Below are 57,671 nucleotides of genomic sequence, written 5' to 3'. Positions count from 1 at the left end.
TTCGATGGTTCTCAAGAAGTTTCAGGTGACCTTCCGATGGTTGACGTTACGGTGAAAATACCAGTAACGAAGGATGTTATTTCAACTTCTAGCTTTAGAACGGTAACATCTACATTTACAAGCGTTGACAATACAGTGACGAAACCAATTACCTATATTGTACCAATCGTTCCATTGTCAAATTTCTCAAGTGTAATTAGCTATATTCATCCTGAAAGCTTCGAAAATGCAGATGGAACTCTGAAGAAAACAGACTTTACGAAAATTGGGGCAAATGTAACGATTGTCGATAGCAATGGAAAAACTTACACAGGTACAATGGATAGCATTGGACAATTCTATATTTCTGGCTTACCGCTTACGAAAGAAAAATTTACAGTCATCACAGATATTCCTGGTCACTTTAATACTTACGGTAAATTTGACCGAGTTTACAATATAATGGATGGCAATATGTACGGTATTTATAAGCGAATTGGTGTGGAAACTGTAGACGATGCTGTTGCTGGGGATATCAATAAAGACAATGTAATCGACATTAACGACGCTCTTGCAATTGAAACATACTGGGGAACAAACAAACGCTCAGCTGATATAAACTTCGACGGAACAGTCGATGCAAAAGACTTTGCATTCGTAGAAAAGAACTACCTAATGCAAAACCCAGCTGTAGACAATGCACCAAAACCAGCGAAGAAATATAAAGGTCAAACAATTGATACGATTAAGAGTGAATTAGGCATTCAATAATTAAGTACTGAGGAAAATCCACAAGGAATAGTTTGCTTCCTTGTGGTTTTTTGCGTGAAAAGAGTGAAAATTTCGTTTGGTATTCGCGATTCTGGACCCTATTTAGGAGTTTAAAATCAAGTTTCAGTGATTTCTCTGAAAAGAGCGCTAGATATGTACGAATCTGAACCCTATTTAGGAGCTTATCAACGAGTTTCATTGATTTATCAACGAAAATGAGCTATATATCAACGAGAATCAGTCATATATCAACGGAGTTCACAACTTTATCAACAAAGTTCACGCAGTGTTCGTATTTTTCAATATCAAAAAGGGATGTCCACAAGTTAGAAACCTAACTGAGACATCCCTTTTATGTGCAATTGAATTCTAAAAAATAACTTTAAGGCGAAGCAAAAAATTTATTAATCGATCGATATCCAATCTTGAGACCATTTCATTAATTCCTTAATAACCGGCTCTAAAGCAAATCCTTTTTCTGTTAAAGAGTATTCGATTCGAACTGGAGTTTCAGGATAAACATGTCGCTTTACAATTCCTGCTTGTTCTAAATCTTTTAGTCTTTCCGAAAGGACGCGCCCGCTAATTGGTAATGTTGATTCGATTGTACAAAATCGTTGTGTTCCAGAAAGAAGTTGAAAAATTATTAGAATTGCCCAGCGTTTACTAATTAATTCTACGCTTTTTTCAAACCGAGGGCATAATAAAGAAAAATCCATATAAAACCACCTCACCTATAACCATATTATAACGAAAATAGTATGAATAACAAGCTTACCATACATAAATTTATTACTTGACGTAAGTTATTTACTAAATTAAACTTACTTACATAAAGTAACTAAATATTTTTTTACGAAAATAAATAATAGGGGCAATATCATGAATGTGAATACAGAAGTATGTATTGTAGGTGCTGGACCAGGTGGAGCCCTATTAGCATATTTGCTTGCAAAAAATAATATTTCAACAGTTTTAGTGGAACGACATAATGGAATTGATAAGGAATTTAGAGGTGAACATTTAAATTCTGAAGGCGAACAAATCTTAAAAAAACATCGTCTATATGAAAAGGTAAAAGAATACGGTCTACTACTTATGGATCGTGTTGAATATTGGAGCGAGAACAAACTAATTAAAAGTGTTTTTCCGCCACCAGATTCCGAACATGTTGGCATTCATGTTCCACAAAATCATTTGCTTAATGTTATTTTAAAAGAAGCAAAAAAATATGACAACTTTCAGCTTTTAATGGGTACACGTGTATCAAAATTAATAGAAGATCAAAATGGACGCTATATTGGTGTAAAAGCAATTATGAATGATACTGAAATAACGATTAATAGTTCAATTATAATAGGTGCAGACGGACGATATTCTACAATCCGCAAATTAGCCAATATACCAACGGACATTATTAAACATGGATATGATTTACTTTGGGCAAAAGTCCCTAGGCCTGTTAGTTGGGACCCGACGGTTAGACTAACATTAATTAATAACCAACAGCTAGCTTTATTTACTCAAGCGGGAGGTTATATTCAAATTGGATGGAATATTGAAGAAGGCTCTTTTACTAAGTTAAGAAAAAATTCTTTCAAACCATTTGTAAAACAGCTAGTCGAGGCTTTTCCTGAACTGACTGAAACAGTTGAGAAAAATATAAATTCCTGGAGCGATTTTGTATTATTAAATGTTCAAAGTAGCCGAAGTAAAACTTGGGTTAAAGATGGACTGATCATTATGGGAGACGCTGCACATACGATGAGCCCTACTGCTGCACTTGGTGTTAATATCGCTATGAAAGATGCAGATACTTTGGCGGGAATTATAATAGAAGCAGTGCAAAATAAAGATATTAGTACATTTAATTTGAAGAAATTTGAAAATGCTAGACGAAAAGAAGTTGAAAGCTTACAAGAACAACAGCTATTACAAGAAAGTTCATTTAAACATAATTTTGATGTAACTTTATAATATAATTTGATGATTTGAGTGGATTTTAAAAAAAGCTAGTAAATGATGTATTGAATTTGGAGGAAACTTAACATGATTAACGAAAAAGTAGTTTCATTATTAAAAGAGAAAATTAATGTAATAAAAAATAACGATAAATCAATCTATTTAGTTGGACCGATTAAACTGCCAGTAAATTTAGATGGGGAAACTGTTCCTTTCCAATGGTATAGTTGGCTTCGATGTGAAGATATAGAAGGTGATTTTTGTAGTGATGGATCATACAACACGGAAAAAATTATTAGTAAATTAGCTTCTTCAAACTTAGCAGAAATGCAACAATCAAGTGTACTAGTATATGGTGATTTTGAAAATTCAGAGGAAGCTTTAATTCGAATGCATAGTATTTGCCACACTGGTGATATTTTTGGAAGCAAACGTTGTGACTGCGGATTCCAATTAAAAGAAGCGATGAAAATGATTTCTTCAAAAGAATCAGGAGCTTTATTTTACTTAGCAAATCATGAAGGAAGAGGAATCGGTTTATTTAGCAAAGCGATGGCATATGTTCTTCAAGAGCAAGGATTTGATACGGTTGAAGCGAATGAAGAGCTAGGATTTGTGGATGATGCAAGAAACTATGAGGATGCGATTCGAGTATTAAAAACGCTTCGCTCAAAACCGGTTACTTTAATTACAAATAACCCTCGTAAATTGGATGCTCTTCAAAGATCTGGAGCTAATGTGTCTGGAAGAATTCAATTATGGGGAGACAAATCAAAGTATAATGAAAAATACTTAGAAACTAAAATTGTTCGTTCGGGTCATTTTAAGGGAGGACGTTTGCATGAGTAATCATGAATTTTATATGAACCTAGCGATTCAAAATGCAATGGCGACGAAAGGTCAGACTGATCCGAACCCATTAGTTGGTTCTGTTATCGTAAACGATAATCGAATCGTTGGAATTGGAACACACTTAAAAGCTGGGGAACCACATGCTGAAATTCATGCACTTAGAATGGCAGGAGAAAAAGCAATAGGTGGAACGATTTATGTAACGCTTGAGCCTTGCTCTCATCATGGACGAACTGGTCCTTGTGCAGAAGCAATTGTGAAAGCAGGCTTAAAAAAGGTTGTAGTTGCTACACTTGATCCAAATCCTTTAGTAGCAGGAAGAGGAATAAAAATACTTCAAGATGCAGGAATTGAAGTCATTACCGGTGTTTGTGAAGAGCAATCGATTAAAATGAATGAAGTATTTAATAAATATATCGTTGAAAATATTCCTTTTGTCGTAATGAAATCTGCATCTACTTTAGACGGGAAGATTGCTACTCATTCATCTGATAGCAAATGGATTACTTCCGCAGAAGCTCGAAATGATGTTCATCAATTAAGAAATGAAATTGGTGCGATTTTAGTCGGAGTTAATACCGTAATAAAAGATAATCCAGAATTAACTACTAGAATTCCAAACGGACGTAACCCAGTTCGAGTGATACTAGATTCAACTTTAAAAATTCCATTAGATTCAAAAGTTGTAATCGATCAACAAGCTGAAACATGGATTTTCACAAGTCAAAAGCATTCTGAACAGAAAAAAATAGAATTAGAAAACTTAGGTGTAAAAGTATTTGTTACGAATGATTTAAATCGAGTTGATTTACACGAAATGCTAAGAACTCTAGGGGAACTTTCAATTTCTTCATTGTTAGTTGAAGGTGGCGGAGAAGTGAATGCTTCTTTTATGAATGAGAAACTAGTTGATAAAGTGATCGTCTACTTAGCTCCTAAGTTAATAGGTGGAAAAAATGCACCTACATTTTTAGAAGGTACAGGAATTGATATGATGGGACAAGCTATCGAACTGAATGACCTTCAAATAACAAAAATTGGTCCTGATTATAAATTCGTTGGTTATCCAAAATTTACAATAGCATGAGGAAGGACTATTAAAATGAGATTTGGATTCGATATTGATGATACTTTAATTGATTTAAGACAGCATGCTTTTCAAATTTATAATAAAAAATTAAATAAAAATGTTCCGATAGAAGTTTACAATGAACTAAAGACAGTTGAAATTCATGAGGCTTTTGGCTTAACGGCAGAAGAAGGTGGCCAAATGTGGAACAGTAATTTAGAAGAAACCTACTTTACTACTTGTCCTCCTTTTCCTTATGCGGTAGAAACATTACAAGAATTAGAAAAACAAGGCCATGAAATTTATTATGTGACTGCTAGAAATAAAGAATACGGCGACCGAACAAAAGAATGGTTAATAAAAAATGGATTTCCAGTTCATCAAGATCGCTTTTATTGCGGCATGAAAGACTCTGAAAAAATTCACATTATAAAAGAATTAGATTTAGATTACTATTTTGATGATAAACCAGCAATTTTGAATACACTTTCTGAATTAACTTTAAAAGTATATTTAAAAGACACATCATATAATCGAGGGTTAGATATTCCTCGCATTACATGTTGGTCTGAATTAAAAGATATTGTTGAACAGAATTAAATGATGAGGGTACCTAGAAGTTAAAGCTTTTTGGTGCTCTTTTTTTTATAAAATTGTAAGAGCTGAAATGCAAATTCTAGAATTATTAAATCATTTTCGATGATATATAAAAAAATAATAGTTTCATTTATACTCTTTACGAAAAAACAATAATAAAATATAGGAAATAGAAATTAAAAGTTTACTCACTATCTGATCTTAATTTTGGAGGTGCTAGCCAAATTGACAAAGCTTGAATTTGATTTTCAAAATCTACATATTTCAAAGCATACTGATTACAAGGGCTATAAAATTAGATTTTCGATCAATCATCAAAACTATGTGCTTTTAGTTGGTAAAACAAAGATCTTATTTCCTTTGAATTTAATTCACGTTTTTAGTGAAAGAGAGACATGTCAGCTTTGCGGTAAATTAGTTTTTCCATCGAATATTAGTCAACAGGTTTGTCCTACTTTATTTAATAGAAGAAAAGAGTTGTTAGCTTATTTCCAAGAAAAGTATTCTGAGCAATTTTAAATTTGTATTAGACAATCGTCGACTATAGTGAATAATAAATTTCATAGTGAAAACGAGATAAAAAACTACTTTTTAGGTAGTTTTTATTTTTTTATGAAAATATTTAAGAATAATTAGACATAAAAATAGCATTTCATCATATATTTTGTTGAAAACGGAGGTGCTATTTTGCATGATTATTCAAGAATTAGATTTTCAAAACGTGAAAATTAGTAGGCTTGGAGGGTACGATGGCTTTAAAGTAAGCTTCTCAATTAATCATCAAGGTTATATTTTATTAGCTGGAAAACAAGAAACTTTATTTCCTTTGTCTATTAAACATGCATTTATTGAAAAAGAAAAATGTCAGTTTTGCAATAAGCTTGTTTTAAAATCAGCAATTAGCCAGCAAATTTGTTTGCATTTAATACTTAAAAAAGGCGATTTATTAACATTCTTTCAGCAAAAATATCCAGAGCAATTTGAGTAAATATTTAGATAGTATTTAAGGAAAACTTCTAAGGAAAAACCACGTAGAGGTGGTTTTTTATTTATAAAAGTATACATAGAGTAGTTGAATCCTCGATAAATACTTAATGAAGTTTGAATAATTATTAATGGATATTCGTTTGTAATTATTGTACTATTCTTATAATTCTATTTTTATTGGGGGATTTTTTCATGACTAATTCTTTATCGCCAACTACAGCTATTTCTTTGGAGTTTTACGATTCAAGATTTGATGAGCAGTTAAAGAACTATTATTTAACGGATGAGCACTTAAAGTTTACTGGATTACCGATCGATAATTTAGAAATATGTAAATTAGAGGAAGAACGTCATGCTATCGTAATAGTAAGTAATAACGAAGTAACTGGTTTTTTTGTATTGCATGGTTGGGAAGGGGTTCAGCAATATAGCGATAACGCAGATGCTATTTTACTTAGGGCTTATTCAATTGACTCTAATTTTCAAGGGAAAGGGATTGCGAAACAGTCTTTAGAATTATTGCCTGATTTTGTAAAAGCACATTTTCCTGAAAAAACTGAAATCATTTTAGGTGTAAATCATAAAAATATCGCTGCGCAGCATGTTTACTTAAAAAGTGGATTTGTTGATAAAGGCGTAAGGGTAATGGGGGAAAAAGGTGAGCTTTTTGTAATGCATATGGACCTAATATAAGTTTGGAAAGAGGAAGAAACTAATGTACGGAGTTGTAGCACTATTTGATGAAAAAACTGAAAAAATGATTAGAGATATATGGTCAGAGTTAAGAGAAAGTTCGATTTCTTTCTATGCCGATGAAGTAATAGATCGTAAACCCCATATTACTTTGGCTAGCTATAACCAATTAAATTTATCAAAGTTCACCGAACAGATGGATAAACTGTACGAGAATGAGTTGGAAATAAATATTACTCTTAATTCAATTGGATCATTTTTAAATACTGGGATATTTTATTATTCACCAATTGTTACAAAAGATTTGATAGAGTTTCATGAGAATTTTCACGCTCAGTTTAAACAATTTAATGATAATCCAAAGTCCATGTACTTACCTGGTAGCTGGGTACCGCATTGTACTCTAGCAAACCGTTTGACACCGGAAAAGTTATCTGAAGCATATAATTACTGTTTAGATCGAAATGATCCGATTGTTGGTAAAATACAGGAGATTGGTGTTATTGAGTTGGTTAATAAGAATAATGCGCCTATCGTTTATTCAAAGTCATTAAATGCAAAAACTCGTAAATGATTACGGGTTTTTTATTTTTAAGTCTCTGTTAAAGTAGATTATTGATTTCCTTGTGTAACTAAATGTCAGTTTAGTGGAATAAAAAGTGAATTAATCCATATTAACTGTATTATGTTAACTGCATAAATCAGTTGTACAGAGATAATAAAGTTGTTTAATATGTAATTATTTTGCGGCAATGAACTTAAATATCAAATAAAGGAACTATCCTCTTGACAGTCGAATATTAGCCTAGAACCATAATTAACTATTCCGATGAGGAGGATTCTTGTGCGTCCACGACCATTATCTATTGAAAATCCAGAGAATGCTAGGTATGTTAGTCTTGTGCCAAATGGAGATATTAAAGAAATACTTAGTAAGCAACGAACTAAGACTATTACCCTCTTAAGTAGCGTATCAGAGGAGTCATCAAGGAAGGCGTACGCACCAGGGAAATGGACTTTAAAAGAAGTGATTGGGCATATGACCGACTCGGAACGTGTGATGTCGTATCGAATGCTTGCCATTGCACGAAATGAAAGTGCACCACTCCCAGCAATGGATCAGGATCAATATGTTTCTGCGGCAAACTTCAACAAACTATCCTGGGAGCAGCTACTAGCCGGTTTAGACACGGTACGCTCCAACACGTTAAGCCTTATTTCAACCATTGATGATGCAGCGTGGGATCGTAATGGAACTGTAATGAACAAGCCAGTTTCGATAGGTATCATTGCATATGGCATTGCCGGGCACGAGTTACACCATATGAAAGTGATTAGTGATAAATACTTATAAGTCTTTTTCTATTAATGAAAAAACTTAATTTCTCATTTAGGGTGCGTTAGTTGAAGAAGCAGCAAAAAAAGGATCTTTCCTATTGTTATTATCCCCTTATAATAGACAGTCCAAAAAAAGGATCGTAATGTCTATTATGGAGGGGATTTTTTTATGGGGAAAATTAAAAAACTTATTCTAAAGAAACTAAGTTGAAAGCTATTGATTTGTATTTTGAAAAGAATATGGGGATTAGAACAATAGCTAAAGAACTAGATATAGGATATACGACCATTCAAAGATAACTCATTACAAAAGAGAAGGAATCCAAGGATTAGATGAAAAAAGAGGAAAATCAGACATTTTATTTAGAAGGAAAGCCAAAAGAGACGATGAAAATGATGCTGAAAAGATCAACCGATTAGAAGCAGAGAACGCTTATTTAAAAAAGCTCTTAGCTGCGAAAAGGAGGATGATACAGGAAAAGAAAAATCATTAGAATACAGTATAATTCATGAGCTTAAGAATCAATTTTCAGTTGTTATTTTATGTAAGATAGCAGGTGCTTCAAAGAGTGGGTGCTACAAATGGTTAACACGTCAGAGTAGCCCTACTAAAAAAGATTTAGTAGATCAATTAATAGTGAAAAAAATTATTGAATGCCAACAAGATCCAGATATTAATTGGAGTTATGGCTATCCAAGAGTTAAAACTTGGCTGAGTAAAGTGTATGGACTAAAAGTGAATCATAAGAAAATATATCGTTTGATGAGATCAAATAAGATACAAGCTAAGATACTAAAAAAGAAATGGAAACATTTTGGACGCAAAGAAAAGTTTGTCCTTTCAAGAAACTATTTAAATAGAGAATTTTCAGCCAAACGTCCAAATGAAAAATGGGTAACAGATATTACCTACTTACTTTTTAACGGGAAAAAAATCTATTTATCTTCTATATTAGACCTATATAATAATGAGATTGTCGCTTAGGATCATACAATTGGTTTTAGACAATCTAGTGAATACCAAGATTGGAAAAAGCAACTTCATCATTTTTACGACCCCTTTCCAACTGTGAAACATTTTGAAATGGTGAAACTTTTGTAGAGGTTTCTTCAACTAACACATTATGATAGTTGTATAAGGCATAAATAGAAGAAGGTTTTGAAATGAAAGTTTTAGATATTTCAATGAAGCATATTAAAAAGATCCTAATAGCATTAGGAACTTTAACTCTCCTAGGTGGTCTTTTTTTATTTATATAAGTAATGAGAAATTGCCACAGCAGAATAACTTATTGGTAGTGAATGGTGTTTTTGATTGGTACCAAAAAGCCTTATGTGATAAAGATGTGGATTCAATATATTTAAATGATGGTTCGAATTATGATGTTCTATATTTAAGTGAAAATCAATTACAGAGAAAAAACTTTATTAAAGATGTTAAGTCGGGTCAACATATTACTCTATGGGTATATAAACACACAGGTGAAAATACAGTTTTGGCAATTAAGTCAAACAATACTACTTATTTATCATTTAATGATGCGATTAACGAATTTAAAGTATCTAATAAACAATCAAAAATTTTTGGTTTATTAGCGATTCCGCTTTCTGTTATATTTTTTGGTCTATATTGGTGGATTTGTAGAAGATTCAAATAAATGGATGTTATACAACTAAAGCATGGTTTAGTTACATAAGAAAATGACCACAAAAATTTTTGTGGTCATTTTCTTTTACTTAAAAAGCAAGAATTTAACAGAGCCAAGTGTGATATTCCTTTTATAGCTCTATTTGATTCTGGATTCACATATTTATGCTTCTAGAAGTTGAATGTATCAAAATTTAAACTAATTAAAAAAAGAAAAGAGGTAAATAAGTAAATATATGAAATGTGCACTTATTTTGAATTAGAATTAGCTTGTGATTTATCAAGCTCAAGATGATTTCTCAAACTACTTGTTATAGCATTTACGCTAGTTTGATCAGGCATATAATAGTAAATCCTGTCAATATAATCGTCTTTTCCATCCAATTTTAATGTCGTTATGTTTTTAGAATTAGTTTCTTTCATATCATTGAATAAAAATAATCCTTCAGACAAGCTCATATTTGTTTTGACATTTTTACTAAATACGCTTGCATATTTATCTATTTTAAATAAAGTTTCGGGTGACTTTATTTTATCGATAATTGCCAGCATGGCTTGTTGTTGACGTTCTTCACGTCCAAAATCACCACGGGGATCGCGCTTTCTCATTCGAGCATAGGCTAAAGCTTCTGTACCATTCAGATGTTGATTTCCTTTTTTGAAGTAAACCTTATAACGTGGTTTAGTATCGGTATATTGCCAAAAATCAAATGGAACATCAACATTAATTCCACCAACTTCATCAACAATATTTTTAAAACCACCAAAGTCTACAGTAACATAGTAATCAATTGGGACATGTAAAAAGTTTTCTACAGTATTTACTGATGATTGAAGACCACTGTTATATGCACCATTAATTTTAGATTTTTTATTTTGATCTGGAATTTCCACGTAAGTATCACGAGGAATACTCATTTTTTCTACAGTTTTATCTTTTGGATTAACAGTCGCTAAAATGATGGTATCCGTTCTACCACCTTGACCTTTTGTTGAATAGTTTTCAATTCCTAGAAACAAAATGGAAAACGGTTGAGTATCTTTTAATTCTTGATTACGCATACTTGAGTGAATAACTTCACCCTGAGTAGCATTTTGTAATTTAAAGTATGCTTTTATTCCCTTATATCCAATAAATGCTATAAGAATTATAACTAGCGACAGTAATATTTTAAGAGACTTTCTTTTTGTTTTTCTGATTTTTTTAGGCTTTTCTTTCATTTGTTTAGCAAGAGCTCCTTATGAGATTTTTGTATATTCTTTGATTTGGATCAGAATATTTAAGATGAAATATGTTTAGCATAAATTAAACATTTAAGTTTTACAATACAGATTTGGTTAAACTTTTTTAATGAATAAACCAAAAAGATCAATTTTTAATGCAATTTAATCAACTTTGTTTAAAAGCTAAACTTGATTATTTAAATCTATTAAAAAATTTGAAGAAAGGAGTATTAAAATGGCTTTACTTCTTATTACATTAATAGGTAAACATAGCTACCTATTGATATTCTTAGTAAATCTTCTTGAACTATTAGCATTACCTATATCTGGAGAACTTACCATGAGTTATTCAGGATATTTAGTATTTCAAGGCAAAATGAATTATTTTTTATCCATATTGTTAGCAGTATTAGGGGCTATAATAGGTATTAGTTTATCTTATTTAATAGGTAATAAATTTGGTTATCGTCTTATTCAAAAGTTTGGAAAGTATATTCATTTTGGACCAGGAAAATATCAAAAGACTGCAAAGTGGTTTGATCATCATGGCAATAAATTACTGATATTAGCTTTTTTTATCCCAGGTGTTAGGCATTTTACTGGATATTTTTCTGGTATTTCTAAATTGCCATATTTAACATTTGCTCGTAATGCGTATATTGGTGCATTTTTATGGGGAGTGACATTCGTTACCCTTGGGAAAATTTTAGGTCCAGAGTGGGACAAGTTTCATCATTCCGCTAGTAAGTATTTAGGAATTGGAATAACGTCTCTCATAATATTTATTTTGATAATATTTTTAACTAGAAGATACAAATTGTTTATTAAATCATTTATTTATCGTTATATTTCATCCCTGTCAAGATTTTTTACTACGTTTAGAAGAATGGAAATTTTTATATTCTGTCTCTTTGCAGTTTTTTTGTTAATGTTTATTTCTACACTAGCATTAATTGAGGAATATTTAAATAATGAGCTAAATGAATTAAATGAGGTTAGTAGATATTTAATACGTACATTATTTAATGAAGATTGGAAAACGGTGATGAACGGGTTACTCTTCCTCCAAAACCCATTGTTTTTATTAGTCATTTCATTCGTAACTTTCAGTGTACTTTTTTTTAATAGACGAGATTTATTGTTAGAAAGTTTAATTTGTTTATCTACTATTATTGGAGGAGTGTTACTTAAAAAGATTTTAATTAGTATTTTTCACTATTTAAAGCCAAGTTTAGGTTCATTGTTGAATCTTGGATTTCCGAATGAGCAGTCATTTATGTCAGTTTTGGTTTACGGTTTTTTTGTTTTCATTTTAGTTCGTCATTTGACCAAAACTAATCTTCAAAGCCTCCGTATTTTTCTGCCCTTCATTTTTTTATTACTATTATTTTTGATGGGTATAGCTAACGTATATTTTTCAATTCGTCTGCCAAGTGATGTATTGGCAGGGTACACGTTCGGAGCAACATGGCTATTTTTAAATTTAGTGTTACTCGAACTTTTTAGGCTAATTCAAAATAAAGTTGATTCAAATTTAAGTTGAATATTATCGCTTCCAATTGATGATCTTAATGCTGACAGTAGACTTGTAGCATTCGTGCAATGTATAAAGATTTCATCGTGTACCAGATAGACCAATTCATTTTTGTAGCAAAAATCCTTTACGATAAAATTGCATGGATTATGAATATGTAATTCAACTAGCTGATGCTTTAGTTGCATAAGAGTTCCAAAGGTTGTCTAATTAGATAACCTTTTTTTTAGTTCAAAAAACAACGTTTTAACTTAAAAGAGCCATTTTTAAAGAAAGTTTACCAGATTAAAAGCTAAAACCTTCAACCTAAATAAACGAATCGAAAGCAACTCAATCGAGTTGTTTTCGATTCGTTTATTTTATTCATTTGAGTCGTTTTGAATCAGTAAATGTTGATTTGTTGGGGTTCTTTAGTTTTGGCATGGTTATTGCAATATAAATGGTACAGGGGAAAGAAATAGGGAAATGAGAGGGGAATTTACTAATGACTTTTAACAAGGTACAAAATGGAACGACTGAAATTTTTGAGAGAACTTTGACTTATGATTTATACACTGATCCGAAGGTTTTGATGGAAGAGCAAGAGAAAATTTTTTCAAAGACTTGGCAGTTAGTTGGGCATGTTAGCCAATTAGAAAATATAGGGGATTTTTTTACAGCTGAAGTAGCTGGTGAACCGATTATTGTAACACGTGATAAGGACGGGGTTATTCGAGCATTTTATAATGTTTGTCCGCATCGAGCAACTAAGCTAGAGAAAAATGAAAGTGGAAATAAGAAAATTTTACAATGTGCTTACCACGGATGGACGTTTCATTTAGATGGTAAGTTAAATAAAGCACCTAACTTTAAAGGTGAGGATTTGGCTTGTGTATCAAATGCTTGTTTACGATCTGTGAGGATGGAAATTGCTGAATCATTCATTTTTGTTAATTTAGATGATCATGCTACGTCATTAATCGAGACGTATGGAGATTTTTTTGAAAAGCTAAGTAAGTTCTCATTTTTAAGTGAGTTAAAAAGAACGAGCAGTAAATCTAGAGTTATTAAAGCAAACTGGAAAGCATTTATTGATAATTATTTAGAATGTGATCATTGCCATATAGCACATCCTAGCTTTGTGGCTACTTTAGATATGAAAGACTATCAAATTATTACATGTCAGAATTATTCTGTTCAAGGTTCTGTTGTGAAAGCAAATAAGAAAATGGGTTCATTAGATTTTAATGAAGTAGAAATGCAAGGTGGTACATTCTATTGGTTATGGCCGAATTTAATGATGACTATTTATCCAGGACCAGGAAACATTGCTACGATCCAAATGGTCCCGGTCGATCATGAGACAACACTTGGAATTTACACTTACTACTTTAGAGATGAAAACTTAACACAGGAAGAAAAAGACTTAGTTGAATTTGCTGAAATAGTACGAAATGAAGATGTTGAGTTAGTTGAATTAGAGCAAGTTGGATTCCGCTCACGAGCATTTAATAAAGGCTATTATTCTTCTTCAGAGCAAGCAATTGTACAGTTCCATGAGACTGTCTTAAAAGCACTGGAGGCGTAAATGATGATGAACAAAGTAAGTCCAATGAAAGAATATTTATTTATTAATGGTGAAGAAGTACAAACAACTGAGTATTCAAATTTGTATTCTCCATTTACAAGAGAAGTTATTTCAGAGATTGCTGTTGCTACAAAAGAACAAACAGAACAGGCAATCGAAGTAGCATATCAGGCAAAAGATGAGTTTGCTAGAATGCCAGCATTTGAGAGGGCACAAATTCTTGAAAATGTCGTTTTGTTATTAAAAGAAAATTTTAATGAGGCTGCTGAAATCATTACAAAGGAAACTGCAAAACCAATAATGTTTTCAAGGGGAGAAGTAACAAGAACAATAGAAACATATAAATTTGCAGCGGAGGAAGCAAAACGAATTCATGGAGAAACAATTCCGTTCGACGCTGCCTCTGGTGGTGTAGGAAGAGTAGGCTATACAGTAAGAAATCCAATCGGTGTAATTGGAGCGATTACCCCATTTAATTTTCCTATGAATCTAGTAGCACATAAAGTAGGTCCAGCTATTGCGTCTGGAAATACGGTCGTTTTAAAACCGGCATCTCAAACGCCACTTTCGGCATTATTTATCGCTAAATTATTCAAGCAAGCTGGCTTACCGGACGGGATCTTAAATGTTGTGACAGGTCCGGGTCGTACAGTTGGGGATACGATTGTTGAAGATGAGCGAGTAAATATGGTTACATTTACTGGAAGTACGAGTGTGGGAATTAACATTAGAAATAAGGCGAAATTAAAGAAAACAACACTTGAGCTCGGATCAAATGCAGCTGTAATAATTGATAAAAATACGAATGTTGATAATGTTATTGATCGTTGTGTAATGGGGGCCTTTTCAAATCAAGGTCAAGTATGTATTTCCTTACAGAGAGTATTTGTTCATGAAGAGATTTATGAGGAATTTACGAACAAATTCGTAGAAGCAACGAAAAAACTAAAACTTGGTAATCCTTTTGACGATGAAACTTATCTTTCTTCATTAATTTCACCTGATGAACTAGATCGGGCGTTAGACTGGATTGAAGAAGCAAAACAGAGCAATGCAAATATCCTTACAGGTGGTAAAGCGCAAGGAAATATTTTGGAACCTACAATCATTGCGGATTGTACATCTAGCTTAAAAGTTTCATGTCAGGAAGTTTTCGCTCCAATTGTAACGGTTACCAAAGTGAAATCAATTCAAGAAGCGATCTCTCATGTAAACAATTCGCGCTATGGTTTACAGGCTGGAATCTATACGGATAGTGTGTCGAATGCATTACTTGCCTCAAATGAACTGCATGTAGGAGCGGTCATCATTAATGATATTCCAACTTTTCGAGTTGATAATATGCCATATGGTGGTGTAAAGGAAAGTGGAACGGGAAGAGAAGGAATAAAGTTTGCAGTAGAAGAAATGACTGAATTGAAGCTAATTGTTTGGAATCAAAACTAAAGTAGGGGAACTGATATGAAAAAACATAAAATAGCGGTTATTCCAGGGGACGGTATAGGTCCAGAAGTGATAAATGAAGGAATGAAAGTTTTAAATAAAATAGCAAGTCTCGATGCTTCTTTTACGTTAGAATTTACATCATTTCCTTGGGGATGTGAATACTACACTCAATTTGGAAAAATGATGGACGATGATGGAATTGACCGATTAAAGGAATTTGAAGCAATCTATTTAGGAGCGGTCGGATTTCCTGGTGTACCAGATCATATCTCATTATGGGATTTGTTATTAAAAATTCGTAAAAGCTTCGATCAATATGTGAATATACGACCTGTAACGCTATTAAAAGGGGCACCGTGTCCTCTTAACAATATAGAAACCGATGATATAAATATGTTATTTATCCGAGAGAATACGGAAGGTGAATATGCAGGAGCAGGTGATTGGCTGTATAAAGGAAAAGAACATGAAGTAGTTATACAAAATAGTGTCTTTTCTCGAAAAGGTACAGAGCGGATCATTCGCTATGCGTTTGAAGTAGCCCTAAAACAAGGGAAAACAGTAACAAGTATTAGTAAGGCAAATGCTTTAAATTACTCAATGGTATTTTGGGATCAAGTATTTGAAGAAGTGAGTAAAGAGTATCCTTCAGTAAAAACATACTCATATCTTGTTGATGCAGCTGCAATGCTTATGATCAAAGACCCGAAACGGTTTGAAGTAGTCGTGACCTCTAATTTATTTGGTGATATTTTAACTGACTTAGGTGCAGCCATCGCTGGAGGTTTGGGTCTTGCAGCTGGAGCAAACATCAATCCTGAGAGAGAATATCCGTCAATGTTTGAACCAATTCATGGCTCAGCACCAGACATATCAGGTAGACAGATTTCCAATCCGCTCGCTGCAATTTGGTCAGCAAGCCAAATGCTTGATTATCTCGGATATGAAAAGTATGGTAAGTTAATTCTTAATGCGATTGAAGAACTATTAACTGAAAACAAATATTTAACACCTGATTTAGGAGGGGCATCAACTACATCAGAGGTAGGGGATCGAATCGTTGAAATAGTTGCCTCAAGAATGAGTGTGTTACATACACAAACAAATTAACGAAAAGAATTGATACCTAATAATCAAAAGGGAAATACTTCTGGAGTATCTCCCTTTTGATTTAATCATCATTTTTACAATATCTTCTAATTAATTTATTTGCTTTTGTTTGACTTAATCCAAGATCCTTGGCAACTTTTCGAGAACTCTTATGAATTTTATAAGATTCGATAATCATTTTTTTCTCTGTTTCTTCTAAAATATTGTCTAATGAATTCTCCTCATAGATTGAGATAGATTGATCATCAGGAATTAATTGAGATGGTAGGTCAGGCAATCGAATGACTGAATCGCTAGTAATAACAAGTCTCTCAATTATATTTTCAAGCTGCCTAATATTTCCTGGCCATTGAAATACTTCAAAAGCGCTTTTTACATTTGATGAAAATGATCGACTAACTTTGTATTTATGATTGAACTTAGTTAAAAAATGATCGGCTAGTAAAGGAATATCTTTTTTTCTTTTTCTAAGTGGGGGAATTTGAATATCAATTACATTTAAACGATAAAATAGATCTTCTCTAAATTGCTTTGATTTTACCATTTCCAATAGATTACGGTTCGTCGCAGTAATAATACGAACGTCAGCCCTTTTTAATTCTCGACCGCCTACTGAAAAGAAGCTACGATCTTGTAGTACTTGGAGCAATTTCGCTTGAAATTTTAAAGATATTTCACCGATTTCGTCTAAGAAAATAGTTCCTTTATTTGCAGTTTCGAGTAAGCCAATTTTTCCATTTTTTAAAGCACCTGTAAACGCACCAGTAGCATAACCGAATAGTTCTGATTCTAATAGCTCTTCTGGGATTGCTGCACAATTGATAGCAAGAAAAGGACCGTTTTTCCGGTTGCTTAAATCATGGATATACTTTGCGAGAACTCCTTTTCCTGTTCCAGATTCACCTTGAATTAAAATATTTGTATCAACAGGGGCTATTTTTTTACTAAAATCAATGATATTTGTCATTTCGTCATCACATGTTATAAATCCATTAGAATGCAAATGTTCACTCGAACTAAGTTCATGAGTGCTATTATGAATAATAGAAATATAATTTTTTTCGCGAGAGGTAATAAAAATGAAATCCAAGTTTTTATTAATAGGATTGAAGATTGGAATAGCTGTCGTGACAAGTTCTTTACCAGTATGAGTTGTTTGATTAATTGTGACTGTGTTATTTTTCTCCAAAACAATTGGAATAATTGAAGGGGTCCAATATCCTTTTTCTAAAAAAATATCATTATGTTTTCCTATAATTTCGTTTTGACGTAAACCATAATGTTGTTCACACATTTTATTAACATAAATGATTTCAAGATTTCGGTTTAAAATATAAATTTCATCAGAAGAATAGTTTAAAATGTTTAACAATACTTCTTTATCGAATTCTAGTATATCTGTAAGATTAGAATAACTGTTCATAATGTATGCTCCTTTTTAAGCGCTTACAATTAAAGGTTAATATTTTACTATTTTACAAAAAGAGTTTAACATAAGTCTACAAATTATTTGCAGAATTTTAAAAATAATCAACTATTTGAGGGTAAGGGGGAAATAGGATGAAATTATTTGCCATTTTTTTAACTATTTTTGCTTTTATAGGGTCATTAACGATTGTAAATCGTGTGGAGCCATACATTTTAGGATTACCATTTATTGTATTTTGGTCTGCGAGTTGGTTAGTCATCACTTCTATCTGCCTATTTATTAGCAATGCGATATTAGAGAAACAGGAGGAAAATCAATGAGCATTCTATTAATTGGAATTACGTTTCTAGTAGCACTTTTTTTAGGAATACGTGCCCGAAGAGGAAGAGAAATGAAGTTGGAATCTTGGGTAGTTGGAGATCGTAATTTTGGTAGTATTGTCATGTTCGTTCTAATGGCTGGTGAAATGTTCACTACATTTATTTTCTTAGGAGCAAGTGGTGCATCTTATTCAATGGGCGGACCAGTAATCTATATTTTCTGTGCTGTTACTTATATTATTCCATTTTGGATCTTACCCCATATTTGGCGTTATGCGAAAAAACATAATTTATTAACACAGCCCGATTTCTTTGTAAAAAAATATAATAGTAAATCTTTAGGTCTACTTGTTGCAATCGTTGGGGTCGTTTCCATTATTCCATATATGGTTCTCCAATTAAATGGTATAAAAATTATTGTATCCGAAGCTTCATACGGTGCCATTTCACCGAATTTAGCAGTGTGGATTGGCGTTATTGTCGTGACAATCTTTGTATATATATCAGGAATACATGGTTCAGCATTTACGGCGATACTAAAAGATATTTTGATGCTCATAACGATTTTAGTTTTAGGAATTTATTTGCCAGTCCATTTTTATGGTGGCGTTGAACCGATGTTTAAAACATTAGATGCTGCTAAACCTGGATTTTTACTACTACCTAAGTCTGGTTATAGTATTTCTTGGTATGTATCAGTTTGCTTAATTATTGCGCTTGGTCAATACATGTGGCCCCATGTTTTTGGAGCGAGTTTATCATCAAAAGATTCAAAAACATTACGAAAAAATGCAGCACTGATTCCACTTTATCAAATTCTGATGGTATTCATCCTTTTTATCGGTTTTACTGCACTTTTACAAATGCCACATATTCAAGGAGGACGAACTGATCTAGTTTTATTTTCAATTGCTAAAGCAACACTCCCACCTTGGTTTATTGGTGTAATTGGTTCAGCAGGTTTACTAGCAGCATTAGTTCCAAGCTCATTGTTATTATTAACGGCTTCAACATTACTTTCAAAAAATATATTTAAAGCAATTAAACCAGATACAAGTGAAGCGAAGTTAGCTGGACTTACTAGAATCTTAGTGCCAATCATCGCTTTAATCGCTTTACTCTTTACGTTTTATGGTGGAAAAACAATGCTATCTCTATTATTAATGGCATATAGTTTCGTCTTACAATTATTCCCTGCCTTAATTGTAACGTTCTTAAAACGTAATCCGGTTACAAAAACTGGAGCAGTAGCGGGAATACTATCCGGATTAATTACAGTAGCATACGTAACGATTGAAAATACGAGTTTCGGTACATTATTCCCTCATGCACCTCAATTTTTAAAAGATTTAGATCCAGGGTTTATTGCATTTACGATTAATATCATCTTTATGTTTGGTGTGAGTGGAATTACATATTTAGTAAAAGTAAGACCAAGAGTAGGTCAAAAAGCAATCAAGGAACAATGGTGAGCTTATGAAGATTATTTGTCTAGGTGATAGTCTTACAGAAGGTTTAGGGATAGCAAAAGTTAATGCATGGCCAGCTGTACTTCAAAACGAATTATCAGTCGAGATTATTAATAAAGGGATTTCAGGAGATACAAGCACTGGAATGCTGTCGCGATTCTACCATGATGTTGTATTAAATAATCCATCACATGTAATTATTTGCGCTGGAGGAAATGATCTATGGTGGAATGTTGATTTAAACTATATACTGTCAAACATTTATTCAATGGTCAAACAAGCTATACACAACAATATTCAACCTATAATAGCAATCCATCCACCAATTCATTTAGAAAATATCAATCACAAAGAAGTATGGGAACCGATTAATGGCTTTGAAACATTTGTTTTAAAAGCAAAAGAGTTAGCCGAACGAATTGAGCAAATGGTTGAAATAAATCAATTTAATTTAATTGATTTTCGAATTCCGTTTCAACATCATCAACAATTGAAGACTGAGTTTTTCGAAGGCACTGACGGAGTACATCCAAATGAACTTGGTCATATTGCTTTAGCAAAACAGGCATATCAAACAATGAAAGAGATATAAAAACACCAATAAAACGGATAGCAGTCTTAGCTATCCGTTTTATTTTTTAATTAACCGTATCAATTGCTTTTAATTCATATTCCATATATGTACTCTCACTTTTCCATTCAATCTTCCTTATAACAGCAATACCAAAAGGCTTTTCATCATTCTTTCTGGTCACATTGATTGGTGTATCAATAGGAAACAAGTGGTATCCATTAAGTTCTAAAGAGAATGTATTATTTTCTTTTCTGATCGCTTTTTCATTCGTTACAATTAAAAAATTAAATTCAAATGGCATACTCATATTTTGGAAACTCCTTAAATTGAATATTTTTACTATTTAATGTAGAAGAGATTAAAGACTTAAAAATATCTTAATATATTTTTGTTGTGAATACAAAAAAGAGATAGGTAGTAAGATGAAATTTCATAATTTAGAAACATTTTTTTATGTAAGGGAGGCGGCACGAGATTTTATGAGTAAAAAATTATGGTGATTTAGCTAATTTAGTAACGCATGAACCGCTTATGAGTTAGAAATCATCAACAAATCGCTACTTTTCTAACTCATGCCCCCCTAATGAGTTAAAAATAATCAGCAAGTCGCTACTTTTCTAACTCATGCCCCTCTTATGAGTTAAAAATAATCAACAAATCACTATTTTTCAAACTAATGAGCCTCTTATGGGTTAAAAATAATCAGCAAATCACTATTTTTCTAACTCATGACCTCCAATGAGTCTATAACTTTTACACACACAAATAAACGATTGGTCATTGATTCACTGTGTCGACTATATAATAAAATAAACAGTATTTTTGGAGTTGTTCTTTGGAAGGGGCTGATGTTTATGCGGAGAAATAAAAATATGGCTCTCATTGCAATATTGTGGATATGCATGGTGATTTTTATTATTGTAAACGCGGTTCGTCATATTCGAATATATATGGTTTATAATTCAGGCTTAATGCCATTTATTGTTTGTGGAATGTTTCTTTTTGCCATTATTATTCTTTATGTGAGTGGATCGAAACAGCGGAGATAGAAGAGTAAAAGAACCCATAATATTTAGGGTTCTTTTTTATTGATAGCTCTGTTAAAGCAGTTTGTAGAATTTCTTGTGCAACTAAATTGAAGATTAGTTGAATAAGGAGTTTTAAAATATAACGAAACGAATTCCAAAATATGGTAAAGTTAATTGGTCAGTAATGAATTTTTAGGAGTTTTCTAATTGAAAAATAAGGATTTTGGTGTCTAGAAAGCAGGTAATTTTTTTGAATATAAAAGCTATTAAACTATCAATTTGTACAATGCTAATTTTCGTTTCGATGTTCTTAATGACTGCATGTGTTGGGGCAGGAAAGATCGATGTAAAAGCACAAAAATATATTAAAGACAAATACGGTTTCGAAGTAGATGTTTTGGAAAAACCAAACATAAACGAAGGGAACATGGGTGATACCAATTTTAAAGTTAGAAAGAAAACGGGAAATAAGCTCACTTTTAACATTTACATTAAGGGGATGTTTTTTACAAAAATTATTGGAGATGACTATGACATCCAATTTAAAACATTTGAAATGAAAAAGGCTTTTGAACAATCGAATTCAGCAATTCTTAATCGAGCCAAAGTAAAGTCAATCGAATTTAAAAGTGAAAATGATATGGAATCGTTTGATTATGTTGATAATGGAAATGTTATACAACATTTAAAAGTAAATGTTGTGAGTGCAAATGTTAAAAATTTATTTGATACTGAAAAAATGAATTCAATTTATGAAGTGCTTAAAAAATTTCAAGAGTTTAGCGATGTTTACAAGCCATTAGATGTGAAAGAAATTAGTATGAGCTATACAAATGATGTAAATAAAAGAATAACTTTTGATATAGACAATGTACATTCTATTTATTCGATGTCTGATTTTAAGCGTGAAAGCTCAACACCTTATGAACCGCCGAATATAACAAATTTTGCTCAATACTCTTACTATGTTGAAGAATCGGCACTTTTTAAGGATTTTGAAGGTGGGTTAAGAAGTCTTGGTTATGACTATTTGAATACAAAACAAATGCCAGTCTTCAATCAGAATCTTGATTTAGCTTTAGAGTCTGATGATTATAAAATTTTTGACATTCAACTAAAAGGTGATATAGACGATGTAGATAAGGTCTATCAGTTACTCCAATTTTTAACGAGTGCCAAACTTGACGTTTATAATGTTACAATTTTTTCTTTAGATAATAAATATCCAGAGGACTATATGAATTCAATTTCCTTTCATATTCCAGATGGGGTATCGAAAGAAATCGTAAAACAAGCTTTTAAAGAAAGAGAAGAATATATCAAGGAATTAGATTGAAAATTAACTTTCTAAGTAATTTAACGAAACCTCCAAAAATCATTAGAATAACTTAAACATTACAAAGTTAGCGATATTAATATAAGAGTTCCTAAGGGTGTCTAATTGGACAACCTCTTTTTTTATTCAAAATATACATTTTAATTTAACAGAAAAAATAGAGAACAATTTAGAAAAATTAAAAATTAATTTGTACAGTGTTAAACCATTTGTTAAAATGAAGACAGTATATGGTTGCAGTTTGCATTAATAGGGAATTTGGTGAAAAACCAAAACAGCTCACATCTACTGTAAGAAGCTACGAAACATTCAAGTGCGATTGCACGTTAATCACTGGGAAACTGGGAAGATGAATGGAGTAGGCTTGAAGCTTTAAGTCAGGAGACCTGCCATTTGCATGTTACAAGTCTTTCGGTGAGGGAAGTTTTGTTATCAGAAAAATTCTGTTCTTATGCGAAAGCCGTATAAGAGCGCTGTGACGCGCATTTTTAGTATGCTGTTGGAACAGTTTAATTTTTGGATAACTATAAGTCCTGCCAAATAAGGCAGGGCTTTTTTTTTGCACATTAAGAATGTATAGATTGGCAGCGGAGAGGAAAAGTCGACGTGGTTGCCAATTTTAATTTCTATATATAAGTGCAACTTAAGCCTCTATCTTCGCCTAAAGACTCGCCATATTTGGCGAGTTTTCTTTATTGGCAATGAAGAATTTTTGTCACTAAAAGACACCGGAAAATCAAGCAAAATAAGGGAGGAAGAATTTGAGTTTATTAGAAAGATAGATTTTTAGAAATGAAAGAAAGGACGCGTTTAAATGAAAAGAATATTAGGATTATTATTAGCAGTTTTATTAGTTTTTTCAATTACAATTCCAACGAAATCTGTATCGGTTCATGCAGATAGTCCAATTGGCTATGTGACGATGTCAGTTGAGGCAAATACTTTAGGTGCGGGATTAATTCGTCAACCAGTTAAAGTTCCTTTTTATGAAGGGGAAAGTTATGCAAAGGTTCTTGACCGATTTTTAAGCGGGACAAGTAATTATGATAGTTACGGATCGTTTAATTCAGGATTCTATTTGTCAAAGGTTAAACTTGAAAATGGAAATATTTCTGTAAATGTTCCGACAGTCATAAAAGATGCAATGAATTTAAGTAATGAAGAAATTATTGCTAACGGAGCTCAAAAAACGGGCTATTTAGGGGAATTTGACTACTATAATATGTCCGGTTGGATGTATGCAGTGAATAATGAGTTTCCAAATGTTGGAGCATCTGATAAATTCCCGAAAGATGGGGATGTTTGTAGATGGCAATTTACACTTTATGGATACGGCTCAGATTTAGGACAAGATAATTCAAGTTTTGGTGGGGATAAAGCACTTTATACACCAGCAAATAAAGATTCTTTATTAAAAAAAGTAGCTGAAGTAAATTCAGCACCTAACAAAGATGCGTTATTAGCGAAGGCATCTATTCGAACTGCATATGATCAAGCAAATACAACACTTAGTAATTTAACGGTTGATCAATCTACTGTTAATACTGCACTGACTACTTTAAATGATGCTTTAAACAATGTTGATATAAGCACGCAATTAAATGATTCACTAGGCTATATATTGACTAAAGTTCCTAATCCAAGTTTTGGTACGGGTTCAGGTGAATGGTCAGTATTGTCATTAGCAAGAGGTAACTATAATGTACCTGATCAATATTTTGTTAATTACTACAATCGTATTGTCGATACAGTGAAGTCAGCAAACGGCGTTTTATCTACATCAAAGAATACGGAATATGCGAGATTAATATTAGCTCTTAGTGCATTAGGAAAAGATTCTACTGATGTAGGTGGATACAACTTACTAACTCCACTTGCAGATTATGATAAAACAGTTAGTCAAGGGATTAACGGGGGCATTTTTGCCTTAATAGCATTCGATTCAAATAATTATCAAATACCAACTATTGCAGATTCTACTAAACAAGCAACAAGGGAAAAATACGTTAATTATATATTAAGTAAAGAAGTTAAGAAGGGTACTGATCAAGCAGGAGGGTTTGCTTTATTTGGTACAACGCCTGATCCTGACATTACATCAATGGCATTACAGGCATTAGCTCCATATCAATCTATGCCAGAGGTAAATGCAGCAATTAATCGAGCAGTAAAAGCGATCTCTACTATTCAAAAAGCAGATGGTGGATTTACTGCATTTGGTTCAACTTCTAGCGAAAGTATTTCACAAGTTATCGTAGCTTTAACAGCAGTAGGTGTAAATCCAGCAACAGACAGTCGATTTGTAAAAGTAGATGGAAATTTGGTGACTGCACTACTTAAATTCTATGTTAATGGCGGAGGGTTCAAGCATGTTCTAACGGGGAATGTAGATGGAATGGCTACAGATCAAGCGACATATGCCCTTGTATCGTATGACAGGTTTCTTAAGGGAGAAAATAGTCTATATAACATGACGGATGCCCCGGTAACCTTAGTTACAAATCAAATTAATGCATTACCTACAAAAATTACAATTTCAAATGAATCAGAGATTGCTAAAGCAAGAACAGCTTATGAAGGTTTAACAGCAGCGCAACAAGGATTACTACCATCAGCGGTATTAGTAAAATTAGTTGCAGCAGAATCAGAAATTACTAGTTTAAAAGAAGAAGCAGTACTAGTTGATTCAGTAATTAATAAAATCAATGAATTACCAGCATCAATTACTTTATCAGATGAAACAGCAGTAGTGTCAGCTCGTGAAGCATATGATGGGTTAACACAAGCTCAAAAAGAAAAAGTATCAGAAACTGTATTAAATAAATTAGTTTCGGCGGAAGCAGAAATTAGTAGTTTAAAAGACGCAGCTTCATTAATAGACTCAGTTATAGTCAAAATAAACGCCCTACCGACAACTATTTCTTTAGAAGATGAAGCAGCGGTAGTGTCAGCTCGTGAAGCATATGATGGGTTAACGCAAGCTCAAAAAGAAAAAGTGACGGAAACTGTCTTAGAAAAATTAGTTGCAGCAGAATCAGAAATTAAAAGTTTAAAAGACGCAGCTTCATTAATAGATTCAGTTGTTAACAAAATAAATGCTTTACCGACAACTATTACGCTATCGGATGAAGCGGCAATTGCATCAGCTCGTGAGGCTTACAATGGGCTAACTCTAGTTCAAAAAGGAAAAGTGTCTACAACTGTATTAAATAAATTAGTAGCAGCAGAAAATAAAATAATCGTCTTAAAAGATCAAGTAAAAGCAGATGCAGTTAAAAATAAAATCAATGGATTACCTTCACAAATCAAGTTAGCTAATGAATCTGCAGTAATTGCAGCTAGAGAAGACTATAACGCTTTAACAACTGCCCAAAAGAACTTAGTTACATCTACTGTACTTAATAAGCTTGTATTAGCTGAAAAAACAATTGTGAATTTAAAAAATGCCGCAAAAGCTACGAAAGATAAAATTGCTGCATTACCAACTACATCACAAGTTAGATTAACTAGTGAATCGGCAATTAAGTCAGCACGAGCAGCTTATAATTCTTTAGATTCAAGTCAAAAATCGCTAGTAGGCAGTATTACTAGACTTACTTCAGCTGAGTCTAGGCTAGCAGTAATAAAAGCAGATAAAACATTGCCAACTATAAAAGGAATTTCAAATAATGCCTATTATAGAACGAAAAAAACAATTCAAATCAGTGATAATATTGGGCTGTTAAATGTAAAACTTACGTTTAATGGTAAGTCATACACTTATTATTCAGGAAAAGTTTTTGCAGCATCTGGTAAGTACAATATTATTGCAACTGATTTAAAAGGGAACAAACGAAGCATCGTCTTCTATATTGATAACAAAGCACCTCTTAAACCAGCAGTAAAAAGTATAAAGAGCTCTACGACAAAAGTTACTGGTAAAGCAGAGTCAAATAGTACGGTTTATATTTATCGTGGCTCAAAAAGAATTGGTTCCGCAAAAGTTTCATCGAGTGGAACTTACACAGTTAAAATATCAAAACAGAAAAAAAGAACAAAACTAACGGTATATGTAGTAGATCGAGCGGGGAATAAGGGCGCAAAAACTACAGTAACTGTTAAATAATACTGATAATAATCTAGCTGTATGTAATATTGAAACGATCACTAGTTTAATAGAGGTCGTTTCAGTTTTTTTAAAGTCGAAGGACATGATAATCCCATTTATTTTTACGGTTATTGGTTTTTAGAAAAGAAGAGAGGATATGGTATAAAAATGAGAAAAATATCAGGGCTGTTATTATCAGGTTTTTTTATTTTTTCAGTTACTGTTCCGGCTAATTCCGTACATGCAGATAGCCGTGCAACGATTTTAGGACAACCAACTACTCACATTACATATGATAATGCCGGCGCTGGGCTAAACTCGATATTGAAACTAAGTGAATCGAATAGCAACGCGACGATAAGTACCCAACTAAATGACTCATTAGGATTTTTATTATCTAAAGTACCTAATCCAAGTTTTGGAACAATTTCAGGTGAATGGTCAGTACTGTCTTTAGCAAGGGGGAACTATAATGTACCCGTACAATATTTTGTTAACTACTATAATCGTATCGTCGATCAAGTGAAATCAGATAAGGGTGTGCTGTCCACATCAAAAAATACTGAATACTCAAGGTTAATACTGGCACTTAGTGCATTAGGAAAAGATCCTACGAATGTAGGTGGTTACAATTTATTAACACCACTTGCCGATTACTCTAAAACAATTTATCAAGGTATTAATGGTGGTATTTTTGCCTTAATAGCATTTGATTCAAATCATTATGAGATTCCTACTATTGCAGATTCTACCAAACAAGCAACGAGAGAAAAATACATTGATTTTATATTAAGTAAGGAAATAAAAAAGGGTACTGATCAAGCAGGAGGTTTTGCCTTATCTGGCTCAGCGCCAGATCCTGATATTACTGCAATGGCACTACAAGCGTTAGCTCCATACGAATCAATGCCTGAGGTGAGTGGCGCAATTGATCGAGCAGTGACAGCACTATCAAACCTACAAAACACAGATGGAGGATTTACTGCTTGGGGCTCAACATCTAGCGAAAGTATTGCACAAGCGATCGTAGCTTTAACAGCATTAGGTGTAAATCCAGCAACCGATAGTCGATTTGTAAAGCCAAATGGAAATTTAGTGACTGCACTTCTTAAGTTTTATGTAGACGGTGGAGGATTCAAGCATGTTTTAGAAGGTAGTGCAGATGGCATGGCTACCGATCAAGGGGCGTATGCTCTTGAATCTTATGACCGATTCTTAAATGGAAAAAACAGCCTTTATAATATGACAGATGCCCCTGTAACGATCGTCACTAAACAAATTAATGGTTTACCAGCTACAATCGCACTTGTGGACGAGCCAGCAATTGTTGCTGCTCGAACGGCTTATGATGGGTTAGGACTAGCTCAAAAAGGATTAGTAGCGTCGGTAGTTTTAGATCGATTAGTTGATGCTGAGGATGCACTTAGAGCATTAAAAAACGAAACGACATTAGTCGATCTAGTCGTTAATCAAATAAATGCTCTACCAACTACTATTACACTAGCAAATGAAGCTTCGGTAGTATCAGCTCGCAAGGCATATGATGGCTTAACTCACACTCAAAAAGAAAAAGTATCTATTAATGTATTAAACAAATTAGTCGCAGCAGAAACTGCAATTACTACATTAAAAAATCAAGCTAAAGCAAGTGAAGTTCAAAATAAAATCAATGCATTACCTTCACAAATAAAGCTTACGAATGAATCAGCTATTGTAGCTGCAAGAGCGGCATATAACGGATTAACAGCACCACAAAAAGCTTTCGTAAGTTCTACAGCTTTAACTAAACTCGTATCGGCTGAAAAAATAATTACTAATTTAAAAAATGCGGCAAAAGCTGTTAAAGATAAAATTTCGGCTTTACCAACTGTAGGAAGTGTCAGATTAACAAGTGAAACGGCGATTAAAGCAGCCCGTTCTAGTTACAATGCACTTGACTCAAATCAAAAAACACTTGTAGGAAGTATTTCTAAACTTACTGCTGCAGAAGCTAGACTTGCGCTGATTAAGGCTGATAAAACATTACCAACGATAAAAGGTGTAACAAATAATGCCTATTACAAAGTAAATAAAACAGTCCAAATAAGCGATAATGTTGGCATTTTAACAGCTACGTATACGATAAACGGAAAGTCTTATCCGTATTCATCTAGTAAAGTTTACTCAGCGTCTGCTAAATATACTGTCACTGTAACTGATTTGAAAGGAAATAAAAGAACAGTTGTATTTTACATCGATAAAAAAGCTCCAACTAAACCGTCAGTAAAGAGTATTTCAAGCTCTACTACGAAAGTTACTGGAAAAGCAGAAGGGTATAGTACGATTTATATACTTCAAGGCTCTAAAAAGATTGGAACTTCAAAAGTATCATCCTCTGGAGCGTACTCTGTAAAAATAGCAAAACTAAAGAAGAAAACGAAACTAACAATTTATGTAGTAGATCGAGCAGGAAATAAAAGTGCAAATACGATTGTAACAGTTAAATAGTAATCTATAACATTAAAAAAATATGCTCGAAATGGATGTTTTTTTAGTTGAAACGACCTATAGCTAAATTAGCGGTCGTTTCAATACTTTAATAAGGAGGGGAATGCGATGAAAAAGTGGTTAGTTTCCATACTTCTAATACTTATACCGACATTGCTAATTGGCTGTGGAAAAAATGATTCCGCCGAAGGAAAAAAGCAAATTCCGAACGACGGAATATCTCAATCAGTAGTTAACACAATTAAAGAGAATAACGCAAAAGAAAGCGCCGAAAAAAAGCAAACTACTGAAAAAAAACAGAGTGATGAAAAAAAGCAAACCTCTGATAAAAAGCAAAGTAACGAAGTCAAACAAGAGCAAACGGAAAGCCCCAAAAAAGAGGAAATAAAAAAGGAAGTAAATAAAGCACCAACTCAAGAAAAAAAATCAAGTAGCACAGATAAAACAGAAAAGAAGTCGAATGCTCCTCCGAAAGATACAAAGAAGAATGACGTTGCAACGACGAAAAAACCAGCAAGTGGCAAAAAGGATAAATATCAAACAGATCCAGTACCAAAGGATAAACCAAAACCAGTAGAACCTGGTGATCCTGCAGTTGTTCCTACTAAAAAATTAACTGTTACCATTTCAATTGTTTGTGACACGATTTTAAATAATATGGACAAGTTTAACCAAGATAAATTATCTGTTTTGCCAAAAGATGGAGTAATCATGGCAAAAAGGACAGTTGAGTTTTCAGAAGGAGAAAGCGTCCTAGATGTATTGAAACGCGAAACGAGAGCATCCAAAATTCAAATGGAAATGGAATTTTACCCGGCATATAATAGCGCTTATATTGAAGGAATCAATAATATTTATGAATTTGATTGTGGTGAGCTTTCTGGTTGGATGTACAAAGTAAATGGATGGTTTCCAAATTACGGAGCAAGTCGCTATGAACTAAAAGATGGAGATGTCATTGAATGGGTTTATACATGCGATTTAGGACGTGATGTCGGAGGGTATGTAGAAGGAGTAGAGAATCAATGAGGGATGCTTTCTCATCATGCCATCCTTTCATAAATATGTTTTATTTTACAGCAGTCATTATTTTTTCAATGTTTTTTCTTCATCCTGCCCTATTAATCATTTCACTTTTAGTGGCAGTCAGCTATTCAATTTATTTAAACGGAGTCAAATCGGTCAAATTTAATTTCTTTATGATGCTTCCAACAATGATTATTGCAGCAATTATAAATCCAACCTTTAGTCACGCAGGTGTGACGATTCTTTATTATATTGACGATGGGAATCCAATAACACTTGAATCAATTTTATATGGTATTGCAGTTGCTTGTATGCTTGTTACTGTCATTAATTGGTTTGCTTGCTATAATGCCGTAATGACTTCGGATAAATTTATCTATCTATTTGGAAGAATCCTGCCAAGTTTATCTTTAATATTCTCGATGGTGTTACGATTTGTTCCTAGATTTAAAATGAGAATAAAAGAGATTGCTGAAGCACAAAGATGTATTGGTAAATCTACGTCAAATGGCAATGTTTTTCATCGTGTAAAAAATGGTCTTAACATTATTTCCATATTAGTTACTTGGGCATTAGAAAATGGAATAGAAACAGCCGACTCAATGAAATCTCGCGGTTATGGACTTAAAGGTCGTACTGCATTCTCAATTTTTAAATTCGAAAAAAGAGATCGAATAATATTAGTGATCTTTATTGTATGTACTACCATTATTTTAATTGGCACGTATCAAGGAATTACATCTATTAAATACTATCCAGCGATTTTAATAAAGCCTTTAACGATATGGAATCTTTTTGTTTATTTTACTTACTTGTTATTTTTATTTACCCCTATGATTCTGAATATAATGGAGGATTTGAAATGGAAATCTATCAAATCAAACAGCTAACCTTTTCTTATCCAGAAAGAGAATATAAAGCGATTGATGATGTTTCAGTTAATATAAATCGAGGTGATTTTACAGTCATAATCGGAAAATCGGGTTGTGGTAAAACAACATTATTACGACATTTAAAAACAATTATTACACCTCATGGAAATCGAAGTGGCGAAATAAACTTTATGAATGAACCAATTGAATCACTAGATTTACGAACAGTAGCGAGTAAAATAGGTTTTGTGTCGCAAAACCCGGATAATCAAATCGTAACTGATAAAGTGTGGCATGAGCTTGCATTTGGATTAGAAAGTCTTGGAATTGATAATCAAACAATACGACTAAGAGTAGCAGAAATGGCTAGTTTTTTTGGTATTCAAAATTGGTTTATGAAAAATGTGAGTGAGCTATCTGGTGGTCAAAAGCAGCTGTTAAATTTAGCATCAGTTATGGCAATGCAACCAGAAGTATTAATACTAGACGAGCCAACCTCACAATTAGATCCAATTGCAGCGGCCGAGTTTTTGGAAGCAATTAAAAAGATAAATAATGAATTAGGCGTTACGATCATCTTAACAGAACATCGATTAGAAGAAGTTTTTCCGATGGCTGATAAAGTAATCGCAATGGAAAACGGTAAGATAATTGTTCACGATACACCTGTACGTGTTTGTGAATGTTTAATGAATGAAAAAATTGATTTAATAAGTGCGTTGCCAAGTGCCATGCAAATCTATTCGAGCTTGCCTAGTAATGAGGAATGCCCCGTTACGGTTCGAGACGGAAGAAATTTTTTAGATAATTTTCTTAATGGCAAATCCATAAAAGAGCAGAATTCTCAAGTGAAAAATGATATGAATAACAACGAAAACGCCATTGAATTGAAAGATGTATGGTTTAAGTATGAAAAAAATGGGACGGATATTTTAAAAAGTTTGTCTCTTAAAATACAAAAAGGTAAATTTTATGCCATTATGGGTGGAAATGGAACAGGAAAATCAACAACTCTATCAGTAATAGCAGGAAATAATAAACCTTATCGTGGAAAAGTTTTACTAAATGGAAAACCAGTTGCGAAATACAATAATAAAGAGCTATTTCATAAAAATTTAGGCGTATTACCTCAAAATCCTCAGAGCTTATTTGTGAAAAAGACTGTAGAGCTTGATTTATATTCGATTGTAAAGGATCGAACATTTAGTAAAGAGGAGATGAACAAGAAAATTTCTGATGTTTCTATCTTAGTTGAAATAGAGCATTTGCTAAAGGAACACCCTTATGATTTAAGTGGCGGAGAGCAGCAACGAGTAGCGCTAGCGAAAATATTACTTTTAGAACCTAAGATTCTATTACTAGATGAGCCTACTAAAGGTTTAGATAACTGTTTTAAAGAAAAGTTTGCCAAAATTTTAAAAGAACTTACTCAAACTGGTGTAACGATTTTGATGGTATCACATGATCTGGAATTTTGTGCAAAACATACAGACAATTGTGGACTATTTTTCGATGGTAATTTAATTTCGGAAAGTACTGCTACAGAGTTCTTTGGTGGTAATAGTTTTTATACAACTGCAGCAAATCGCATATCTCGCAACTACTTTAAAGATGCCATAACAAATGAGGATGTGATTGCATTATGCAAAATGGCAATGCAATAAAATCAAGAAAAAGAAGTATGCTAGCGACCTTTCTAATCTTAATAGTAATTCCACTTACAATTGCATGTGGAATCTTACTATTAAATGATAGAAAATATTATTTGATTAGTCTTCTAATTATTTTCTATTCTATGCTTCCATTTGGAATGGTTTTTGAAAGGCGCCGTCCTCAAGCAAGGGAGTTAATTGTGATCGCAGTACTATGTGCGATTGCCGTAGCTGGAAGAGCAGCATTTTTTTGGATCCCCCAGTTTAAGCCGGTTGTTGCAATCGTCATTATTGCCGGGGTAACCTTTGGAGCTGAAAGTGGATTTTTAGTTGGAGCAATGTCAGGCTTTGTATCAAATTTCTTCTTTGGTCAAGGTCCATGGACACCATGGCAAATGTTTTGTTTTGGAATCATTGGATTTATTGCTGGACTAATATTTCATAAAAATAGACTCCCCAAAAAAAGGCTTATCCTTTGTCTTTTCGGTGGACTATCAACATTTTTTATCTATGGCGGAATCATAAACTTTGGGGCACTATTAATGTGGTCTTCACACCCAACTTGGGAAGCTCTCATAGCAACATATTTATCCGGTGTACCATTTGATCTAGGCCACGCAGCAGCAACGGTCATCTTTTTAGCGATCCTTGCTAATCCAATGATCGAAAAATTAGAACGAATAAAGAAGAAATATGGTTTAGTAGAAAGTCGATAAGAAAAAGTATATATCGATAGCTTCTGTCATTCACTGAAAACATAACATTTGGTTATGTTTTTTTGTACATTAAGAAAGTATAAATTGGCAGAAGAACAAACGACGTAGTTTTCAATTTTAGGAATTAAGTATAAGTGCAAATACCCCACTGTCTTCGCCAATCAGCGAGTTTTCTTTATTGTAAAGTAATAAATGTGAACTTTTTATGAAAATATTACCGGGGGTCTACGAAATAAAATTATGATAGTATTTTTATAAGGAGGGGACGAGAAATGGAATTTAAAAAGGCAAATTACATGTTAATTGGGGTACTTATTTTATTAAGTGCACTAAAATATATCGATGTTGTACGCAATTTAATAAATAAATCAAATGAAACTTATTACGTATTTTTAGGAGTTGTAATTGTAATAACAGGTATAATTTTTATAGTAAGTCCTTATTTTATGAAGGATAAACAAAGTGATTTTTCTATTGAAAGTTAAACTAATGTGATCCTAAATTAAGAAAATGTCTATCTTAATTTAGGATACGATCTAAATAAAAATTATAAACTTCTATCTAACATCTTCTAAAACACTCCAGTTCCAAGAAAATCTATTCATAAAAAAAATGATATGTAGAATATTTAACAAATGATTGGTGAATCTATCCGTATAAATGAAGAATTGGTATTTTACGGAAAGGAAGTCTAACGAAATATGTCAACATGGTCCCAAATATATAATCCATTACATAATATTTGGCTTTCTGCTTTAATGGCAGCTATTCCAATTGTATTTTTTATTATCGCATTAACAGTTTTAAAACTAAGAGGTTATATAGCAGGGGCATTAAGTATTATTGTTGCAGGTATTGTGGCAGTATTAGTTTATGGAATGCCAATTAAAATGATCGTGTCATCTGCTGTATATGGAATATTGGCAGGGATTTGGCCAGTTGCATCAATCGTACTAGCAGCAATATTTCTATATAAACTAACTACTAAAACTGGTCAGTTTAGTATTATTCGAAAAAGTATTGCATCCATAACGGAAGATCAACGAATTCAAGTTCTATTGGTGGCCTATTCATTCGGCGCATTTTTAGAAGGGGCTGCAGGATTTGGTGCGCCAGTTGCCATTACTGCTGCGATTCTAGTTGGGCTAGGGTTTAATGCATTAAATGCAGCGGCGATCTGCTTAATCGCAAACATTGCTGGTGGAGCATTTGGAGCAATGGGAATACCTGTTAATGTCCCAGCACAATTGACTGGTCTAGATGGACTTACAGTTGGTAGATATACAGCACTCGTTCTTCCACTAGTAAGCATTTTAGTACCATTTCTACTTGTATTTATCATCGATGGTTTTAAAGGAATTAGACAAACACTCCCAGCCATTTTAGTGAATGGAATTTCATTCGCCATTACACAATTTGCAGTATTGTATTTTTTAGGCGCAGAACTTGCAGATATATTTGCAGCAATTGTAAGTTTAGTTGCAGTATCATTATTTTTACGCTTATGGAGTCCAAAAGAAATTTATAAAATTCAACAAACAGAAAGTAAAGCTTCAAACGCAGAAGAAAGGTATTCGTTTAATCAAATCATCTATGCATGGTTACCATTTATTCTACTAACTGTTTTTGTGACAATATTTAACTTAAACTTTATTAAAGCTCTATTTGTACCCGGAGGAGCACTAGCAAGCCTTGTATTTTTAATACCTGTACCATTTTTGAATAATTTAATTATTCGAAAACCACCAATTGTCCCAACTGATACACCTTATGCAGCCGTTTATAAATTAGATTTATTTTCGTCAACTGTAACGGCCATTGTATTAGCAGCTATTTTAACAATTATTATTTTTAAATGTAATTGGAATTTAGTTAAAGAGACCGCCAGTGAAACTTTTACAGAATTAATATCACCAATACTAACCATTTGTAGCGTTTTAGCTTTTGCCTACATTTGTACTTATTCAGGAATGTCATCAACGCTTGGACTAGCGTTCGCTTCTACTGGCGACAAGTTCCCACTATTCTCACCAATACTTGGATGGATCGGTGTATTCCTAACAGGTTCCGTTGTAAATAGTGGATCATTATTTGCACCATTACAAGCCGTAACAGCAGCACAAATCGGAATCCTCCCAGAAACAATGGTTGCCGTAAATGTAATGGGAGGAACAATGGCAAAAATGATTTCCCCACAATCAGTAGCAGTTGCAACAGCAGCAGTTGGACTTGTTGGACAAGAATCAAAGCTTTTTAAAATGACAATAAAGTACAGCCTGTCACTATTAGTTTTAATAGGCATTGTTAGCTGGACTATATTTTAAGGATAGGAATTTGAACCATAAGATATTATTTCTTATGGTTTTTTGCATTTTTAATCGTGTTCACATTGAAAGATAAGGTCATATGCTCAAGCTAACAGAGGGGCAGATTATGTTATGAAGGAAAACAAATGTCTTATGCACAAAAACAATTATCTTATGGATGAAGAACTAGAGCTTATGGACGAAAACCTGGGGCTTATGCACTGAAATCAGTGGCTTATGCACAAAAACAACTACTTTATGAGCAAAATACATATTTTGTTCGCCTTGCCTTCAAATCGACACACTAAAAAATGGGCTAATCCCTAGGAGATAAAAAATTTAAAGTGACATGAAGAAAAAAATTTTTAATTTTATAATTGATACTGATAATCATTATCATATAAAATTACAATTGAAAATGATTATCAATATCATAAAAAAGATTGATTCCCTTATTTAAAATAAAAAGCTCGAATGAGAATAGAAGAGCCATTAAGGAGGCCGATGATGGATAAACATTTTATTATATTAGAGCCGTTTCACCAGCAAGTAACATGCTGTTGTCCAGGTCAAAAGCATCAACACATGATTGAGTTCAATGAAGGTGATTTATGGACTATGACAAGTGAGAGAAAGTATGTGGATTGTTTAGGTTGGCATTATTTAATTGATAATAACAGTGATTTTGAGTTTTATTTACATGTTGAAGATATAGAAGGTTTATATGAAAGTGGAGTACTTTGTTCATTGTTGGATATTGACCTTAAAATAAATCATTTGAATTTTAAAATAAACGAAGCACTTGATGTGAATGATCGAGAGGCATTTCTAACAATGGCAAATGATTTACGTAGTTTAAAAGAATTAAAGAATAGATTTTTTTCAAATAAAGATGCTGTTTAAATAATTTTCATAAATAAAAAAAGTAAGATTTGAGGAGAGAGAAAAATGGCTAAAATTTTAATCGCTTTTGCAAGTATGTCAGGTAACACAGAGGAAATAGCTGAGTTAATTAAATCAAGTATAGATACAATGGGACATGATATTGAGATGAAAGAAATTGAAAATATTAATACTCAGAAATTATTAGAATTTGATGGAATCATATTAGGAGCTTATACATGGGGTGATGGAGAGCTTCCGTATGAAGTTGAAGATTTCTATGATGACCTTGAAAACTTAGATTTAACTGGTAAAAAAGCAGCTGTATTTGGCTCTGGTGATCACGCTTATCCTAAGTTTTGTGCTGCAGTAGACATATTAGAAGAGCGATTAAAAGAATGTGGAGCTGAAATAGTAGAGGAAGGATTAAAAGTAGAATTTGCACCAGAAACAGAAGAAGACATAGAGAGTTGTGTTACGTTTGCCATTAGCTTTATTAGTCAATTCGAAGACCAATTAGAGGGAACTGTATGAATAACATGTTCAGTTCTACAGCAGTAACAAGAACTGAAAATGGCAGTACAATTATAGCGACTGTAAATAATGGAATCATCATAGAAAATGATGGAAACCGAACATTTAGCTTTCCGATCATAAATAATCAGATTCGTGATTTGAAATGTGTAGGAAGCACAATATATGGTGTTGGTGATAACGGAATATTTATAAAGAGTAGGAATGAAGGCAAAGACTGGAACATTAAACAATTCCCTACAAAAGCGAGCGTATGGAGCGTATGCTGTAATGCAAAAGGACTTGTCGTAGCACATGGAGATAAAGTAATTTACATATCAACAAATTATGGTGAGACCTGGAAGATTATTTCACCATTTAAAGTCAACAAACCACCTTCCATTCGCTCACTATGCTTACATGGAAATACATTATTTATCGGAACAAAAATACATCCGATTAATGGTGGCATTTGGATGTTAGATTTACGAACATTTAAAATCACTCGAGTAAAAACAGAGTCTGATAAAATGATTTCTTCCATGCTAGTGAATAATGATTTACTAATTACAGTCAGTGGTTCTTGTAGGGGCAGAAACGGAGTTGTTGAATATGCTTCAATCAAAAGTCTTTACGAAGAGAATGGTCTTTGGAATCAATGCAACAGTACAATCAGCAATGGAAGCTACTTAGATATTTGTGCACATAACGGAATCGTCTACACTAGCTCAAGTCAAAATGATTCTGGTTACAGCACCGTTTCAAGAGTATATTTAGAAAGTCAACTAATTGTCCCATGCGACTACGTAAAAGGTCATGGCTGGAGAATCTGTAATGAAAATGAAAACTACATTGTAGCTGGACAATATGAAACTAGGTTTTTTGAAAAAGACTCGAAAAGAGTGTGTTGATAAGGACATGGAAAATGGAAGCTCCATTCGGGGCTTCTATTTTTTTTGAGTATAGGTCTATTTGAAAAAAATAGGATATTCTCCTAAATTTTATAAACTGTATGAATGGCGTATTCAAGAGAATAATGGAATCAAAATTTATTGACTTTTTTATTGTAGTAAATGCCAGATGAATTGCATAAGAATATTAATTAACCTGTGTTTTTAAACTAAATATCATGCTGAAAGGATAGCTAATTCCCATCTTTTGCAAATATATTAAAAGGAGTGGTGTTATGCTTAAATCCAAAAAAGGCATCATATTTTTAGCTGTATTGATACTATTAGTATTATACGTTCTAATAAGACCTTCTTTTCAAATGAATGGAAATAATGAAAAAAATATTGTAAAGACGATTCAATCGATTGATGGTTATGAAAATAAAGACTCGATTGAAATCCTAAAAATTTTTGATTCTAATCATGTTCATGACCGAATAGTTGCTTTCTTATATGATAATTCACCTGCATATATTCATTTCTATAAAAATAAAGATGGAAACTATAAATGGACATATGCTGAAAGTAAACGTGGTTCTACTGATGAGTTGTTTTTTGTTAAAATAGGAAAAGTAATGCACTCAGATCACGTACTATTAGTTACAAATGCAGATACATCTGTGGCTAAAATAAAATTAACAGTTATAGGTGAATCAACAAAAGAATTTGTACTTATCTTACATCCGAAATCAGCTTCATTCATTAAATTAGAAAATATGCCTAAACCTCTTAATGGGGATGAATATAGGTTTAAATATGAGTATTTTGATAAAGATGGTAAGAAAATTAAATAAAAGAACTTATCGAATCTGATGAGTTCCTTTTTTACTAGTTTGTAAGGTTAGGAAATTCAAATGTAAAAGAGCAATATTTTTAAAATAGAAAAAGGGGAAAAAGAAAGGTTTGAGTATCGCTTTTTTAATAATAGGGATTCTAGGGATTTATGTATCGATTCAGAGTTTTAGTTTATATGGTAATTAGCAGAACTAACGTATGCTAAGGTTTGAATTCCAGAAACTGCTTAATTGCAGTTTTTTAATTGCATTACAGGCAAATTTGTTGAACAAGGAATTCATATGATAATTGTCTAATATATATTTTAAAATGTATAAAACCATAATGAAATTTGGAGTAAAAGGAGATCAATATGTTCGATTTCATTTACGCGGTTTTACCTTTATTAAATATGCTCTTTTTTATGGCGCTTGTCATTTACATCATTTTGAAGATTGGTAAGAAATTCAATAAAAAAATATTACGAGTTTTTGGGAGCTTATTAATAGCTTATGTAGCTTTTGTTGTCTTGGTTGGAATCATAACTTATTTTTGAATATATCTCCTTAATACCCAACTAGTATGGGTATTTTTTATTTGTTATTCGTACTAAATCTCATTAATGCTACTTATTATATAGATACTCCCGACTTCATTTGAGTATAAGAAAAAGGGTCCCTAAATAAGGGACCCTCCTGCTTTTCATAACTCTATTCTGAAATGACCAAATGTGTATCTGTCTTACTAAATTTAGAAATAAAACTTTTATTGATTTGAGAATCTGTAATAATATAATCAATCTTTTCAAGTGGCGCAATGTGAACAGTGACGTTTTTACCAAACTTAGTGCTGTCAGCTGCTACATAATTAATGTTTGATAATTCGATTATTTTTTTCCTTGTAATAGCCTCTTCTAAATTATAATCAGAAATTCCTTTTTCAATTGTAATTCCACTCGCGCATATAAACGTCTTTAGAATATTTAATTCATTGAAATTAAATAAGTAATCATACGTTACAACTGATTGTTCATTTCGTCTAATTTTACCACCGATGATGATCAGCTCAATTGAACTATTTATTAGTTCATTTATGATTGGTATCGAATTTGTAACGACTGTTAAATTCTTTTTATCCCTTATAAACTTCGCAATTTGCAGTGTAGTAGAACCACTATCTAAATAGATACAATCTCCATCTTCAATATGTTCAGCACATTTTTTGGCGATTTTTTCTTTTTCTTCTAAGTGGCTTACCATTCTTTCTTCCATAGAAGATTCAAAAAACTTCGATTCTGCTATTTTCGCGCCGCCATATATTTTCTCTATTTTACCTTGCTTCTCAAGTAGGTTTAAATCTCTTCGTAGTGTATCAGTTGATATATTTAGAGCTTCCGTTAATTCAGTTATTTTTAAAACATTGTTTGATTTTAATAAATCAATTATTTTGTTTTGTCTTTCAAGTGGAAACATAACCTCACCTATTTTCGTATTTAATAATATGTGCTTACAGTTTAATTGAAATGAATGCATATTTTCAATAGTAGTAATGCAAATGTTTGGTTAAAAAAATGTAAATATATGCATGAGTTATGCAGGAGTTACTTATAATTTACATATTATTTACTTAAAAAGCTAATTGGATTTACATATGAATTCTATACTTAGGTTGTACTTAAGGAGGTGAACAGTTTGCTGAAACTACAAAACGTAAGCAAACAGTTTGATAAAAAAGTCGTATTATCGGATATAAATCTTGAAATTAAAACTGGAGAAATCGTGTCATTATTAGGTCCAAGTGGAAGTGGAAAAACAACATTATTAAATTTAATTCTCGGTCTAACTCAAATGGATCAAGGTCAAATCATATTCAATGATGTAGATATTACTAAAACTCCGATGAGAAATAGAGGATTCAATATCGTTTTCCAAGATTATGCGCTTTTTCCTAACTTAAATTCATATGAAAACATTGTTTATGGTTTAAGAAATAAAAAAGGTCTTGTTTCGGATCAAGAATTGCAAGACTATATTGACTTCTTAGAGTTAAAGCCACATCTAAATAAGAAAATAGGGGAACTTTCTGGAGGACAAAAACAAAGAGTGGCACTTGCTAGAACATTAGTAACAAAACCAAAAATCTTACTATTAGATGAGCCTTTAAGTGCACTAGATGGTGTCATAAAGGAATCAATTAAAGAGCGTATTAAATCGATTGCAAGAGAATTTAAACTAACAACTATAATCGTTACACATGATCCAGAAGAAGCCTTAACTTTATCAGATAAAATTTTAATTATTAATGAAGGTAAAATCTCACAATTTGGTACGCCAAGCGAAATAATAAATGAACCAAAGAATCGTTTTGTAGAGGAGTTTATATTAAAACAGCTACAAATTAAGAGACATAATATTTACAACTTATTTGGTGAGAAATATGCATAAAGTTAAACCAGAAATGCGAATCATTTATATAGCAATATTCCTATTATTTATCTCATTTCTATTAGTGCCATTAGTTTCATTATTTTATCGCTCATTTGAAACGGATCATGGTTTTGGGATAAACAATTATATAACAATTCTATCAGATAAAAACTTAGTACAAGCAATTGTTAATAGTATCAAGGTTTCTACTTTAACTGCTTGTATCAGTACAGTCTTGGCCTTTATTTTGGCCTATTCGATTAATTGTACAAAATTGATTCAACCTTTAAAAGGATTTATGAAAATCGTTATTCTCATTCCGATGTTACTTCCGACAATCACATATGGATTTGCGATTATTTATTCCTTTGGTCAACAAGGATTAATAACAAAATTAATCGGAAGAAATCTTTTTGAAATTTATGGATTTAATGGGTTGTTAATTGGATATGTAATTTATACATTACCAGCTGCTTTCCTATTAATTAATAACTCTTTTAAATATATTGATAAAAAATTTATGGTTGTATCTGAACTGATGGGTGATGGTCCATTTAGAAGCTTTAAAAATACAATTATTCGCCCATTACTTGGTACGCTTGGTGGAGCTTTTGTTCTTTCGTTCATTTTAAGCTTTACAGATTACGGTATTCCAGCTTCTGTGGGTGGTACATATTACGTTGTAGCTACTCAGTTATATCAAGTTATGCTTGGAGCGATTCCTAATTTTAATAATGGTGCAGTCATTGCGGTATTAATGCTAGTTCCGGCTGTCTTTGGAGTTTTATTGCTAAATTATCTTGAAAAATTTAATTTTCATTATGACAAGTTTACAAATGTTGAAATGATCCCCAACAAGTTACGAGATATTAGTTTTGGAGTAGTTTCCACAATCATCTTAGTTGGGATTCTATCAGTATTTGCAGTAATGTTCATCGTACCATTTTTTATTAGTTATCCATTTAAATTAACTTTTACGCTACAACATTTCGTCGATGCTTTTCAATCGAGTGATTTAATAGGAGTTTATAAAAACTCGTTATTTGTCTCAATCTTAACAGCGGTTTTAGGAACGATTGTTGCATATAGCTCGGCATTATTAAATGTTCGAACAACTATTAAACATAATTCTAAGCTAGTCATTGATTTAATTTCAATGTTAACAAACACTGTTCCAGGTATGGTTTTAGGTTTATCGTATTTACTATTTTTCAATAATAGTAGTTTAAAAGGAACATTCGCGATCATTATTCTTTGCAATATTGTTCACTTCTTTACTACACCATATTTATTAGCAAAAAACTCATTATCCAAAATGAATCCTGGTTGGGAGACTACTGGGGAACTAATGGGAGATTCATGGATAAAAACTATTTACAGAGTTGTCTTACCGAACTCTAAATCAACCGTTTTTGAAATGATAAGTTACTACTTTATCAATTCCATGGTAACGGTAAGTGGGATCATTTTCTTAATAACAGCTGAAACTTCATTGGTTGCTAGCAAAATTAAAGAACTTCAGCATTTCCAAAAATATGATGAAATATTTGTTTTATCTCTACTAATCTTTTTCACGAACTTAATCGTTAAATTCATCTGTGATTATTTTCAACGTAAAAGCGTTATTCAGGGATAATCAACAAGTTTAATAAAAAAAACAAAAGAGAGAGGTTAATTTATGTTTAAGAAATTTAGGGGAATTATGTTGTCAGTATTCGCATTATGTTTGGTTTTTTCATTAACTGCATGTAATAGTTCAAAAACGAATGCCTCAGGAAAAGTTGTTATTTATACAAATGGCGATGAAGAAGCCATTACATCAATGGAAAGTGCATTAAAGAAAGCAGGTTATGAAGGAAAATATGTATTCCAAACATTTGGTACTTCTGAATTAGGTGGAAAACTTATGGCGGAAGGCGACAAAATCGAAGCAAATTTAGTAACAATGAGTTCATACTTTTTAGATAGTGCCCAAGAAAAAAACAATATGTTTGAAGACTTAACATTTAAAACAAATTCATTAGAGAAATATCCTGCGTTTTATACACCAATTTTAGCTAACACAGGAGCGATCTTTGTAAATACGGAAGTAATGAAAGAAAAAGGATTACCAATGCCAACATCAATTAAAGATTTGGCAAAACCAGAATTTAAAGGTTTAGTATCAATTCCGAATATCATGGATTCTTCAACTGGATGGTTATTAATTCAAGCCATTATTACGCAATATGGAGAAACAGAAGGTAAAACAATTTTACATGATTTAATCGCAAACTGTGGTCCACATTTAGAAAGCTCAGGTTCAGGTCCAATTAAGAAAGTAGAAGCTGGAGAAGTTGCTGCAGGTTTTGGATTACGTCACCAAGCAGTATTAGACAAAAATGCAGGTTTACCAATTGACTATGTGGATCCTACAGAAGGAAACTTTTCACTAACTGAATCAGTTGCAGTTGTTAAAAAAGATAAGAAATCAAATGAATTAGCAACGAAAATGGCAGAAGTCATTATTAAAGATGCTCGTAAAGATTTAATCAAAGATTACCCAGTTGCTTTATACAATGGAGAAACTGTTAGTGACGAACATAAACCAGCTCATTCTATGAAATTTAGTCAACCATTATCAGTTAAATTATTAGAAGATCACCAACAGTTCTTTAACGCTGCAAAATAATTATCAAGGGGATGAAGGGGCATGAAAAATTATAAATTACTAACACCGGGTCCATTAACAACTACAAATACGGTCAAAGAAGAGATGCTCTTTGACCGATGTACTTGGGATAATGATTATAAAGAAATTACACAGAAAATTAGAACTCAGCTTTTAGATTTGGCAAAAGCTTCAAAAGAGGATTATACAGTTGTATTGATGCAAGGCAGTGGTACATTTGCAGTTGAATCCGTCATTAGTTCAACAATCTCTAAAAATGACAAAGTATTAATTGTAACGAATGGTGCTTATGGTGAGCGTATCGTAAAAATGGCTAAGTATATAGGTCTTAATTTCGTTCAATATAGCATTGCATATGATGAACTTCCAAAAGAGGAAGATCTAAGAGATATCCTTGAAAAGGATCAAGCTATAACACACATCGTGATGGTTCATTGCGAAACAACAACTGGCATTTTAAACCCAATTGAAGTGGTAGCTGATCTTTCAAAAGAATTTAATAAGACACTAATGATCGATGCAATGAGTAGCTTTGGCGGCATTGAAATTGATGTGCAAAAATTGGAAATTGATTATTTAATTAGTAGTGCCAATAAATGTATCCAAGGTGTTCCAGGATTTGGCTTTGTCATTGCAAAACTTGAGAAACTTGTTAAATGCGAGGGAGTTGCTAGAAGTTTATCTTTAGATTTATTCGATCAATGGAAGGAAATGGACAAGGAAGGTAAATGGCGATTTACTTCTCCAACGCATGTTGTTGCAGCATTTTCAAAAGCGATTGATGAATTAATTGAAGAAGGCGGAGTTTCAGCTAGATTTGCACGCTATCAAAATAATAACGGCCTTTTAAGAAAAAGACTGAAAGAAGTTGGCATTCATGCTTATATAACTGAGGAAAACCAATCACCGATTATTACAACGTTTTTATTCCCAAGTGAACAGTTTAGCTTTGAAAACTTTTATTACTTCATAAAAGAAAAAGGATATGTGATCTATCCTGGTAAGCTGACTGATGCTGATACATTCCGTGTAGGAAATATTGGCGAAATATATGAAGAAGATATTCAAAGTTTATGTAACATTATCGAAGAGTATATGGGAGTGTTGACGAAATGAATAAAGTAGAAGGAATTATTTTAGATTGGGCAGGTACAACAGTTGATTTTGGATGTTTTGCACCAGTAAATGTATTTATTGATATTTTTAAAAATGCCGGAATTGACGTAACAATGGAAGAAGCTCGTGCACCTATGGGAATGCTTAAAATCGATCATATTCGTGAAATGCTATCAATGCCTAGAATTTCTCAGCTTTGGATTGATAAATACGAGAGACCGTTTAATGAACAAGATGTGAATATACTTTATGCGAACTTTGAGCCAGCTCTATTGTCGTCACTTTCTGATTATGCGGAACCAATTCCTGGAGTCATCGAAGTAATACAGGCATTAAGAAATCAAGGGCTTAAAATAGGTTCAACAACAGGCTATACAAATAAAATGATGGATGTAGTTGTTCCAAATGCTGAGAAGAAGGGCTATTATCCAGACTTCTATATTACACCTGATGATACAAATTCATTTGGTAGACCTTATCCATATATGATCTATCACAATATGGAGGTGTTGAAATTAACAGCTCCTTGGAAAGTTGTGAAGGTGGGAGATACAATTTCGGATATTAAAGAAGGAATTAATGCCGGTGTGTGGTCTATTGGTGTCATTATAGGGAGTTCTGAAATGGGGCTTAGCTTAGAAGAGTTTAATAGCTTAACAGAAACTGAGAAAGAAGCAATCATTTCGAAAACTGAACGATCATTTATACAAAATGGTGCAGACTTCACGATTAAAACGATGAGTGAATTGCCTAAGTTAATCGAAAAAATAAATGATCTAATTTTAGAAGGTAAGAAGCCAAATGCTAAATAATCATTGGAAAAGAGAAGGCGACATTAATTCAAGTCCTCTTCGTACTGAATGGATGGATCAATTAAATCTGAACAGTAAAGAAGTTATTGAAGAGGATGAGAGGGTTTTTGTCAGACAATCAATGTCTACACCATGTCTCAATGGAGTAGTTGATGCACAAGGAAGTTATTTAATTGATGTGAATGGGAAGAAATATTTAGATTTTCATGGAAATAGCTCACATCAAGTGGGGTATAAAAACCCATATGTAGTTGATGCAATTAAAAGACAAATTGATGAGCTTCCCTTTATTCCAAGAAGATTTACAGCTGAAATAGTCATTAAAGCTGCGAATGCATTAATAAATAAGACAACTTCAAAAGATTATAAAGTATTATTTACGCCATCTGGAAGTGCAGCAGTTGGATTAGCTCTTAAAATTGCACGAAAAGTGACCGGACGTCATAAAGTCATTTCATTGTGGGAATCGTTCCATGGAGCTGGTTTAGATGCAATTTCAGTTGGTGGAGAATTTGTTTTTAAAAAAGATATGGGTCCTCTTATGCCTGGTACATTAAAAGCAATTCCTTTTAATGGATATCGTAATCTATTAAAAAGTGAATCTCATGAAGATGTAGCCAATTTTTGCCTAGACCATATTGAATATATGATTGAGCACGAAGGTGAAATAGGAGCTATTCTTTTAGAACCAATTAGAGCAACGGATACACACATTCCACCTAAGTCCTACTTTAAAAGATTAAGAGAGATTTGTGATCGACGCGGAATTTTATTAATATTTGATGAAGTTCCGACAGCTTTAATGAGAAGTGGCAAGTTTTATGTCCATCAAAATTTTGACATCGAACCTGATCTTTTAGTTCTTGGAAAAGGTCTAGGTGGAGCGGTAATTCCTCAAGCGGCTGTACTAACTCGTACTAAATATGATGTTGCTGAAGAAATATCACTTGGTCACTATACACATGAGAAACCAGCATTAGGATGTGCAGCGATTTGTTCAACAATCGAGTATATAGATGACTATAACTTGGAAGAAAATTGCCAAATTCAATCTAAGTACGTAAAGACAAAACTAGATGAGCTTTATGGGAAATATGAGGAAATTGGCGATATTCGAGTTGCAGGTCTATTAATCTCAATCGAACTAGTTACGTCTCGCGAAACAAAAGAAAAGAATGATGAATTAGCTGAAAAAATTCTTTATTATTGTTTAAACAATGGACTGTCATTTAAGCTTTCAGGAGGAAATTGCATAACATGGCATCCACCTTTAATCGTTACAAAAAATGAGCTAGAGTTTGCTGTTGGACTTCTTGAAGAAGGCTTGAAAAGGTTTAGTTAATTTGGATAAGTGTAGCTAATATTTAGCTACACTTTTTTTATGAAAATGATAGAGTAGGAGAGTTCATAATGACTAGTAAGTTAGTAAGTAGAGAACAAGGTGATATTAATTCTTCAACTAATAGAGATACTTATTGGAATCGTAATTTAAGTGAAAAGGCTAGAGAACTTTTTGAAGAGGATCAACAATACTTTTTACACCAAAGTTTAAGTACGCCCGTTCTAAATGTATTAAGTAAATGTGACGGGGCTTATTTATACGACATGGATGGAAAGAAATATTTAGATTTACATGGAAATGGAGTACACAACGCAGGATTTAATAATGATTATGTTATTGAAAAAGTAATCGATGCTCTAAAGGAAAAGAAAACCTTTACTCCAAGGAGATATACAAATGAACAAGCTGTAAACCTTGCAAAAAAGCTAATTGAAATAACACCAAAAGGATTAGACCGTGTCTTATTTGCACCTGGTGGATCAGAAGCAATCGAAATGGCTGTCATGCTAGCAAAACAAATTACTGGTAAATGGAAGACAATTTCCTTTTGGGATTCATATCACGGAACAGGTTTTCAAGCAGCAAGCATTGGTGGCGAAGAGCTCTTTAAAGGTGGAAACGGTCCAATGGTTCCTGGTGCATTACATGTTGAATTTCCTAACTATTTAAGAAATCCTTGGAATTTTACAAATCAAGAAGATGTCGATAATGAAATACTTCGTCAAATGACATTACTTTTCGAAAAAGAGGGCGAAATAGCTTGTGTAATTGGTGAACCAATAAGCGCTACTCCAGTTATGCCGAGCAAAAATTTCTGGCTGAAAGTAAAAGAGTTATGTAATAAGTACGGAGCATTACTAATCTTTGATGAAATAATAGAAGGGTTTGGAAGAACAGGAAAAATGTTTGCTTTCGAACATTATGTTACACCAGATATTTTAGTTTTAGGAAAAACATTAGGTGGAGGACTATTTCCCTTTGCAGGAATCATGTCAAAGGAAGAATACAATATACTAGAAAATCGCTCAATTGGACATTACACACATGAAAAAAACGGAATTTGTGCCACTGCCGGTTTAGCAACAATTGAATATATCGAAAATGAAAACTTAGTAGAAAACGCAAACCGATTAGGCCAATATTTAATTGAAGAACTTCGAAAAATGGTTACTCGATACGATATCGTTGGTGGCGTAGATGGAATCGGATTTCATTTAGGAATTGATATCGTAAAAAACAAGGATACAATGCAAAGAGGAATTGAAGAAGCCGAAACAATCATGTATATGTGCATGGAAAATGGACTAGCATTCAAGTTGATTGAAGGCAATATTATAACAATGCGACCATCTCTTATATTAACAAAGGAAGAAGTGGATTTTATTTTAAAGACGCTTGAGGATGCAATTAAAAGGGTTGTTAGTGGAGAAGTGTATAAATAGACAAAGCGCGAGTGCCCTTTTTTGGGCCTCTTTTTGTGTTGATAAATATGTTTTGGGTGGGAGATTTGAACATCGTGAATGATAATCAGGGAATTGGATCACGGAATCCTTAATAAAAAATAGAATCGTAAATAAAATCGAGGAATCGCAAATAACATCGTAGAATCGCAAATAAGCTAAGAAAAAAACCATTATTATGGACTTCAGTCAAGAAAGTGGACAATTAAATTTGAGATTTTTTAATAGAATGACTAAAGTACTGCTGCTAGAAAAGATTATCAAAAAATCATATTGATTAGCTCAAACTTAAATGGCTAATTTATGAGACTTTATCTAGCACATTTTTTTGATTTTTTCTCTCGTATTTATTTGGTGAGCTGTATCCTAATTTTGAGTGTTTTCTTTTTTCATTATAAAATTTACTTATATAATAATTTATTGATTTTATCGCTTCTGATCGTGTTTTAAATCGTCTTCTATAAATTAAGTCCTTCTTTAAAGTGGCATGAAATGATTCTATACATGCATTATCATAGGGGTCTCCTTTTTTATTCATGCTGACCTTCATTTTTGACTCAGTCAACTGTTTAATATAGTCATTCGAACCTCTTGTGTATCGGAAGGGTTTAATTTTCGTTTATAGGCCTTAACCCATTTATAAACACTTGAATAAGGAAGCTCTAGTTCATAAGATACTTCTGTTGCTTTTCTTCCTTCTTCAACGATTAACTTTGAAACATAATCTATATATTCTTGATTATAATGTTTCCCCATGTGAACACGCCCTTTAATAAGATATTTTTATTATAAAGTATTCTCATTTTTACGTGTCCGCTTTTTAGACTAACTTAAAAAGAAGTTTAAAAATAGCAACTACAAATGAAATGGGAAGTTTAAATACCCTCTCGATGTACTTCTCTTCAAAAAAAAGAACTGTCTACTAATCAGAAAACCTGAATTACTAGACAACCCTTTAAATCCATCTCATAATTTTTATTTCACTAATCCGCCTCTTAACCTAGTTACACCAAATTCTAAGTAGCATTTTAAACAGCTAAGCATAAAAACCCAACCTTCTTTATTGTCGATTAAATGATGAACATATTGAGCGTCGCTTTCATTAAAGCCTTCTTCGACTACTTCGATGACTGTGCTATCTTGGTCTTGTTCATTTAATGTAATCGTTACGATATTTCCTTCATCTGTAGGTCCCCAAGCAAACGCGATCTTCTTATTTGCCTCAACCTCGATGATCTTTATTTTTCCTTCTGCGTTGTAAAGATCGTATTTTAAAGTAATAACCTTTCCTTCTTCCCATCTTTCAGAACTTGAAGAGAACCAAAAATTACCGATTTTAGCAGGATCGACAATAGCTTCGAAAATGTCTTCTGCCGGTTTGAAAATTTTAAACGTAGTAACATTACTCATCTAAAAACAACTCACTTTCATATTATGAAATATGTATTATCATTAACTATTAAATTTATTTTAAACTTTTATCACTGAATTGGGAACTTTAAGTCGTAATATTCTGTGAATAAACTTTATCTATTTAAAACACATTCCCGGGCTTCAGTAAAGTTTATCAACAAAAAACAGTAGTTTTTCAATAAAAATACTCACTATATCAACAAAAAACACCACTATATCAACAAAGTTCACAGCTTTATCAATAAAGTACATATGTTATTCGTATTTCCTAACTCAATCAAAAAAGGATAGGCACAAGCCTACCCCCTCTTAATATCCGTCCGATTCATGCCCCATATTTTTCGCTTTGTCAGAAGCGACATCAGCGGCTTCGGTACTTGTGTGTCCAGATCTATTGTTATTTGCTTTTTCTAATCCTTCACGTACTCTTCGGCCGTATTCTTCGTCGGCTTTCGTAAAGTAGCCAACCATCGTTTCTTGAATATGAGTTTTACATACTTTTAATGCATCGACTAAATTTGAAACTAATTCATTTTTCTCGGTTTCGTCAAAAGCGCGATATGTGTTACCAGCTTGGATAAAGTCATTCGGTCGATCAATTTTTTGACGTACAAGTTTTTTATTGTAGGAAGGCTCATGATCTTTTCCAGTTTTCGGTGCTTCTTTTAATCCACCTAATGATGAAGGCTCATAGTTTACATGTGGATTTTGTCCAGGTCCTATATCAACTTTATACTCCATTTGACCATCTCGTTGATTTGTAGCTACATGAGTTTTCGGTGAGTTAACGGGTAGTTGTAAGTAATTTGTTCCAACACGATGACGTTGTGTATCCGAGTAAGAAAATGTACGACCTTGAAGTAATTTATCATCTGAAAAATCAAGTCCGTCAACTAGTACACCTGTCCCAAATGCAACTTGTTCAACTTCTGCAAAATAGTTTTCTGGATTTTTGTTTAGTACCATTTTTCCAACAGGTAAAAAAGGGAACTTCTTAGGGCACCAAAGCTTTGTAGGGTCAAGTGGATCGTAATCAAGCTCCGGATGTTCATCATCACTCATGATTTGTACACATAATTCCCATTCTGGAAAATCGCCTTTTTCAATTGCTTCGTAAAGGTCTTGAGTTGCGTGATTATAATTAGTCGATTGGATTTCGTTTGCCTCTAGTTGTGTTAGATTTTTAATTTTATGCTTTAGCGGTTCCCAGTGGTACTTAACAAGAACAGCTTCTCCATCTTGATTAACCCACTTATATGTATTAACACCAGACCCTTGCATTTGACGATAGTTAGCGGGAATACCCCATGGTGAAAATATAAATGTAACCATATGAGTAGATTCAGGCGTTAAATGAAGAAAGTCAAACATTCTTTCAGGGTCAGGAAGATTTGTTACTGGATCCACTTTGAATGAGTGAACCATATCTGGAAATTTCAATGGATCACGGATAAAAAAGATTTTTAAATTATTACCGACTAAATCCCAGTTACCGTCTTCAGTATAAAACTTTGTAGCGAAACCTCGCGGATCACGTAAAGTTTCAGGGGAATGTCCACCACCGACAACCGTAGAAAAGCGAACGAACACAGGTGTGTTTTTACCCTTTTCTTGGAATAATTTTGCTCTAGTATATTTAGCAATCGGGTGGTCTCCAACTTTTCCATAAGCTTCAAAGTACCCATGTGCACCAGCACCACGAGCATGCACAACTCGTTCTGGAATTCGTTCACGGTCAAAATGAGAGATTTTTTCAAGAAAGTCATAGTTTTCTAAAGTTGTTGGTCCTCGATTACCAACTGTTCTTACATTTTGATTATCTGTAACCGGATGGCCTTGTCGATTTGTCAATATTTCATCATTGTTTGCTTGATTATCCATAATTTGCCCCCATTCATACAAATTCAAAATTTAGAATGTCCATTTATTTGGAGAATATGTAAATTTTTCCTGTTTGTTAAAACGTCTTTTTGAAAAAGTTTACAACTTAGATACATTTCATGTTTAAGTTCGAAACATTGATTCAATATCATGGAGATAGAAAGTGAGAGGAGGAATTAAAATGAAGAAGAAATTAGTAAAATCATTAGTTTCAACTATGGCATTATCAGGAGCATTATTATTCTCAAATGGAGTAGTAGCACAACCAACTCATGCTAATGCAGCAGTAGTAAGTGCTCCAATTAGTGTATATAAAGTAACTGCGAGTGTATTAAATGTACGCAGTGCACCAAACACAAACTCTAAAGTTGTAGACACATTAAGAAAGAATGATCAAATCGAAATTGTGAAATTCTATAATGCTAGCTGGGCACAAATTAAAACAACAACTACTAAAAATGGTATTGCATATGTAAGCACGAACTACTTACAAAAGATCCCAACTATAGTTTCAACAAAAGCAAATTTAAATTTACGCACTGGTCCTAGCACAAAAAATAAAGTTCTTACGGTAATACCTAAAGGTGCAAAAGTTAGTTTCCTTGGCTATCAAACAACTGGTAAAACCCAAATCGATTATAATTGGGCAATCGTTTCTTACAATGGAAAGAAAGGATTTGCTAGTACTAAATATTTAAATATGAAGTAAAGTTTTTAAACTATTTTCATACCGCTTAAGTAAATAACTTTGATTTTATCCAAAACAGAAGTTTAAAATATGATTCACTATTTATTTCATTGTTCTATTTCCCCATAAACTGATGGTGTCCCAAAAATCTAGGGGCATCCTCAGTTTTATTTTAATAGTGTAAATAAAAAATCAGAAACTACAATTAGATGTGGACGTGCAAATAAGAGAGTGAAATGTGCAAATAAGAAACGTAGAACTGCAATTAAATGTCGAGGTGCAAATAAAAATAGAGAATCTGCAAATAAATTCCCTATCACCCCAAAATAGATTAGATATTACCCATACAGGTTATGGTATTCTACCTTAATAATTGCTCAAAAGTAGATGCAAGAAACTAGAAAATTAATAAATTTGCTCGAATTCTTCTCAAACAGCTAAAAAAAGTAAAGAATTCTACTAAATTTAAATTAATGGAGACCATAAATCGATTCTAATTAAAAAACACTACGAAGATACCCTATACATCAAAAATATATCTTAAAATTAAAAAAAGGGAGCCTATTAGTCAGTTAAGTTGACTTTTAGGACTGCCCCTTTTCCTTATATAGAATTAAAAAGGAAGTACTTCATATGCTAATTTATTAATAATCTCTTTATGCTCGGGATATTTATTATGTAATTGTTCTCTAGTGAATAATTCAAAATCCTTAAAATCAAAGCCTGGTGAAACCATGCATCCTACTAGAGAAAAAGTATTTTCTTCCATAACTGAGGATCCGAAAATTGAATTTTTTGGAACTAAATATTGTAGAACTTCTCCGTTTTCTAAATTTAATCCTAATTTAATTTCTTCGTATTGACCATTTTCATGGATAACATGAATTGTCAATGAACTGCCTGCATGGAAATACCATAATTCATCAGATTTTAGTCTGTGAAAATGAGAAATATCATGTGATTGTAGTAAAAAGTAAATACTAGTATAAAGCAATCTGTGGTCATCAAAATTTACGGATAATTCTTGATCTGAAATTTGTTCATTTGATTGATAGGTAGATTTGTAATGTCCACCTTCTGGATGAGCTTCTAATTTAAGTTTGGAAATCCAATATTCAGGATTCATGTTTACCATTTAATTAACCCCCAAAATGTATACTCTACTTCTACATATTACAGTATTCTTTATTAGATTGTTGAATTCAGAAGAAAATATGAACTATTTTTTCTGAATATAAATGAATATTCCGAGTTACTAGAATTTCGTTAAAATGTGCAGAATTTTCCCAATATACAAATTACGATAAATAGATTAAATTAAACTTATTAAGAGAAAAAATATGGAGCGGAAGTTCGATGTTTAAAAAAGTAATTTTATATTTATTGGCGTTCTTTACAATTTCAATCATTGTTAATCAAACCATTTTATCGAAAGAAGAAAAACCAGTAGTTCAATTTGAACTTGCAGATAAAACTATACCGTATAAAATAGCAAATTATTCTTGGGGAAAATTATTGGATAAGGATAAATTAGAAAATGTTTCAGATGAAAATATTAAAGAAGATACAGCTATTCCTGCCTTTCATGGGGACCTTATAAAAATTCATTTTTCAGAGCAACCCGAAAACGTAGAAGTTTTAGAGCGTACCGCCACTAAAAATTCATATATTTATAACCACAATTTAAATAGAAAGGGAAGCTATTCTTTTGCAGTTGGTTCTAGAAAAGGGGAAAGAGTATATGAAGTAAAAGGTATTTGGAAAGGGAATAATTATTTTACTTATTTGATAAAAGTAAAGATTATATGAAAAAATTACTTCAAGCTAGAAGTAATTTTTTTAGTTTTAATCGATTTTCTAGCATTCTTTCCAGCTTTTAGCCCTATGCTCATTTTTTTCCATAAAACATGTATTTTAAGAAACGATTCATTTCGAAAAAAAGTTGAAATGAGGTATAATATGAAATAGAGAATGTTTGGCTATCCTTTAGTAGTAAGAGTTAGCTATAGTAATTGTAAAGAATGTCAAACATAGTAAATTAATCGTAGATTCAAAGTTGAAAGAGAGTGGGACAAGATGGGTCGTAAATGGAATAATATTAAAGAAAAGAAAGCTTCAAAAGATGCAAATACTAGTCGTGTTTATGCAAAGTTTGGACGTGAAATATATGTAGCAGCGAAGCAAGGTGAGCCGGATCCAGAATCAAACCAAGCTTTAAAAGTTGTTCTTGAGCGTGCGAAAACATATAGTGTACCAAAGCATATCGTTGATCGTGCGATTGAAAAGGCAAAAGGTGGTTCTGAAGAGAGCTTTGATGAACTTCGTTACGAAGGATTTGGACCTAATGGTTCGATGGTAATTGTTGATGCATTAACAAATAACGTAAACCGTACAGCTGCAGAGGTTCGTGCTGCATTTAGTAAAAATGGTGGTAATCTTGGCGTAACAGGTTCAGTATCATATATGTTCGATGCAACTGCTGTAATTGGAATTGAAGGTAAATCTTCTGATGAAGTGCTTGAAATTTTAATGGAAGCAGACGTAGATGTTCGTGATATTTTAGAAGAAGATGAGTCTGTTATTGTTTATGCTGATCAAGATCAGTTCTATTCAATGCAAGAAGCATTTAAAAATGCTGGCATTACAGAATATACGGTAGCTGAATTAACAATGCTAGCTCAAAATGATATCGAATTACCAGAAGATGGTCTAGTTAAATTTGAAAAAATGTTAGATGTTCTTGAGGATTTAGAAGATGTTCAACGTGTTTACCACAATGTAGACTTAGGTGAATAATAATTAAAAAAAACATAAAATAAACGCTTTCGTTTAGGTGATTTGATAGTCACCTAGATGGAGGCGTTTTTATTTCAACAATATAGAATTGACGCAAATGAGTACTCATTTTTTATGAACCATAACTGGCAGACAGGAAAATAGTAATGTTAGAGAGAATAGTATTGTTAGCTAAGATTTGCGTGGAAATTATCGAATATTATATTCAATTTGAGGAGAACCATACATATGAATAAATTTATGAAGGTTGTAAAGTCCGCAGCTCTAAGAATTGGTGTATTTTTGTTAGTTTTAGCAACTCCGGTAGGCATTTTAATGAGCTTTAACGCCAATGAGCGTAATAAAATTGAGGAAGAACAAGGAAACACTTTTTATGAACAATATACTGGTGAAAAAGGATTAAAGTTAGACGAGCAGCGTAGAAATGCCGTAATTCAAGTAAATAATCAATCTGTAGATTTTACAGCTGGAGGGAAAAATAGTGACTGAGACAATTGAAAAAGAAAAATTTACGCATAGGCAATTTGCTGTATCATGTTTTAACAAAGTGTGGGACTTACTAGAATTAGAAAACCGAACACCTAGTGAAACAGAAGAAATGGTTCATTTATGTCATAGTTCATTTTGGCATTGGAGAAAGGTAGAGGAGCATACGCCAAAAAATGTGTCGATTGGATATTGGCAATTATCAAGAGTATATGCTGTGATCGGGCAAGGGGATACAGCTTTAGACTACGCAGAAAAATGTATTAAAATTAGTTTAGAGGCGGAGTTGGAGCCATTCTACATAGCATATGCATATGAAGCTTTATCAAGAGCATATGCAAAACTAAATAGAGTTACAGAAAGTCAAGCTGCTAAAACAAAAGCGCTTGAATATACACAACTTGTAAAGTATGAAGATAGTAAAGAATTATTAATGAAAGATTTAGAAACAATTTAATTGATAAAAAGAAAAAGTAGACTTATAAGATTGAGAAGAAACTACATATTACTTAAATGGGAGGTCTCAAAGTCAGAGTACTTTAGAGACTTCCTTTTTTTATAAATTGAGTAGGGGAAAACGAAAAATTTGCAATAAGGTCCAGCGAACAGTAAATGCAAATTAGTACGCAGAAATCATTAATAATACTAAAAAAGCCACAAGGAAAATTAATTTCCTAGTGACTTTCTTCGGGGACGTGGACTTTATAAAGAACATTTATCCATCTGAAATGACTTTAAATAATTTTTAAATCGTATATATTTGCAATTACCCATTTATTTTTTAGTTTCACAAGATTAAGAGTTACATTATATATATTTCGTCCATTTTTATAATTTACTTTAGGGCATGTCTTACCATCAAACATAATTTCATATTTTACATGTATAGTAGCAGTATGATCTTTCTTATTTAAATGGATGACAGATAAATTATCACCTATGTATTTCGCGTCAATTACATTGGACATTATTTTAGTAAAGTAGAAAGAATGATTGTTAATTTTTAATGAATCAATAACAACAGAGTTATATTTCTCGACGTCTTTCCATTTTATAGCCGTAATATAATTTCTTACAGAATCCTGGACGCTTTGTTCAACAATCACTTCTGTTGAAGCTTCGTCGTCTAATCTCTTCTGTTTTTCTTTTTCAATAGATAGTTTTAATGTTAAGATAATAAGGAAGATTATACCAAAAATTACCAAATATAGAGTGAGTGATTTTTTAGCCATATGAGACCCCTACAACTTTAAATTGATTTAGAAGATTACTAGTTTGAATATATTTCAAAACTTGATGACTGGAAATTTAAAACTATATTTATATTATTTATAGAAATATTATTGGCTTAATCAAAAAAATCGCAAGATGTAATAATTACA

General features: G+C 32.6%; 54 protein-coding genes, 2 pseudogenes and 1 riboswitch (1 of these 57 running past the window's edge). Of the genes and pseudogenes, 45 read left to right on the top strand and 11 right to left on the bottom strand.

Features of this window, described 5'->3' with window-relative positions; genetic code table 11:
* Nucleotides 1–750 carry the end of a S8 family serine peptidase gene (locus tag ACFCYN_RS15885; protein WP_375950307.1) on the top strand. Its footprint begins 3,390 nt before the window's first position, so 750 of the gene's 4,140 nt are visible here — the last part of the coding sequence; its start codon lies off the left edge, out of view; its stop codon occupies nt 748–750.
* Between the two features lie 404 nt (nt 751–1,154).
* On the opposite strand, the gene ACFCYN_RS15880 is transcribed toward ACFCYN_RS15885, so the two are convergent.
* On the bottom strand, nt 1,155–1,469 hold the full coding sequence (locus tag ACFCYN_RS15880; protein WP_172445835.1) for a winged helix-turn-helix transcriptional regulator: 315 nt from the start codon (nt 1,467–1,469) through the stop codon (nt 1,155–1,157).
* A gap of 163 nt (nt 1,470–1,632) precedes the next feature.
* On the opposite strand from ACFCYN_RS15880, the gene ACFCYN_RS15875 reads away from it, so the two are divergent.
* From ACFCYN_RS15875 to ACFCYN_RS15820, 12 genes and pseudogenes are all read left to right on the top strand, one after another.
* Nucleotides 1,633–2,727 carry an FAD-dependent monooxygenase gene (locus ACFCYN_RS15875; protein ID WP_375950305.1) on the top strand — a complete coding sequence of 365 codons (1,095 nt, stop codon included), beginning with the start codon at nt 1,633–1,635 and terminating at the stop codon, nt 2,725–2,727.
* A gap of 72 nt (nt 2,728–2,799) precedes the next feature.
* Complete coding sequence (locus tag ACFCYN_RS15870) at nt 2,800–3,561, top strand: GTP cyclohydrolase II (protein WP_375950303.1); 762 nt, start codon at nt 2,800–2,802, stop codon at nt 3,559–3,561.
* Entirely contained in the window at nt 3,554–4,651 is a 1,098-nt protein-coding gene (gene ribD / locus ACFCYN_RS15865) for a bifunctional diaminohydroxyphosphoribosylaminopyrimidine deaminase/5-amino-6-(5-phosphoribosylamino)uracil reductase RibD (protein WP_375950301.1), read from the top strand. The genes ACFCYN_RS15870 and ribD overlap by 8 nt, the downstream gene beginning before the upstream one ends.
* 15 nt (nt 4,652–4,666) lie before the next feature.
* Entirely contained in the window at nt 4,667–5,233 is a 567-nt protein-coding gene (locus tag ACFCYN_RS15860; RefSeq protein WP_098117015.1) for a 5' nucleotidase, NT5C type, read from the top strand.
* A gap of 222 nt (nt 5,234–5,455) precedes the next feature.
* Nucleotides 5,456–5,749, top strand: coding sequence for a hypothetical protein (locus tag ACFCYN_RS15855; RefSeq protein WP_098117016.1), 294 nt, complete (start codon nt 5,456–5,458; stop codon nt 5,747–5,749).
* A 172-nt stretch (nt 5,750–5,921) separates the two neighbouring features.
* Nucleotides 5,922–6,218: a hypothetical protein gene (locus ACFCYN_RS15850; RefSeq protein ID WP_098171541.1), complete on the top strand. Its 297-nt coding sequence runs from the start codon at nt 5,922–5,924 to the stop codon at nt 6,216–6,218.
* A 191-nt stretch (nt 6,219–6,409) separates the two neighbouring features.
* Nucleotides 6,410–6,910 (top strand): GNAT family N-acetyltransferase, encoded by a 501-nt coding sequence (locus ACFCYN_RS15845; RefSeq protein ID WP_172445831.1) that lies wholly within the window; start codon nt 6,410–6,412, stop codon nt 6,908–6,910.
* A gap of 22 nt (nt 6,911–6,932) precedes the next feature.
* Nucleotides 6,933–7,484 (top strand): 2'-5' RNA ligase family protein, encoded by a 552-nt coding sequence (locus ACFCYN_RS15840; RefSeq protein ID WP_172445830.1) that lies wholly within the window; start codon nt 6,933–6,935, stop codon nt 7,482–7,484.
* A gap of 270 nt (nt 7,485–7,754) precedes the next feature.
* Entirely contained in the window at nt 7,755–8,264 is a 510-nt protein-coding gene (locus ACFCYN_RS15835; RefSeq protein ID WP_172445829.1) for a DinB family protein, read from the top strand.
* Nucleotides 8,265–8,885: 621 nt separating this feature from the next.
* On the top strand, nt 8,886–9,233 hold the full coding sequence (locus ACFCYN_RS15830; RefSeq protein WP_172445828.1) for an IS3 family transposase: 348 nt from the start codon (nt 8,886–8,888) through the stop codon (nt 9,231–9,233).
* Nucleotides 9,234–9,350, top strand: a pseudogene (locus ACFCYN_RS15825) (antibiotic biosynthesis monooxygenase); the annotation flags it as partial.
* A 190-nt stretch (nt 9,351–9,540) separates the two neighbouring features.
* On the top strand, nt 9,541–9,906 hold the full coding sequence (locus tag ACFCYN_RS15820) for a hypothetical protein (protein WP_172445827.1): 366 nt from the start codon (nt 9,541–9,543) through the stop codon (nt 9,904–9,906).
* A 239-nt stretch (nt 9,907–10,145) separates the two neighbouring features.
* Here the strand turns inward: ACFCYN_RS15820 and ACFCYN_RS15815 are convergent, their stop codons facing one another.
* Nucleotides 10,146–11,117: an LCP family protein gene (locus tag ACFCYN_RS15815; RefSeq protein ID WP_172445826.1), complete on the bottom strand. Its 972-nt coding sequence runs from the start codon at nt 11,115–11,117 to the stop codon at nt 10,146–10,148.
* A gap of 238 nt (nt 11,118–11,355) precedes the next feature.
* On the opposite strand from ACFCYN_RS15815, the gene ACFCYN_RS15810 reads away from it, so the two are divergent.
* The 4 genes from ACFCYN_RS15810 (at nt 11,356) to ACFCYN_RS15795 (ending at nt 16,777) form a co-directional block, all read left to right on the top strand.
* Nucleotides 11,356–12,663: a VTT domain-containing protein gene (locus tag ACFCYN_RS15810; RefSeq protein ID WP_172445825.1), complete on the top strand. Its 1,308-nt coding sequence runs from the start codon at nt 11,356–11,358 to the stop codon at nt 12,661–12,663.
* Between the two features lie 475 nt (nt 12,664–13,138).
* On the top strand, nt 13,139–14,221 hold the full coding sequence (locus ACFCYN_RS15805) for an aromatic ring-hydroxylating oxygenase subunit alpha (RefSeq protein ID WP_172445824.1): 1,083 nt from the start codon (nt 13,139–13,141) through the stop codon (nt 14,219–14,221).
* Between the two features lie 3 nt (nt 14,222–14,224).
* The gene (locus ACFCYN_RS15800) at nt 14,225–15,667 is read left to right on the top strand and encodes an aldehyde dehydrogenase family protein (protein WP_375950296.1); all 1,443 of its coding nucleotides are present in this window, start codon (nt 14,225–14,227) and stop codon (nt 15,665–15,667) included.
* A gap of 15 nt (nt 15,668–15,682) precedes the next feature.
* Nucleotides 15,683–16,777 (top strand): tartrate dehydrogenase, encoded by a 1,095-nt coding sequence (locus ACFCYN_RS15795; RefSeq protein WP_172445823.1) that lies wholly within the window; start codon nt 15,683–15,685, stop codon nt 16,775–16,777.
* A gap of 61 nt (nt 16,778–16,838) precedes the next feature.
* On the opposite strand, the gene ACFCYN_RS15790 is transcribed toward ACFCYN_RS15795, so the two are convergent.
* Nucleotides 16,839–18,200 (bottom strand): sigma-54 interaction domain-containing protein, encoded by a 1,362-nt coding sequence (locus tag ACFCYN_RS15790; protein WP_375950294.1) that lies wholly within the window; start codon nt 18,198–18,200, stop codon nt 16,839–16,841.
* 137 nt (nt 18,201–18,337) lie between these two features.
* Here ACFCYN_RS15790 and ACFCYN_RS15785 point away from each other — a divergent pair, with 137 nt between their 5' ends.
* From ACFCYN_RS15785 to ACFCYN_RS15775, 3 genes are read left to right on the top strand one after another with little or no spacing between them, the layout of a single operon-like run.
* Nucleotides 18,338–18,526, top strand: coding sequence for a DUF3311 domain-containing protein (locus ACFCYN_RS15785; RefSeq protein WP_098117029.1), 189 nt, complete (start codon nt 18,338–18,340; stop codon nt 18,524–18,526).
* Nucleotides 18,523–19,998, top strand: coding sequence for a sodium:solute symporter family protein (locus ACFCYN_RS15780; RefSeq protein ID WP_172445821.1), 1,476 nt, complete (start codon nt 18,523–18,525; stop codon nt 19,996–19,998). The genes ACFCYN_RS15785 and ACFCYN_RS15780 overlap by 4 nt, the downstream gene beginning before the upstream one ends.
* A 4-nt stretch (nt 19,999–20,002) precedes the next feature.
* The gene (locus ACFCYN_RS15775) at nt 20,003–20,587 is read left to right on the top strand and encodes a GDSL-type esterase/lipase family protein (protein WP_375950292.1); all 585 of its coding nucleotides are present in this window, start codon (nt 20,003–20,005) and stop codon (nt 20,585–20,587) included.
* A 46-nt stretch (nt 20,588–20,633) separates the two neighbouring features.
* Here the strand turns inward: ACFCYN_RS15775 and ACFCYN_RS15770 are convergent, their stop codons facing one another.
* The gene (locus tag ACFCYN_RS15770) at nt 20,634–20,876 is read right to left on the bottom strand and encodes a DUF2584 family protein (protein WP_172445819.1); all 243 of its coding nucleotides are present in this window, start codon (nt 20,874–20,876) and stop codon (nt 20,634–20,636) included.
* 971 nt (nt 20,877–21,847) lie between these two features.
* On the opposite strand from ACFCYN_RS15770, the gene ACFCYN_RS15765 reads away from it, so the two are divergent.
* The 13 genes from ACFCYN_RS15765 (at nt 21,848) to ACFCYN_RS15705 (ending at nt 39,218) form a co-directional block, all read left to right on the top strand.
* On the top strand, nt 21,848–22,933 hold the full coding sequence (locus ACFCYN_RS15765; RefSeq protein ID WP_375950290.1) for a hypothetical protein: 1,086 nt from the start codon (nt 21,848–21,850) through the stop codon (nt 22,931–22,933).
* A 214-nt stretch (nt 22,934–23,147) separates the two neighbouring features.
* A riboswitch (cobalamin riboswitch) is annotated at nt 23,148–23,341 on the top strand.
* Nucleotides 23,342–23,747: 406 nt separating this feature from the next.
* On the top strand, nt 23,748–27,038 hold the full coding sequence (locus ACFCYN_RS15760) for an Ig-like domain-containing protein (protein ID WP_375950288.1): 3,291 nt from the start codon (nt 23,748–23,750) through the stop codon (nt 27,036–27,038).
* 150 nt (nt 27,039–27,188) lie between these two features.
* A complete protein-coding gene (locus tag ACFCYN_RS15755; RefSeq protein ID WP_375950286.1) occupies nt 27,189–29,507 on the top strand; it encodes an Ig-like domain-containing protein in 2,319 nt (772 codons plus the stop codon).
* 108 nt (nt 29,508–29,615) lie between these two features.
* Entirely contained in the window at nt 29,616–30,536 is a 921-nt protein-coding gene (locus tag ACFCYN_RS15750) for a DUF4430 domain-containing protein (protein WP_375950284.1), read from the top strand.
* A complete protein-coding gene (locus ACFCYN_RS15745) occupies nt 30,533–31,423 on the top strand; it encodes an energy-coupling factor transporter transmembrane component T (protein ID WP_172445814.1) in 891 nt (296 codons plus the stop codon). The genes ACFCYN_RS15750 and ACFCYN_RS15745 overlap by 4 nt, the downstream gene beginning before the upstream one ends.
* On the top strand, nt 31,396–33,069 hold the full coding sequence (locus ACFCYN_RS15740) for an ABC transporter ATP-binding protein (RefSeq protein ID WP_172445813.1): 1,674 nt from the start codon (nt 31,396–31,398) through the stop codon (nt 33,067–33,069). The genes ACFCYN_RS15745 and ACFCYN_RS15740 overlap by 28 nt, the downstream gene beginning before the upstream one ends.
* A complete protein-coding gene (locus tag ACFCYN_RS15735; protein WP_172445812.1) occupies nt 33,048–33,773 on the top strand; it encodes an ECF transporter S component in 726 nt (241 codons plus the stop codon). The genes ACFCYN_RS15740 and ACFCYN_RS15735 overlap by 22 nt, the downstream gene beginning before the upstream one ends.
* Before the next feature lie 272 nt (nt 33,774–34,045).
* Complete coding sequence (locus ACFCYN_RS15730; RefSeq protein ID WP_172445811.1) at nt 34,046–34,258, top strand: hypothetical protein; 213 nt, start codon at nt 34,046–34,048, stop codon at nt 34,256–34,258.
* 216 nt (nt 34,259–34,474) lie between these two features.
* A complete protein-coding gene (locus ACFCYN_RS15725) occupies nt 34,475–36,097 on the top strand; it encodes a lactate permease LctP family transporter (protein WP_172445810.1) in 1,623 nt (540 codons plus the stop codon).
* A gap of 489 nt (nt 36,098–36,586) precedes the next feature.
* On the top strand, nt 36,587–36,982 hold the full coding sequence (locus ACFCYN_RS15720; RefSeq protein ID WP_375950281.1) for a hypothetical protein: 396 nt from the start codon (nt 36,587–36,589) through the stop codon (nt 36,980–36,982).
* A gap of 45 nt (nt 36,983–37,027) precedes the next feature.
* Nucleotides 37,028–37,495, top strand: a complete 468-nt coding sequence (locus ACFCYN_RS15715) for a flavodoxin (protein ID WP_172445808.1) — start codon at nt 37,028–37,030, stop codon at nt 37,493–37,495.
* Nucleotides 37,492–38,385, top strand: coding sequence for a WD40/YVTN/BNR-like repeat-containing protein (locus ACFCYN_RS15710; protein ID WP_172445807.1), 894 nt, complete (start codon nt 37,492–37,494; stop codon nt 38,383–38,385). The genes ACFCYN_RS15715 and ACFCYN_RS15710 overlap by 4 nt, the downstream gene beginning before the upstream one ends.
* 275 nt (nt 38,386–38,660) lie before the next feature.
* Complete coding sequence (locus ACFCYN_RS15705; RefSeq protein ID WP_172445806.1) at nt 38,661–39,218, top strand: hypothetical protein; 558 nt, start codon at nt 38,661–38,663, stop codon at nt 39,216–39,218.
* 690 nt (nt 39,219–39,908) lie between these two features.
* Here the strand turns inward: ACFCYN_RS15705 and ACFCYN_RS15700 are convergent.
* Nucleotides 39,909–40,670, bottom strand: coding sequence for a DeoR/GlpR family DNA-binding transcription regulator (locus ACFCYN_RS15700; RefSeq protein ID WP_172445805.1), 762 nt, complete (start codon nt 40,668–40,670; stop codon nt 39,909–39,911).
* A 219-nt stretch (nt 40,671–40,889) separates the two neighbouring features.
* Between ACFCYN_RS15700 and ACFCYN_RS15695 the strand changes: the two genes are divergently transcribed.
* The 7 genes from ACFCYN_RS15695 to pbfA (ACFCYN_RS15665) all read left to right on the top strand — a co-directional run bounded on the left by ACFCYN_RS15695 (nt 40,890) and on the right by pbfA (ACFCYN_RS15665) (nt 49,007).
* Nucleotides 40,890–41,642: an ABC transporter ATP-binding protein gene (locus tag ACFCYN_RS15695; RefSeq protein ID WP_172445804.1), complete on the top strand. Its 753-nt coding sequence runs from the start codon at nt 40,890–40,892 to the stop codon at nt 41,640–41,642.
* Entirely contained in the window at nt 41,635–43,260 is a 1,626-nt protein-coding gene (locus ACFCYN_RS15690; RefSeq protein ID WP_216853886.1) for an ABC transporter permease subunit, read from the top strand. The genes ACFCYN_RS15695 and ACFCYN_RS15690 overlap by 8 nt, the downstream gene beginning before the upstream one ends.
* Nucleotides 43,261–43,302: 42 nt before the next feature.
* Nucleotides 43,303–44,295: an extracellular solute-binding protein gene (locus ACFCYN_RS15685; protein ID WP_375950277.1), complete on the top strand. Its 993-nt coding sequence runs from the start codon at nt 43,303–43,305 to the stop codon at nt 44,293–44,295.
* Between the two features lie 21 nt (nt 44,296–44,316).
* On the top strand, nt 44,317–45,411 hold the full coding sequence (phnW, locus tag ACFCYN_RS15680) for a 2-aminoethylphosphonate--pyruvate transaminase (protein ID WP_375950275.1): 1,095 nt from the start codon (nt 44,317–44,319) through the stop codon (nt 45,409–45,411).
* On the top strand, nt 45,408–46,223 hold the full coding sequence (phnX, locus tag ACFCYN_RS15675) for a phosphonoacetaldehyde hydrolase (protein WP_375950273.1): 816 nt from the start codon (nt 45,408–45,410) through the stop codon (nt 46,221–46,223). The genes phnW and phnX overlap by 4 nt, the downstream gene beginning before the upstream one ends.
* Nucleotides 46,213–47,565: a (R)-1-hydroxy-2-aminoethylphosphonate ammonia-lyase gene (gene pbfA, locus ACFCYN_RS15670; RefSeq protein ID WP_375950271.1), complete on the top strand. Its 1,353-nt coding sequence runs from the start codon at nt 46,213–46,215 to the stop codon at nt 47,563–47,565. The genes phnX and pbfA (ACFCYN_RS15670) overlap by 11 nt, the downstream gene beginning before the upstream one ends.
* Before the next feature lie 68 nt (nt 47,566–47,633).
* Entirely contained in the window at nt 47,634–49,007 is a 1,374-nt protein-coding gene (pbfA, locus tag ACFCYN_RS15665) for a (R)-1-hydroxy-2-aminoethylphosphonate ammonia-lyase (RefSeq protein WP_375950270.1), read from the top strand.
* Between the two features lie 319 nt (nt 49,008–49,326).
* Here pbfA (ACFCYN_RS15665) and ACFCYN_RS15660 read toward each other — a convergent pair whose 3' ends face one another.
* The 4 genes and pseudogenes from ACFCYN_RS15660 to ACFCYN_RS15645 all read right to left on the bottom strand — a co-directional run.
* Nucleotides 49,327–49,575: an integrase core domain-containing protein gene (locus ACFCYN_RS15660; RefSeq protein WP_375950268.1), complete on the bottom strand. Its 249-nt coding sequence runs from the start codon at nt 49,573–49,575 to the stop codon at nt 49,327–49,329.
* Nucleotides 49,576–49,586: 11 nt separating this feature from the next.
* Nucleotides 49,587–49,781 carry a transposase gene (locus tag ACFCYN_RS15655; protein WP_375950266.1) on the bottom strand — a complete coding sequence of 65 codons (195 nt, stop codon included), beginning with the start codon at nt 49,779–49,781 and terminating at the stop codon, nt 49,587–49,589.
* A gap of 219 nt (nt 49,782–50,000) precedes the next feature.
* The gene (locus tag ACFCYN_RS15650) at nt 50,001–50,435 is read right to left on the bottom strand and encodes an SRPBCC domain-containing protein (protein ID WP_375950264.1); all 435 of its coding nucleotides are present in this window, start codon (nt 50,433–50,435) and stop codon (nt 50,001–50,003) included.
* Between the two features lie 312 nt (nt 50,436–50,747).
* Nucleotides 50,748–52,301, bottom strand: a pseudogene (locus ACFCYN_RS15645) (catalase); the annotation flags it as partial.
* A 199-nt stretch (nt 52,302–52,500) separates the two neighbouring features.
* On the opposite strand from ACFCYN_RS15645, the gene ACFCYN_RS15640 reads away from it, so the two are divergent.
* Nucleotides 52,501–53,028 (top strand): SH3 domain-containing protein, encoded by a 528-nt coding sequence (locus tag ACFCYN_RS15640; RefSeq protein ID WP_172445795.1) that lies wholly within the window; start codon nt 52,501–52,503, stop codon nt 53,026–53,028.
* 592 nt (nt 53,029–53,620) lie between these two features.
* On the opposite strand, the gene ACFCYN_RS15635 is transcribed toward ACFCYN_RS15640, so the two are convergent.
* Nucleotides 53,621–54,142: a cupin domain-containing protein gene (locus ACFCYN_RS15635; RefSeq protein WP_375950262.1), complete on the bottom strand. Its 522-nt coding sequence runs from the start codon at nt 54,140–54,142 to the stop codon at nt 53,621–53,623.
* Between the two features lie 221 nt (nt 54,143–54,363).
* Here ACFCYN_RS15635 and ACFCYN_RS15630 point away from each other — a divergent pair, with 221 nt between their 5' ends.
* The 4 genes from ACFCYN_RS15630 to ACFCYN_RS15615 all read left to right on the top strand — a co-directional run bounded on the left by ACFCYN_RS15630 (nt 54,364) and on the right by ACFCYN_RS15615 (nt 56,746).
* Entirely contained in the window at nt 54,364–54,816 is a 453-nt protein-coding gene (locus ACFCYN_RS15630) for a hypothetical protein (protein WP_375950260.1), read from the top strand.
* 267 nt (nt 54,817–55,083) lie between these two features.
* Complete coding sequence (locus ACFCYN_RS15625) at nt 55,084–55,803, top strand: YebC/PmpR family DNA-binding transcriptional regulator (protein ID WP_375950259.1); 720 nt, start codon at nt 55,084–55,086, stop codon at nt 55,801–55,803.
* Nucleotides 55,804–56,031: 228 nt separating this feature from the next.
* The gene (locus ACFCYN_RS15620; RefSeq protein ID WP_375950257.1) at nt 56,032–56,292 is read left to right on the top strand and encodes a hypothetical protein; all 261 of its coding nucleotides are present in this window, start codon (nt 56,032–56,034) and stop codon (nt 56,290–56,292) included.
* Nucleotides 56,285–56,746 carry a hypothetical protein gene (locus ACFCYN_RS15615; RefSeq protein ID WP_375950255.1) on the top strand — a complete coding sequence of 154 codons (462 nt, stop codon included), beginning with the start codon at nt 56,285–56,287 and terminating at the stop codon, nt 56,744–56,746. Before ACFCYN_RS15620 ends, ACFCYN_RS15615 begins: the two co-directional genes overlap by 8 nt.
* Nucleotides 56,747–57,023: 277 nt before the next feature.
* On the opposite strand, the gene ACFCYN_RS15610 is transcribed toward ACFCYN_RS15615, so the two are convergent.
* A complete protein-coding gene (locus ACFCYN_RS15610; RefSeq protein WP_375950253.1) occupies nt 57,024–57,521 on the bottom strand; it encodes a hypothetical protein in 498 nt (165 codons plus the stop codon).
* Nucleotides 57,522–57,671: the final 150 nt, after the last annotated feature.

The sequence above is a fragment of the Gottfriedia sp. NPDC056225 genome (assembly GCF_042267765.1).
Taxonomy (GTDB): domain Bacteria; phylum Bacillota; class Bacilli; order Bacillales; family Bacillaceae_G; genus Gottfriedia.
This window is presented reverse-complemented; position numbering and strand designations above follow the sequence as displayed.

Excerpts from the sequence above, each read along its gene's own strand:
- ACFCYN_RS15610 (WP_375950253.1), bottom strand. The coding sequence starts at position 57,521 with ATGGCTAAAAAATCACTCACTCTATATTTGGTAATTTTTGGTATAATC.
- ACFCYN_RS15750 (WP_375950284.1), top strand. The coding sequence starts at position 29,616 with ATGAAAAAGTGGTTAGTTTCCATACTTCTAATACTTATACCGACATTG.
- ACFCYN_RS15860 (WP_098117015.1), top strand. The coding sequence starts at position 4,667 with ATGAGATTTGGATTCGATATTGATGATACTTTAATTGATTTAAGACAG.
- ACFCYN_RS15745 (WP_172445814.1), top strand. The coding sequence starts at position 30,533 with ATGAGGGATGCTTTCTCATCATGCCATCCTTTCATAAATATGTTTTAT.
- ribD (WP_375950301.1), top strand. The coding sequence starts at position 3,554 with ATGAGTAATCATGAATTTTATATGAACCTAGCGATTCAAAATGCAATG.
- ACFCYN_RS15625 (WP_375950259.1), top strand. The coding sequence starts at position 55,084 with ATGGGTCGTAAATGGAATAATATTAAAGAAAAGAAAGCTTCAAAAGAT.
- phnX (WP_375950273.1), top strand. The coding sequence starts at position 45,408 with ATGAATAAAGTAGAAGGAATTATTTTAGATTGGGCAGGTACAACAGTT.
- ACFCYN_RS15635 (WP_375950262.1), bottom strand. The coding sequence starts at position 54,142 with ATGGTAAACATGAATCCTGAATATTGGATTTCCAAACTTAAATTAGAA.
- ACFCYN_RS15875 (WP_375950305.1), top strand. The coding sequence starts at position 1,633 with ATGAATGTGAATACAGAAGTATGTATTGTAGGTGCTGGACCAGGTGGA.
- ACFCYN_RS15660 (WP_375950268.1), bottom strand. The coding sequence starts at position 49,575 with ATGAAGGTCAGCATGAATAAAAAAGGAGACCCCTATGATAATGCATGT.
- ACFCYN_RS15870 (WP_375950303.1), top strand. The coding sequence starts at position 2,800 with ATGATTAACGAAAAAGTAGTTTCATTATTAAAAGAGAAAATTAATGTA.
- ACFCYN_RS15700 (WP_172445805.1), bottom strand. The coding sequence starts at position 40,670 with ATGTTTCCACTTGAAAGACAAAACAAAATAATTGATTTATTAAAATCA.
- ACFCYN_RS15780 (WP_172445821.1), top strand. The coding sequence starts at position 18,523 with ATGAGCATTCTATTAATTGGAATTACGTTTCTAGTAGCACTTTTTTTA.
- ACFCYN_RS15705 (WP_172445806.1), top strand. The coding sequence starts at position 38,661 with ATGCTTAAATCCAAAAAAGGCATCATATTTTTAGCTGTATTGATACTA.
- ACFCYN_RS15685 (WP_375950277.1), top strand. The coding sequence starts at position 43,303 with ATGTTTAAGAAATTTAGGGGAATTATGTTGTCAGTATTCGCATTATGT.
- ACFCYN_RS15715 (WP_172445808.1), top strand. The coding sequence starts at position 37,028 with ATGGCTAAAATTTTAATCGCTTTTGCAAGTATGTCAGGTAACACAGAG.
- ACFCYN_RS15655 (WP_375950266.1), bottom strand. The coding sequence starts at position 49,781 with ATGGGGAAACATTATAATCAAGAATATATAGATTATGTTTCAAAGTTA.
- ACFCYN_RS15845 (WP_172445831.1), top strand. The coding sequence starts at position 6,410 with ATGACTAATTCTTTATCGCCAACTACAGCTATTTCTTTGGAGTTTTAC.
- ACFCYN_RS15800 (WP_375950296.1), top strand. The coding sequence starts at position 14,225 with ATGATGAACAAAGTAAGTCCAATGAAAGAATATTTATTTATTAATGGT.
- ACFCYN_RS15650 (WP_375950264.1), bottom strand. The coding sequence starts at position 50,435 with ATGAGTAATGTTACTACGTTTAAAATTTTCAAACCGGCAGAAGACATT.
- ACFCYN_RS15720 (WP_375950281.1), top strand. The coding sequence starts at position 36,587 with ATGGATAAACATTTTATTATATTAGAGCCGTTTCACCAGCAAGTAACA.
- ACFCYN_RS15880 (WP_172445835.1), bottom strand. The coding sequence starts at position 1,469 with ATGGATTTTTCTTTATTATGCCCTCGGTTTGAAAAAAGCGTAGAATTA.
- ACFCYN_RS15690 (WP_216853886.1), top strand. The coding sequence starts at position 41,635 with ATGCATAAAGTTAAACCAGAAATGCGAATCATTTATATAGCAATATTC.
- ACFCYN_RS15730 (WP_172445811.1), top strand. The coding sequence starts at position 34,046 with ATGGAATTTAAAAAGGCAAATTACATGTTAATTGGGGTACTTATTTTA.
- ACFCYN_RS15840 (WP_172445830.1), top strand. The coding sequence starts at position 6,933 with ATGTACGGAGTTGTAGCACTATTTGATGAAAAAACTGAAAAAATGATT.
- ACFCYN_RS15755 (WP_375950286.1), top strand. The coding sequence starts at position 27,189 with ATGAGAAAAATATCAGGGCTGTTATTATCAGGTTTTTTTATTTTTTCA.
- ACFCYN_RS15710 (WP_172445807.1), top strand. The coding sequence starts at position 37,492 with ATGAATAACATGTTCAGTTCTACAGCAGTAACAAGAACTGAAAATGGC.
- pbfA (WP_375950270.1), top strand. The coding sequence starts at position 47,634 with ATGACTAGTAAGTTAGTAAGTAGAGAACAAGGTGATATTAATTCTTCA.
- ACFCYN_RS15775 (WP_375950292.1), top strand. The coding sequence starts at position 20,003 with ATGAAGATTATTTGTCTAGGTGATAGTCTTACAGAAGGTTTAGGGATA.
- ACFCYN_RS15770 (WP_172445819.1), bottom strand. The coding sequence starts at position 20,876 with ATGAGTATGCCATTTGAATTTAATTTTTTAATTGTAACGAATGAAAAA.
- ACFCYN_RS15795 (WP_172445823.1), top strand. The coding sequence starts at position 15,683 with ATGAAAAAACATAAAATAGCGGTTATTCCAGGGGACGGTATAGGTCCA.
- pbfA (WP_375950271.1), top strand. The coding sequence starts at position 46,213 with ATGCTAAATAATCATTGGAAAAGAGAAGGCGACATTAATTCAAGTCCT.
- ACFCYN_RS15760 (WP_375950288.1), top strand. The coding sequence starts at position 23,748 with ATGAAAAGAATATTAGGATTATTATTAGCAGTTTTATTAGTTTTTTCA.
- ACFCYN_RS15735 (WP_172445812.1), top strand. The coding sequence starts at position 33,048 with ATGCAAAATGGCAATGCAATAAAATCAAGAAAAAGAAGTATGCTAGCG.
- ACFCYN_RS15815 (WP_172445826.1), bottom strand. The coding sequence starts at position 11,117 with ATGAAAGAAAAGCCTAAAAAAATCAGAAAAACAAAAAGAAAGTCTCTT.
- ACFCYN_RS15805 (WP_172445824.1), top strand. The coding sequence starts at position 13,139 with ATGACTTTTAACAAGGTACAAAATGGAACGACTGAAATTTTTGAGAGA.
- ACFCYN_RS15790 (WP_375950294.1), bottom strand. The coding sequence starts at position 18,200 with ATGAACAGTTATTCTAATCTTACAGATATACTAGAATTCGATAAAGAA.
- ACFCYN_RS15640 (WP_172445795.1), top strand. The coding sequence starts at position 52,501 with ATGAAGAAGAAATTAGTAAAATCATTAGTTTCAACTATGGCATTATCA.
- ACFCYN_RS15810 (WP_172445825.1), top strand. The coding sequence starts at position 11,356 with ATGGCTTTACTTCTTATTACATTAATAGGTAAACATAGCTACCTATTG.
- ACFCYN_RS15785 (WP_098117029.1), top strand. The coding sequence starts at position 18,338 with ATGAAATTATTTGCCATTTTTTTAACTATTTTTGCTTTTATAGGGTCA.
- phnW (WP_375950275.1), top strand. The coding sequence starts at position 44,317 with ATGAAAAATTATAAATTACTAACACCGGGTCCATTAACAACTACAAAT.
- ACFCYN_RS15725 (WP_172445810.1), top strand. The coding sequence starts at position 34,475 with ATGTCAACATGGTCCCAAATATATAATCCATTACATAATATTTGGCTT.
- ACFCYN_RS15850 (WP_098171541.1), top strand. The coding sequence starts at position 5,922 with ATGATTATTCAAGAATTAGATTTTCAAAACGTGAAAATTAGTAGGCTT.
- ACFCYN_RS15740 (WP_172445813.1), top strand. The coding sequence starts at position 31,396 with ATGGAAATCTATCAAATCAAACAGCTAACCTTTTCTTATCCAGAAAGA.
- ACFCYN_RS15630 (WP_375950260.1), top strand. The coding sequence starts at position 54,364 with ATGTTTAAAAAAGTAATTTTATATTTATTGGCGTTCTTTACAATTTCA.
- ACFCYN_RS15620 (WP_375950257.1), top strand. The coding sequence starts at position 56,032 with ATGAATAAATTTATGAAGGTTGTAAAGTCCGCAGCTCTAAGAATTGGT.